Source organism: Croceicoccus marinus (assembly GCF_001661675.2).
GTDB classification, from domain to species: Bacteria; Pseudomonadota; Alphaproteobacteria; order Sphingomonadales; family Sphingomonadaceae; genus Croceicoccus; species Croceicoccus marinus.
The window spans coordinates 763,867-818,657 of sequence record NZ_CP019602.1; the positions used below are offsets into that span (position 1 = coordinate 763,867).

60 protein-coding genes and 1 other RNA gene are annotated in these 54,791 nt (G+C 66.9%); 38 read left to right on the plus strand and 23 right to left on the minus strand.

The window, feature by feature from the left end:
* Positions 1-112: 112 nt before the first annotated feature.
* From A9D14_RS03635 to A9D14_RS03665, 7 genes are all read left to right on the plus strand, one after another.
* Positions 113-1,051, plus strand: a complete 939-nt coding sequence (locus tag A9D14_RS03635) for an NAD(P)H-dependent flavin oxidoreductase (RefSeq protein WP_066848172.1) — start codon at positions 113-115, stop codon at positions 1,049-1,051.
* Positions 1,051-1,977, plus strand: a complete 927-nt coding sequence (locus A9D14_RS03640) for a hypothetical protein (protein ID WP_066843021.1) — start codon at positions 1,051-1,053, stop codon at positions 1,975-1,977. The genes A9D14_RS03635 and A9D14_RS03640 overlap by 1 nt, the downstream gene beginning before the upstream one ends.
* Entirely contained in the window at positions 1,970-2,842 is an 873-nt protein-coding gene (locus tag A9D14_RS03645) for a crotonase/enoyl-CoA hydratase family protein (protein ID WP_066848181.1), read from the plus strand. The genes A9D14_RS03640 and A9D14_RS03645 overlap by 8 nt, the downstream gene beginning before the upstream one ends.
* 11 nt (positions 2,843-2,853) lie before the next feature.
* Positions 2,854-3,600, plus strand: a complete 747-nt coding sequence (locus A9D14_RS03650; protein ID WP_066843023.1) for an electron transfer flavoprotein subunit beta/FixA family protein — start codon at positions 2,854-2,856, stop codon at positions 3,598-3,600.
* Positions 3,601-3,626: 26 nt separating this feature from the next.
* On the plus strand, positions 3,627-4,568 hold the full coding sequence (locus A9D14_RS03655; RefSeq protein WP_066843025.1) for an electron transfer flavoprotein subunit alpha/FixB family protein: 942 nt from the start codon (positions 3,627-3,629) through the stop codon (positions 4,566-4,568).
* A gap of 13 nt (positions 4,569-4,581) precedes the next feature.
* The gene (locus A9D14_RS03660) at positions 4,582-6,003 is read left to right on the plus strand and encodes an aldehyde dehydrogenase family protein (RefSeq protein WP_066843026.1); all 1,422 of its coding nucleotides are present in this window, start codon (positions 4,582-4,584) and stop codon (positions 6,001-6,003) included.
* A 72-nt stretch (positions 6,004-6,075) separates the two neighbouring features.
* Complete coding sequence (locus A9D14_RS03665; protein WP_083987605.1) at positions 6,076-6,801, plus strand: Crp/Fnr family transcriptional regulator; 726 nt, start codon at positions 6,076-6,078, stop codon at positions 6,799-6,801.
* 72 nt (positions 6,802-6,873) lie between these two features.
* Here the strand turns inward: A9D14_RS03665 and A9D14_RS03670 are convergent, their stop codons facing one another.
* Positions 6,874-7,563, minus strand: coding sequence for an OmpW/AlkL family protein (locus A9D14_RS03670; protein WP_066848186.1), 690 nt, complete (start codon positions 7,561-7,563; stop codon positions 6,874-6,876).
* A 140-nt stretch (positions 7,564-7,703) separates the two neighbouring features.
* Between A9D14_RS03670 and A9D14_RS03675 the strand changes: the two genes are divergently transcribed.
* The 12 genes from A9D14_RS03675 (at position 7,704) to A9D14_RS03730 (ending at position 18,251) form a co-directional block, all read left to right on the plus strand.
* The gene (locus tag A9D14_RS03675) at positions 7,704-8,477 is read left to right on the plus strand and encodes a helix-turn-helix domain-containing protein (RefSeq protein ID WP_066848188.1); all 774 of its coding nucleotides are present in this window, start codon (positions 7,704-7,706) and stop codon (positions 8,475-8,477) included.
* A gap of 62 nt (positions 8,478-8,539) precedes the next feature.
* Positions 8,540-10,216: a cytochrome-c oxidase, cbb3-type subunit I gene (gene ccoN / locus A9D14_RS03680; RefSeq protein ID WP_066843027.1), complete on the plus strand. Its 1,677-nt coding sequence runs from the start codon at positions 8,540-8,542 to the stop codon at positions 10,214-10,216.
* A 12-nt stretch (positions 10,217-10,228) separates the two neighbouring features.
* Complete coding sequence (gene ccoO / locus A9D14_RS03685) at positions 10,229-10,981, plus strand: cytochrome-c oxidase, cbb3-type subunit II (protein WP_066843028.1); 753 nt, start codon at positions 10,229-10,231, stop codon at positions 10,979-10,981.
* The gene (locus tag A9D14_RS03690) at positions 10,978-11,142 is read left to right on the plus strand and encodes a CcoQ/FixQ family Cbb3-type cytochrome c oxidase assembly chaperone (protein WP_066843029.1); all 165 of its coding nucleotides are present in this window, start codon (positions 10,978-10,980) and stop codon (positions 11,140-11,142) included. The genes ccoO and A9D14_RS03690 overlap by 4 nt, the downstream gene beginning before the upstream one ends.
* Positions 11,132-12,058, plus strand: coding sequence for a cytochrome-c oxidase, cbb3-type subunit III (ccoP, locus tag A9D14_RS03695; RefSeq protein WP_066843031.1), 927 nt, complete (start codon positions 11,132-11,134; stop codon positions 12,056-12,058). Before A9D14_RS03690 ends, ccoP begins: the two co-directional genes overlap by 11 nt.
* Positions 12,045-13,646 carry a cytochrome c oxidase accessory protein CcoG gene (gene ccoG, locus A9D14_RS03700; RefSeq protein ID WP_083987609.1) on the plus strand — a complete coding sequence of 534 codons (1,602 nt, stop codon included), beginning with the start codon at positions 12,045-12,047 and terminating at the stop codon, positions 13,644-13,646. The genes ccoP and ccoG overlap by 14 nt, the downstream gene beginning before the upstream one ends.
* Positions 13,643-14,089, plus strand: a complete 447-nt coding sequence (locus A9D14_RS03705; protein ID WP_066843034.1) for a FixH family protein — start codon at positions 13,643-13,645, stop codon at positions 14,087-14,089. Before ccoG ends, A9D14_RS03705 begins: the two co-directional genes overlap by 4 nt.
* Positions 14,086-16,236 (plus strand): heavy metal translocating P-type ATPase, encoded by a 2,151-nt coding sequence (locus A9D14_RS03710; RefSeq protein ID WP_066843036.1) that lies wholly within the window; start codon positions 14,086-14,088, stop codon positions 16,234-16,236. The genes A9D14_RS03705 and A9D14_RS03710 overlap by 4 nt, the downstream gene beginning before the upstream one ends.
* The gene (gene ccoS, locus A9D14_RS03715; RefSeq protein WP_066843037.1) at positions 16,233-16,388 is read left to right on the plus strand and encodes a cbb3-type cytochrome oxidase assembly protein CcoS; all 156 of its coding nucleotides are present in this window, start codon (positions 16,233-16,235) and stop codon (positions 16,386-16,388) included. Before A9D14_RS03710 ends, ccoS begins: the two co-directional genes overlap by 4 nt.
* The gene (locus tag A9D14_RS03720; RefSeq protein WP_066843038.1) at positions 16,385-16,603 is read left to right on the plus strand and encodes a hypothetical protein; all 219 of its coding nucleotides are present in this window, start codon (positions 16,385-16,387) and stop codon (positions 16,601-16,603) included. The genes ccoS and A9D14_RS03720 overlap by 4 nt, the downstream gene beginning before the upstream one ends.
* 32 nt (positions 16,604-16,635) lie before the next feature.
* Positions 16,636-17,949 (plus strand): radical SAM protein, encoded by a 1,314-nt coding sequence (locus A9D14_RS03725; RefSeq protein WP_066848201.1) that lies wholly within the window; start codon positions 16,636-16,638, stop codon positions 17,947-17,949.
* A 26-nt stretch (positions 17,950-17,975) separates the two neighbouring features.
* Positions 17,976-18,251, plus strand: a complete 276-nt coding sequence (locus A9D14_RS03730) for a hypothetical protein (protein ID WP_066843039.1) — start codon at positions 17,976-17,978, stop codon at positions 18,249-18,251.
* 4 nt (positions 18,252-18,255) lie between these two features.
* On the opposite strand, the gene A9D14_RS03735 is transcribed toward A9D14_RS03730, so the two are convergent.
* Genes A9D14_RS03735 through A9D14_RS03745 form a run of 3 tightly spaced genes read right to left on the minus strand, consistent with a single transcriptional unit; the run spans position 18,256 to position 19,879 of the window.
* Positions 18,256-19,035 (minus strand): sulfite exporter TauE/SafE family protein, encoded by a 780-nt coding sequence (locus tag A9D14_RS03735; protein WP_066843040.1) that lies wholly within the window; start codon positions 19,033-19,035, stop codon positions 18,256-18,258.
* Between the two features lie 6 nt (positions 19,036-19,041).
* Complete coding sequence (locus A9D14_RS03740; RefSeq protein WP_066843041.1) at positions 19,042-19,557, minus strand: rhodanese family protein; 516 nt, start codon at positions 19,555-19,557, stop codon at positions 19,042-19,044.
* 4 nt (positions 19,558-19,561) lie between these two features.
* Positions 19,562-19,879: an ArsR/SmtB family transcription factor gene (locus tag A9D14_RS03745; RefSeq protein WP_066843042.1), complete on the minus strand. Its 318-nt coding sequence runs from the start codon at positions 19,877-19,879 to the stop codon at positions 19,562-19,564.
* A gap of 81 nt (positions 19,880-19,960) precedes the next feature.
* On the opposite strand from A9D14_RS03745, the gene A9D14_RS03750 reads away from it, so the two are divergent.
* Positions 19,961-20,875: an MBL fold metallo-hydrolase gene (locus A9D14_RS03750; protein ID WP_066843044.1), complete on the plus strand. Its 915-nt coding sequence runs from the start codon at positions 19,961-19,963 to the stop codon at positions 20,873-20,875.
* A 133-nt stretch (positions 20,876-21,008) separates the two neighbouring features.
* Positions 21,009-21,800 carry a DUF481 domain-containing protein gene (locus tag A9D14_RS03755; protein WP_157668126.1) on the plus strand — a complete coding sequence of 264 codons (792 nt, stop codon included), beginning with the start codon at positions 21,009-21,011 and terminating at the stop codon, positions 21,798-21,800.
* On the opposite strand, the gene A9D14_RS03760 is transcribed toward A9D14_RS03755, so the two are convergent.
* Genes A9D14_RS03760 through A9D14_RS03785 form a run of 6 tightly spaced genes read right to left on the minus strand, consistent with a single transcriptional unit; the run spans position 21,778 to position 27,784 of the window.
* Positions 21,778-22,209, minus strand: coding sequence for a Na+/H+ antiporter subunit G (locus A9D14_RS03760; protein ID WP_066843047.1), 432 nt, complete (start codon positions 22,207-22,209; stop codon positions 21,778-21,780). The genes A9D14_RS03755 and A9D14_RS03760 overlap by 23 nt on opposite strands.
* A gap of 5 nt (positions 22,210-22,214) precedes the next feature.
* Positions 22,215-22,496, minus strand: a complete 282-nt coding sequence (locus A9D14_RS03765) for a K+/H+ antiporter subunit F (RefSeq protein ID WP_198302043.1) — start codon at positions 22,494-22,496, stop codon at positions 22,215-22,217.
* Positions 22,493-22,984, minus strand: a complete 492-nt coding sequence (locus tag A9D14_RS03770; protein ID WP_066843048.1) for a Na+/H+ antiporter subunit E — start codon at positions 22,982-22,984, stop codon at positions 22,493-22,495. Before A9D14_RS03770 ends, A9D14_RS03765 begins: the two co-directional genes overlap by 4 nt.
* Positions 22,984-24,507, minus strand: a complete 1,524-nt coding sequence (locus tag A9D14_RS03775) for a monovalent cation/H+ antiporter subunit D (RefSeq protein ID WP_066843051.1) — start codon at positions 24,505-24,507, stop codon at positions 22,984-22,986. Before A9D14_RS03775 ends, A9D14_RS03770 begins: the two co-directional genes overlap by 1 nt.
* Complete coding sequence (locus A9D14_RS03780; protein ID WP_066843053.1) at positions 24,507-24,869, minus strand: Na+/H+ antiporter subunit C; 363 nt, start codon at positions 24,867-24,869, stop codon at positions 24,507-24,509. Before A9D14_RS03780 ends, A9D14_RS03775 begins: the two co-directional genes overlap by 1 nt.
* On the minus strand, positions 24,866-27,784 hold the full coding sequence (locus A9D14_RS03785; protein WP_066843055.1) for a monovalent cation/H+ antiporter subunit A: 2,919 nt from the start codon (positions 27,782-27,784) through the stop codon (positions 24,866-24,868). Before A9D14_RS03785 ends, A9D14_RS03780 begins: the two co-directional genes overlap by 4 nt.
* 107 nt (positions 27,785-27,891) lie before the next feature.
* On the opposite strand from A9D14_RS03785, the gene A9D14_RS19315 reads away from it, so the two are divergent.
* Together A9D14_RS19315 and A9D14_RS19770 are read left to right on the plus strand one after the other, a co-directional pair.
* Complete coding sequence (locus A9D14_RS19315) at positions 27,892-28,050, plus strand: hypothetical protein (protein ID WP_157668127.1); 159 nt, start codon at positions 27,892-27,894, stop codon at positions 28,048-28,050.
* 169 nt (positions 28,051-28,219) lie between these two features.
* Positions 28,220-28,369 carry a hypothetical protein gene (locus A9D14_RS19770; protein WP_185883882.1) on the plus strand — a complete coding sequence of 50 codons (150 nt, stop codon included), beginning with the start codon at positions 28,220-28,222 and terminating at the stop codon, positions 28,367-28,369.
* Positions 28,370-28,511: 142 nt separating this feature from the next.
* On the opposite strand, the gene A9D14_RS03790 is transcribed toward A9D14_RS19770, so the two are convergent.
* The 10 genes from A9D14_RS03790 to leuC all read right to left on the minus strand — a co-directional run bounded on the left by A9D14_RS03790 (position 28,512) and on the right by leuC (position 37,343).
* The gene (locus A9D14_RS03790; protein ID WP_232468755.1) at positions 28,512-29,588 is read right to left on the minus strand and encodes a phytase; all 1,077 of its coding nucleotides are present in this window, start codon (positions 29,586-29,588) and stop codon (positions 28,512-28,514) included.
* A gap of 29 nt (positions 29,589-29,617) precedes the next feature.
* Complete coding sequence (locus tag A9D14_RS03795) at positions 29,618-32,446, minus strand: TonB-dependent receptor (RefSeq protein WP_066843057.1); 2,829 nt, start codon at positions 32,444-32,446, stop codon at positions 29,618-29,620.
* 192 nt (positions 32,447-32,638) lie between these two features.
* A complete protein-coding gene (locus tag A9D14_RS03800) occupies positions 32,639-33,421 on the minus strand; it encodes an NUDIX hydrolase (protein WP_066843059.1) in 783 nt (260 codons plus the stop codon).
* Between the two features lie 18 nt (positions 33,422-33,439).
* Complete coding sequence (gene grxD / locus A9D14_RS03805) at positions 33,440-33,769, minus strand: Grx4 family monothiol glutaredoxin (RefSeq protein ID WP_066843061.1); 330 nt, start codon at positions 33,767-33,769, stop codon at positions 33,440-33,442.
* A gap of 40 nt (positions 33,770-33,809) precedes the next feature.
* Entirely contained in the window at positions 33,810-34,043 is a 234-nt protein-coding gene (locus A9D14_RS03810) for a BolA family protein (protein WP_066843063.1), read from the minus strand.
* A 2-nt stretch (positions 34,044-34,045) separates the two neighbouring features.
* A complete protein-coding gene (locus tag A9D14_RS03815) occupies positions 34,046-34,369 on the minus strand; it encodes a DUF1476 domain-containing protein (RefSeq protein WP_066843065.1) in 324 nt (107 codons plus the stop codon).
* Between the two features lie 31 nt (positions 34,370-34,400).
* A complete protein-coding gene (gene leuD / locus A9D14_RS03820; RefSeq protein WP_066843066.1) occupies positions 34,401-35,003 on the minus strand; it encodes a 3-isopropylmalate dehydratase small subunit in 603 nt (200 codons plus the stop codon).
* Between the two features lie 80 nt (positions 35,004-35,083).
* Positions 35,084-35,254: an isopropylmalate isomerase gene (locus tag A9D14_RS03825; RefSeq protein ID WP_087910452.1), complete on the minus strand. Its 171-nt coding sequence runs from the start codon at positions 35,252-35,254 to the stop codon at positions 35,084-35,086.
* A 99-nt stretch (positions 35,255-35,353) separates the two neighbouring features.
* Positions 35,354-35,887, minus strand: coding sequence for a DNA-deoxyinosine glycosylase (locus tag A9D14_RS03830; protein WP_066843067.1), 534 nt, complete (start codon positions 35,885-35,887; stop codon positions 35,354-35,356).
* Positions 35,888-35,891: 4 nt separating this feature from the next.
* Complete coding sequence (gene leuC / locus A9D14_RS03835) at positions 35,892-37,343, minus strand: 3-isopropylmalate dehydratase large subunit (protein ID WP_066843068.1); 1,452 nt, start codon at positions 37,341-37,343, stop codon at positions 35,892-35,894.
* 95 nt (positions 37,344-37,438) lie between these two features.
* Between leuC and A9D14_RS03840 the strand changes: the two genes are divergently transcribed.
* Complete coding sequence (locus A9D14_RS03840; RefSeq protein WP_066843069.1) at positions 37,439-37,957, plus strand: sterol desaturase family protein; 519 nt, start codon at positions 37,439-37,441, stop codon at positions 37,955-37,957.
* A 76-nt stretch (positions 37,958-38,033) separates the two neighbouring features.
* On the opposite strand, the gene A9D14_RS03845 is transcribed toward A9D14_RS03840, so the two are convergent.
* Together A9D14_RS03845 and A9D14_RS03850 are read right to left on the minus strand one after the other, a co-directional pair.
* Entirely contained in the window at positions 38,034-38,459 is a 426-nt protein-coding gene (locus A9D14_RS03845; protein ID WP_083987613.1) for a DUF7674 family protein, read from the minus strand.
* Positions 38,460-38,555: 96 nt separating this feature from the next.
* Entirely contained in the window at positions 38,556-38,873 is a 318-nt protein-coding gene (locus A9D14_RS03850) for a chorismate mutase (protein WP_066843074.1), read from the minus strand.
* A 147-nt stretch (positions 38,874-39,020) separates the two neighbouring features.
* On the opposite strand from A9D14_RS03850, the gene A9D14_RS03855 reads away from it, so the two are divergent.
* The 9 genes from A9D14_RS03855 (at position 39,021) to A9D14_RS03895 (ending at position 49,210) form a co-directional block, all read left to right on the plus strand.
* Positions 39,021-40,031, plus strand: coding sequence for a polyprenyl synthetase family protein (locus A9D14_RS03855; RefSeq protein ID WP_066843077.1), 1,011 nt, complete (start codon positions 39,021-39,023; stop codon positions 40,029-40,031).
* 19 nt (positions 40,032-40,050) lie between these two features.
* A complete protein-coding gene (gene hrpB / locus A9D14_RS03860) occupies positions 40,051-42,501 on the plus strand; it encodes an ATP-dependent helicase HrpB (RefSeq protein WP_066843079.1) in 2,451 nt (816 codons plus the stop codon).
* Positions 42,502-42,551: 50 nt separating this feature from the next.
* Complete coding sequence (locus A9D14_RS03865) at positions 42,552-42,830, plus strand: ETC complex I subunit (RefSeq protein ID WP_066843081.1); 279 nt, start codon at positions 42,552-42,554, stop codon at positions 42,828-42,830.
* Positions 42,831-42,901: 71 nt separating this feature from the next.
* Positions 42,902-42,996, plus strand: an RNA gene (gene ffs / locus A9D14_RS03870) — signal recognition particle sRNA small type.
* Between the two features lie 47 nt (positions 42,997-43,043).
* On the plus strand, positions 43,044-44,219 hold the full coding sequence (locus A9D14_RS03875) for a BaiN/RdsA family NAD(P)/FAD-dependent oxidoreductase (RefSeq protein ID WP_066843084.1): 1,176 nt from the start codon (positions 43,044-43,046) through the stop codon (positions 44,217-44,219).
* A 157-nt stretch (positions 44,220-44,376) separates the two neighbouring features.
* Entirely contained in the window at positions 44,377-45,591 is a 1,215-nt protein-coding gene (locus tag A9D14_RS03880; RefSeq protein WP_066843086.1) for an acyl-CoA dehydrogenase, read from the plus strand.
* A gap of 14 nt (positions 45,592-45,605) precedes the next feature.
* Positions 45,606-47,822, plus strand: a complete 2,217-nt coding sequence (locus tag A9D14_RS03885) for a thiamine pyrophosphate-dependent enzyme (RefSeq protein WP_066843088.1) — start codon at positions 45,606-45,608, stop codon at positions 47,820-47,822.
* A gap of 24 nt (positions 47,823-47,846) precedes the next feature.
* Entirely contained in the window at positions 47,847-48,893 is a 1,047-nt protein-coding gene (locus A9D14_RS03890) for an ACP S-malonyltransferase (RefSeq protein WP_066843089.1), read from the plus strand.
* An 89-nt stretch (positions 48,894-48,982) separates the two neighbouring features.
* On the plus strand, positions 48,983-49,210 hold the full coding sequence (locus tag A9D14_RS03895; protein WP_087910453.1) for a hypothetical protein: 228 nt from the start codon (positions 48,983-48,985) through the stop codon (positions 49,208-49,210).
* A gap of 7 nt (positions 49,211-49,217) precedes the next feature.
* Here A9D14_RS03895 and A9D14_RS03900 read toward each other — a convergent pair whose 3' ends face one another.
* On the minus strand, positions 49,218-49,481 hold the full coding sequence (locus A9D14_RS03900) for a hypothetical protein (RefSeq protein ID WP_066843092.1): 264 nt from the start codon (positions 49,479-49,481) through the stop codon (positions 49,218-49,220).
* A gap of 194 nt (positions 49,482-49,675) precedes the next feature.
* Between A9D14_RS03900 and A9D14_RS03905 the strand changes: the two genes are divergently transcribed.
* The 5 genes from A9D14_RS03905 (at position 49,676) to A9D14_RS03925 (ending at position 54,670) form a co-directional block, all read left to right on the plus strand.
* Positions 49,676-51,184 (plus strand): PAS domain-containing protein, encoded by a 1,509-nt coding sequence (locus A9D14_RS03905; protein ID WP_066843094.1) that lies wholly within the window; start codon positions 49,676-49,678, stop codon positions 51,182-51,184.
* Between the two features lie 31 nt (positions 51,185-51,215).
* Positions 51,216-52,211, plus strand: coding sequence for an oxygen-dependent tRNA uridine(34) hydroxylase TrhO (trhO, locus tag A9D14_RS03910; protein WP_066843097.1), 996 nt, complete (start codon positions 51,216-51,218; stop codon positions 52,209-52,211).
* Complete coding sequence (locus A9D14_RS03915) at positions 52,204-52,839, plus strand: glutathione S-transferase (protein WP_066843099.1); 636 nt, start codon at positions 52,204-52,206, stop codon at positions 52,837-52,839. Before trhO ends, A9D14_RS03915 begins: the two co-directional genes overlap by 8 nt.
* A 59-nt stretch (positions 52,840-52,898) precedes the next feature.
* Entirely contained in the window at positions 52,899-54,236 is a 1,338-nt protein-coding gene (locus A9D14_RS03920; RefSeq protein WP_066843101.1) for a M20 metallopeptidase family protein, read from the plus strand.
* 107 nt (positions 54,237-54,343) lie between these two features.
* Positions 54,344-54,670, plus strand: coding sequence for a hypothetical protein (locus A9D14_RS03925; RefSeq protein WP_083987615.1), 327 nt, complete (start codon positions 54,344-54,346; stop codon positions 54,668-54,670).
* The last annotated feature ends 121 nt before the right edge of the window (positions 54,671-54,791 follow it).

A 54,791-nucleotide genomic window follows, 5' to 3' on the forward strand; every position in this document is an offset into this window, starting at 1 on the left:
GCGTTTCGTTTTCATTAGAAGATCGGGAATTGCCGTCGCGCCCATAAACGGGAGAGGTCATTTGCTGGAAAACCGTTTTACGCGACTGTTCGGTGTGCAGCATCCGCTGGTGATGGGCGGCATGCAATGGGTGGGCCGCGCGCCGCTGGTCGCCGCCGTGGCCGAGGCGGGGGCCCTGGGCTTCCTGACCGCGCTGACCCAGCCCAGTCCCGAGGAACTGGCGCGAGAGATCTCCCGGGTGCGCGAGCGGACCGACAAGCCGTTCGGCGTCAACCTCACCATCCTGCCAACGATGAAGCCGCCGCCCTATGCCGAATATCGCCGCGCGATCATCGAGAGCGGCGTCACCATCGTCGAGACCGCCGGCCACCGCCCGCAGGAGCATGTCGAGGACCTGAAGGCGAACGGCGTCAGGATCATCCACAAGTGCACCGCCGTGCGCCACGCCATCTCGGCCGAGAAGATGGGCGTCGACTGCATCTCGATCGACGGGTTCGAATGCGCGGGGCATCCGGGCGAGGACGATATCGGCGGGCTGGTGCTGATCCCCGCGGCGGCCGACCGGCTGTCGATCCCCGTCATTGCCAGCGGCGGGATCGCCGACGGGCGCGGGCTCGTCGCCGCCATGGCTCTGGGCGCAGAGGGGGCGAACATGGGCACGCGCTTCCTGGCCACGCAGGAATGCGCGATCCACGACAACGTCAAGCAGCGCATCGTCGAGGCGAGCGAGCGCGACACCAGGCTGATATTCCGCAGCCTGAAGAACACCGCGCGCGTGGGCCGCAACAAGGTGTCCGACGAGGTGGTCGAGATCCTGAAGCGGCCCGAGGCGGAATTCGCCGATGTCGCCCATCTGGTCGCGGGCGCGAAAGGGCGCGAGGTGATGGAGCAAGGCGATCTCGACAATGGCCTCTACTGGGCCAGTATGGCGCAGGGGCTGATCCACGATGTACCGACCGTCGCCGAACTGGTGAACCGCATCATGACCGACGCGCGCGCCATCGTGGGCGAGCGCCTGCCTGCGCTGCTCCGTGAAACGGTCAGCGCCTGATGGCCATCTTCGACGCACCCATCGAGCGCGAAGGCGACACGCTGACCGGCCCGTGGCGCATGCCGCGCCAGATGCTGATGGCGCAGGCCTATGACGGCCATGCCTCGATCCACGACGACAGCACGGCGCAGGGGCTTGGCTTCAAGGGCGGCACGATCGAGGGGCCGACCCATTTCAGCCAGTTCGACCCGCTCTGCCACGCGATCTGGGGCGACGAATGGTTCGCCCATGGCTGCATCTCGGCCCATTACCGCAGCCCGGTGTTCGAGGGCGAGGAGGTGCGCGCGATCCTGACGCGCCAATCCGACCGGCGCGCCGCGATCAACATGGAAAAGCGCGACGGGACCGAGGTGCTGAAGGGCACGGTCTCCATCGGCCCAGACCACCCGCCGACCGCGCTCGACGAACGCATCACGACCCTTGCCCCCTTGGACCAGCCGGTGCTGATGGCGGACGCGGCGGTTGGCGCGAAGACGGGCCGCATCCCCGTCCGCATGGATCTGGACCAGCACATGGGCGACCTCTATCCGTTCTCGCTCGCCGACAAGCTGGAGCGGATGACCGAACCGTCGGAGATCTACCGCGAGATCATCCCGTTCGAGATGGTCAGCGTGCTGGTCAATTCCATCGCGCGCGAACAGCCGTTCCCGGTGCGCGGGCCCAGCGTAGGCCTGTTCGCCGACCAGGAAATCCGCATGCGGCGCGGCCCGCTGAAGGTCGGCCAGCCATACGAGATCGAGCGCGAGATCGTCGCCCTGTCGGGCAGCCGCAAGACCGAATCCATGTGGGTGCTCAGCCGCGTCTTTGTGACAGGTGACAACAGCCCCTTGGCGGTCATGCTGCTCAACACCGCGACTTTGAAACCGTCCTATGCGGATTACGAGGCCGATCGATCGGCCCTTTACGGAGATGCTGCCGATGGCTGATTTCAACACGCTGGATTACCGGGTCGAGGACGGGATCGCGATCGCGACCTTCAATCGCCCCGACAAGATGAACCCCTTCAACGTGGCGATGACGCAGGATCTGATCGCACTGTTCGACCGCACCGATGGTGACGACGATGTGCGCGCGGTCGTCCTGACCGGATCCGGCCGCGCATTCTGCGCAGGCGCGGACCTTGGCGGCGGGGAAAAGACCTTCGACTACAAGCCCGGCGGGCGCGGGGGCGATGTCGACGTGAACGGCGTGCGCCGCGATGGCGGCGGGCGGGTCACCTTGCGCATCTTCCGCAGCCTGAAACCGGTGATCGCCGCGGTGAACGGTGCGGCGGTGGGCGTCGGCGCGACCATGCAGTTGCCGATGGATGCGCGGCTGGCCTCGGTCGATGCGCGCTTCGGTTTTGTCTTCGCGCGGCGCGGCATCACGCCCGAGGCATGTTCCAGCTGGTTCCTGCCGCGCCTTGTCGGTATGCCGCGCGCGCTGGAATGGGTCTATAGCGGACGCGTCTTCGGGGCCGAGGAAGCTTTGGAGGCGGGGCTGGTCCAGTCGCTGCACCAGCCGGAAGAACTGCTGGATGCCGCGGTCGCGCTGGCGCACCGGATGACGGACGATTCGGCGCCGGTATCGGTGGCGCTGTCCCGCCGCATGATGTGGCAATCGCTGGGCGCGCCGCACCCGATGCATGTCCACCGCATCGACAGCCGCGCCATCCAGTCGCGCGGCAAGAGCAATGACGCGCGCGAGGGCATCGCATCCTTCATGGAAAAGCGCCCCGCGCAATATCCGGACCGTGTGTCGAGCGACATGCCCGATTTCTATCCCGACAGCGACGAACCCGAATTCATCTGAGGAATTGCCCCATGAAAGCCCTGGTCCCGGTAAAGCGGGTGATCGATTACAATGTGAAGCCTCGCGTGAAGGCGGATGGTTCTGGTGTCGATCTTGCGAATGTGAAGATGAGCATGAACCCGTTCGACGAGATCGCGGTGGAAGAAGCGATCCGATTGAAGGAAGCGGGCGCGGTCAGCGAGATCGTGGCGGTGAGCATCGGGCCAGCCAAGGCGCAGGAGACATTGCGCACGGCGCTGGCGATGGGCGCGGACAGCGCGGTGCTGGTCGAGACCGATGAGGAGGTCGAGCCCTTGGCGGTCGCCAAGATCCTGAAGGCCGTCGCGGCCGAGGTCGAGCCGGGTCTGATCATCCTGGGCAAGCAGGCGATCGACGACGACAGCAACCAGACGGGCCAGATGCTGGCCGCGCTGATGGAGCTGCCGCAGGGCACGTTCGCATCGAAGATCGAGATGGACGGCGACCACGTGAAGGTGACGCGCGAAGTCGACGGCGGGCTCGAGACCGTGCGGCTGTCGACGCCCGCGATCATCACCACGGATCTGCGCCTGAACGAGCCGCGCTATGCGTCGCTGCCCAACATCATGAAGGCGAAGAAGAAGCCCTTGGAGACGAAGACGCCCGCCGATTACGGCGTCGACATCGCGCCTCGCCTGAAGACGCTGAAGGTGTCCGAACCGCCGGTGCGGCAGGCGGGCGTGAAGGTCGCCGATGTCGATGAACTCGTCGCCAAACTCAAGAGCATGGGAGTCGCCTAAAGGCGGAGCCGGTAAGGAAAGAGATCATGAAGACGCTTGTTTATGTCGATCACGACAATGCGCATCTGGGCGATGCGACGCTGGCCACGATCACCGCGGCATCGAAGCTGGGCGAGGTTCACCTGCTGGTCGCGGGCGCGGGCTGTAGCGCAGTCGCAGACGCCGCAAGCAAGATCGCGGGCGTGGGCAAGGTCCATGTCGCGGATGACGCGGCCTACGAACACCAGCTGGCCGAGAATGTCGCGCCGCTGATCGTGTCGATCATGGGTGCAGGTGAGCATGGGCACGACGCGGTGCTGTTCCCCGCCACCACCACCGGCAAGAACATCGCGCCGCGCGTGGCGGCGCTGATGGACGTGATGCAGATCAGCGACATCCTGTCGGTCGAGGGCGAGAAGACATTCACCCGCCCGATCTATGCGGGCAACGCCATTGCCACGGTCGAGAGCACGGACGCGAAGCTCGTCATCACCGTGCGCGGCACCGCCTTCGACAAGGCCGAGGCCGAGGGCGGGAGCGCCGAAATCGAAGCCGTTGCCAGCACGGGCGACACCGGAAAGTCCAGCTTCGTGTCCGCCGAACTGGCCGAGAGCGAGCGGCCCGAGCTGACATCTGCCAAGATCATCGTCTCGGGCGGCCGCGCGCTGAAGGACGGCGAGACGTTCGAGCAGATCATCATGCCGCTCGCCGACAGACTGGGTGCGGGCGTGGGCGCATCGCGCGCCGCGGTCGACGCAGGCTATGTCCCCAACGACTACCAGGTCGGCCAGACCGGCAAGATCGTCGCGCCCGAAGTCTACATCGCCATCGGCATATCTGGCGCGATCCAGCACCTGGCGGGCATGAAGGATTCGAAGACCATCATCGCCATCAACAAGGACGAGGACGCACCCATCTTCCAGGTCGCCGACATCGGTCTCGTCGCCGACCTCTACAAGGCGGTGCCGGAACTGACCGACAAAGTTTGAAGAGGATACGAACATGGACAAGCAAATGAAGCTTCTTGTCGGCGGATCGCTGGTGGACGGCGGCGCGGGCAGTTTCGACGTGGTGAACCCCGCCACGGGCAAGGCCTTCGCGCAGTGCCCCAAGGCCAGCGAGGCGCAGCTGGACGAAGCGGTTGCCGCGGCGAAGGCGGCGTTTCCCGCATGGGCTGCGACCGATGCGGACGAACGCGGCGCGCTGCTGGGCAGGCTGGCCGACGCGCTCGAGGCGCGGACGGCGGAATTCGCCTCGCTGCTGACGATGGAGCAGGGCAAGCCGACAAGGCAGGCGATGGGCGAGATGATCGGCTGCCTGTTCGTGCTTCGCGCCTTCATGGACAAACGGGCCGATCCGGTCACGCTGCGCGACAAGAACGGCAACACCGTCACCGAACACCGCACCCCGCTTGGCGTGGTCGCGGCGATCACGCCGTGGAACTTCCCGATGATCCTGCTGATGCAGAAGCTGGCCCCGGCGCTGGTCACCGGCAACACCATGGTGCTGAAACCCGCGCCGACCACCCCGCTGACCAGCCTGCTGTTCGCCGAGCTTGCCAGTGAGATCCTGCCTGCAGGCGTGTTCAACGTGATCTGCGACGAGAACGAGCTTGGCGCGAAGCTGACCGGGCATCCCGATGTCGCCAAGATCGCCTTCACCGGTTCCACCGCCACGGGCAAGAAGGTGATGGCCTCGGCCGCCGCCATGGTGAAGCGCGTCACGCTGGAACTGGGCGGCAACGATGCCGCGATCGTGCTCGACGATCTCGACCCCAAGGCCGTCGCCAGAAAGGTCTATGAAGGCGCGATGGCCAATGCGGGCCAGATCTGCGTCGCGGTCAAGCGCGCCTATGTGCCCGCCAACATGTACGACGCCTTTTGCGAGGAAGTCGCCCGGCTTGCGGAAGAGGCGATCGTCGACGACGGATCCAAGCAGGGCACCACGATCGGCCCGATCCAGAACCGCCAGCAGTTCGACCGGGTCAAGGAACTGGTCGAGGATGCCAAGCTGCACGGCAAGGTGATCGCGGGCGGCGAACCGCTGGACCGCGACGGCTATTTCATGCCGCCGACCATCGTGCGCGACCTGCCCGACGATGCGCGACTGGTGCGCGAGGAGCAGTTCGGACCCGTCCTGCCGATCCTGAAATATGACGACATCGACGAGGTGATCGCGCGCGCCAATGCGTCGGAATACGGCCTTGGCGGCACGGTCTGGGGCAAGGATCTGGACCGCGCGACCGAGGTGGCGAAGAAGATCGACACCGGCACGGTCTGGGTGAACCAATATCTTGCCATCGATCCGCGCATCCCGTTCCGCGGATCCAAGCAATCGGGCCTTGGGACCGAACTGGGCGACGACGGGCTGAAGGAATATACGCAGGCGCATATCGTCAACGCGGTGCCCTTCGCAGAGGCCTGACGCGGGCGGCCACCACAGGCAGTGACGGCCATTGCGAGTTGAACGCAGCCGTCATTGCTCTATGGCACATCCATGGACAGCCAGGACAGCAATCGCCCGGTGAATTTCTGCCAGGCCTGCGCGGTGCGCAATCGCGCGATCTGCGCCGACCTCGACGACACGGAAATCGGCCTGCTCAACAGCATCGGCCGCCGCCGCAGGATCGACGCGGGCGAGCAATTGCTGTGGGAAGGCGACGACGCCGTCCTCGTCGCCAATGTGATCGAGGGTGTGCTGAAGCTCTCTTCGGAGACTGCGGCCGGCAAGGAGCAGATCCTGGGTCTTGCCTATCCCTCCGACTTTCTGGGGCGGCCGTTCGGCGAGACCAACAGCTACGGCGTCGAGGCGCTGGTCCCGACCGAGATCTGCGTGTTCTACCGCGCCGATTTCGACCGCTTCGCGCGGGAACACCCGAAGCTTGAGCACCGCCTGCTGGAACGCACCCTGTCCGAACTCGACCGCACGCGGCGCTGGATGCTGCTGCTGGGCCGCATGAATGCCGAGCAGAAACTGGCCAGCTTCCTGCTGGAAACGGCGGAGAGGCTTGCGCCCGCGTCCTGCGGCTTCGTGCCGGGCGGGGCGCCGCGCCGGATCGAACTGCCCCTCTCGCGCCAGCAGATCGCCGATGTGCTGGGGCTGACCATCGAGACCGTCAGCCGCCAGTTCACGCGCATGAAGAAGGACGGGCTGATCGGCATATCGGGCCGCCGCGACATCACCATCCTCGACTGGCAGGCGCTGGCGGACCGCGCCGAATAGGAATGCACCGGGACGCCGCCGGTCGTGAAGCGGCGCCCCGGTGCTGCCTCTCGCTTCCGGGCATCCCCCGATTCAGAAGCGATAGGCAAGCCCTGCGCCGATCACCCAGGGGTCGAGCTTGTGCTCGGTCTGGATCGCCAGCGTATCGCCCGCATACCAGCGCGCCGTGGTGTCGATGAAATAGCGCTTGGCATCGATGCTGACCGCAAGGCCGCTGTCGTTCAGCGGAATGTCGACGCCCGCCTGCAGCGCGACGCCCAATTCGTCCGACATCCGGAAATCGGTCACGCCCAGCGGCAGCGTCGCCGCGCCCGGCTGTTCGTCGATCCAGATGAAATAGGCCGGACCCGCGCCGACATAGGGCTTCACCGCGCCCAGATCGGCGTGATATTTCAGCGTGACCGTCGCGGGCACCAGCTTGGCATCGGACACTAGTTCCGCCCCCGGCAGGCCTGTCGTGCCGTCGACGTCGTGCTGGGTGAGGCAGCAGATCGTCTCCACCGAGATCGCATCGGTAAAGAAATATTCGATGGCAATCGTCGGCACGACATTGTCGTTGGCCTTGGTCTGCGTATCGGCGGGCAGGCCGACGATATCCGTTTCGACATCGCTGATCTTGCCGTCGGGCAATACGCCGGTGACGAACGCCTTCACCTGCACATGGCCCCCACTTCCTTGACCGGCGCGGTCCTGCGCTTGGGCAGATAGCGGCGCGGCCAGCGCGGCGAGAGTAAGGGCACCAATCGTAACGGGCAGTTTCATCGAATATTCCCGGCGGCGCAGTGACCGCCCCGTGCGGCCCAGGATTGTTGCGTCGCTGGAGGCCAGATGCCCGCGCAGCTCCGCGCATTCATTGACCCACATCAATGATGCGACGCGCCTTTGCGAACAGCGTGAAAAGGATGCAGACCCTTCGAAGCGCTCCGCCAGCGATTTGCGAGCAACCCATCGACCGCTTCGTGGCGGATGTCCTGCCGTCCGAAGTCTCTGAGGTGGCGCGGCTTCGGCTGCGTGAACTCGCCCAGCCCGTCAGCGCCATCGGCGGCGAGGCGGTCTTTTCCCCATGCACCCGAAGCCGCATCGTCCATATCGCGCACGGATCGGTCAGGCTGGTCGCGCATGCTTCGGAACAGCGCGACCAGGTGCTCTCGTTCCATTTCGCGGGCGATCTGGTGCTCGTCCCTGCGCGCGCGGCGCATGGCTACACGCTCTACGCGCTGGGTGCGTGCGAGATGGTGGCCTTCGCCGCCGACCCGCTGTTCGAACTGGCGCGAAGCGATGCGGCGCTCGGCCACGAATTGCTGACCCGCACGCTGCGCGCGCTGGCCCGCTCGCGCGAAAAGACCATCGCACTGGGCCGCAAGACCGCGCAGGAACGGGTGGCGAGCTTCCTTGTCGGCATGGCGGAGCGCATCGGCGTGCCGGACGATGAGGGCTGCCTGCTCGACCTGCCCATGACGCGCCGTGACATCGCCGACAGCCTGGGCCTGACGATCGAGACGATCAGCCGCCAGCTGGGCGAATTGCGCGACGCAGGGCTGCTCGCGACGTCGGGACGCTCGCGGATCCGCCTGCTCGACCTGCCGGGGCTTGCGGCGCGCGCGGGCCATCTGCCGGCGGGCCATCTGTCGGCGGGCCATCTGTCGGCGGGCGCGCTGACAAAATCGTCAATTTGACCTGCATCAACGAAACGCCCGCCCGCGCTCCCTAGGCCGCATCCAAACGGACGGAGATTTCCATGCACGCGGAAGCTGCAATCGGCCGCACCGGACTTTGGTTCGCGGTCCTGATCATATCGATACTGGTCTTCATGACGGCGGCGGACAGCGGCTTTGCCGCCCATGCGGTGATCGTCGGCATCACCGCCTTTGCGCTGATGGCGATGAGCGCGGCGCGCTTCGACCCGCTCGGCAAGGCGCAGGGGTTCTTCAAGATGCCCGAGGGCCCGTCGCGCTATGACGACGATGTCATTCGCTGGGGCGTCATCGCGACGATGTTCTGGGGCATGGCGGGCCTGCTGGCCGGCGTGTTCATCGCCTCGCAGCTGGCCTTTCCGCAGCTGAATTTCGAGCCTTACCTGAACTTCGGCCGCGTGCGCCCGCTCCACACCAGCGCGGTGATCTTCGCGTTCGGCGGCAACGCGCTGATCGCGACCAGCTTTTACGTCGTGCAGCGCACCTGCCGCACGCAGCTGGCGTTCCCCGGCCTCGCGCGCTTCGTGTTTTGGGGCTACCAGATGTTCATCGTGCTGGCGGCGACCGGCTATCTCCTTGGCGTCACCCAGTCCAAGGAATATGCCGAGCCCGAATGGTACGTCGACCTGTGGCTGACCATCGTGTGGATCGCCTATGGCGCGGTGTTCATCGGCACCATCATCCGCCGCCACGAACCGCATATCTATGTCGCGAACTGGTTCTATCTGGCCTTCATCGTGACCATCGCGATGCTGCATGTGGTCAACAATCTGGCGATTCCGGTCAGTCTCGTCGGATCGCGCAGCTACAGCGCCTTTTCCGGGGTGCAGGATGCACTGACCCAGTGGTGGTACGGCCATAACGCGGTCGGCTTCTTCCTGACTGCCGGCTTCCTCGCGATGATGTATTATTTCGTGCCCAAGCAGGCAGAGCGTCCGGTCTATAGCTACCGCCTGTCGATCATCCACTTCTGGTCGCTGATCTTCCTCTACATCTGGGCGGGTCCGCACCACCTCCACTATACCGCGCTGCCCGACTGGGCGCAGACGCTGGGGATGGTGTTCTCGGTCATGCTGTGGATGCCCAGCTGGGGCGGCATGATCAACGGTCTGATGACGCTGAACGGCGCATGGGACAAGGTGCGCACCGACCCGATCATCCGCATGATGGTCATGGCGCTCGCATTCTACGGCATGAGCACCTTCGAGGGGCCGATGCTGTCGATCAAGAGCGTCAACAGCCTGTCGCACTATACCGACTGGACCATCGGCCACGTCCATTCCGGCGCGCTGGGCTGGAACGGCATGATCACCTTCGCCTGCATGTACTACCTCGTCCCTCGGCTGTGGAAGCGCGAGCGGATGTACTCGCTGCGCATGATCAACTGGCACTTCTGGCTCGCGACCATCGGCATCGTCTTCTACGCCGCCAGCATGTGGGTGGCGGGCGTGACCCAGGGGCTGATGTGGCGCGAATACGGGCCCGATGGTTATCTGGTGAACAGCTTTGCCGATACGGTTGCCGCGCTGCACCCGATGTATCTGATGCGCGCGTTCGGCGGGCTGCTCTATCTCTCCGGCGCCGCGATCATGAGCTTCAATGTCTGGATGACGCTGGCCGGCAGGCTGCGCGAGGAGGCGCCGATGACCGACGCGTCCTACGATCCGCGGGCCGACCGCCCGATCGTCCATTCCGACCCAATTGCCGTTCCGGCCGAATAAGGAACGCCGACCATGAGCATGACCGAACGCCACAAGAAGCTCGAGCGCAACATCACGCTGCTGTCCGTGGCCACCTTCGTGGCCGTCGCCATCGGCGGGCTGGTGGAAATCGCCCCGCTGTTCTGGATCGACAACACGATCGAGGAGGTCGAGGGGATGCGCCCCTATACCCCGCTGGAGCAGGCCGGGCGCGACATCTATATCCGCGAGGGCTGCTATTCCTGCCACAGCCAGATGGTCCGCCCCTTCCGCGACGAGGTGGAGCGCTATGGCCATTACAGCCTGGCCGCGGAAAGCATGTACGACCACCCGTTCCAGTGGGGATCGAAGCGCACCGGGCCGGACCTGGCGCGCGTGGGCGGCCGCTATTCCGACGAATGGCACGTCCAGCACCTTGAAAACCCGCAGAGCGTGGTGCCCGAAAGCGTGATGCCCCAATACGGCTTCCTGCTGGAAAGCGAGCTTGAGGTGCACGATCCGGCGGCGAACCTGGTCGCGCTGCGCCGCGTCGGCGTGCCCTATTCGGACCGCGACATCGCGCAGGCGCGCCAGGACATGATCCTGCAGGCCAATCCCGAAGCGGGCGGCGATGTCGATGAATTCCTGGCCCGCTACCCCAGGGCTCAGGTGCGTGATTTCGACGGGCAGCCGCAGCAGCTGACCGAGATGGATGCGCTGGTCGCCTATCTTCAGATGCTGGGTACGCTGGTCGATTTCGGCAGCGCCGCCGCGCAGGAAGAGCTTGCGGAGGAGACGGGCCGATGAGCGTCTATGAAACCCTGCGCCATTTCGCCGACAGCTATGGGCTGGTGGTAATGCTGGCGATCTTCGTAACGCTGTGCGCCTGGCCTTTCCGCCCGGGCGCGAAGCAGCACAACCGCGCCGCCGCGAACCTAATCTTCAAGGACGAGAACGATGGCGAATAAGCGCCCCACCGGTAAGCGTATCGACGAGCCGACGGGCACCGAGACCGTCGGCCACGAATGGGACGGTATCGAGGAGCTCGACACCCCCATGCCGCGCTGGTGGCTGTGGACCTTCTATCTCACGATCGTCTTCGCCATCTTCTATGTCATCGCCTTTCCCGCCTGGCCGATGGTGGACAAGGCCACCGAAGGCGTGCTCGGCTGGTCCAGCCGCGGACAGCTGGCGAAAGAGATCAGCGCCGCCGATCTCGCCAGGCAGGGCGTGCGCGACCGGCTCGCCCGCATTCCGATCGAGCGCCTGCCCGAGGACAGCGCGCTGATGGCGCAGGCGGTCGCGGGCGGCAATGCCGCGTTCAAGGTCAATTGCGTGCAGTGCCACGGATCGGGCGCGGCGGGCAGCCAGAACCTGGGCTATCCCAACCTCAACGACGACGACTGGCTGTGGGGCGGCGATCTGCGCGCCATCGAATACACGCTGACCCATGGCATCCGGCAGGCCGGCCATGACGAGACCCGGATGAGCATCATGCCCGCCTTCGAGGGCATGCTGGAACCCGCGCAGGTGGAAGCGGTGGTAAGCCATGTCCTGTCGCTGAGCGGCAAGGCCGAGGGCAGCGCGCTGGGCGCTCAGACTTTCGCCGACAATTGCGCGGTCTGCCATGGCGCGCGCGGCGAGGGCAGCCGCGAATTCGGCGCGCCCAGCCTGAACGATGCGATCTGGCTGCGCGGCAGCACGCGCGAGGACATTCGCAGGCAGGTGCTCAATCCGCGGCTGGGCATGATGCCAAAATGGGAGGGGCGGCTCGACCCGGTGACGATCAAGATGCTGGCCGCCTATGTCCACTCGCTTGGCGGCGGCGAGGATTTCGTGGAGGTCGCCGCGGATCCGGCGGTCGAGGTCGATGAACAGCCCTGACGGCCCAGCCGGAAAGAACGACCGCGACACCGATGTCGCGGTCGAGGACGGCGTCGCCAGGACGAACCGCCCGGTCAGCAGCGCCGTCGCCGATCCCGGCGCGGCCACGCACCGCCACGAACCGCACGAGCCCGAGCGCGCGCACCTGCCCGAAAAGCTCTATGAAAAGCGCCAGGCGGTGCACAACAAGCGCATCGACGGGCCGTTCCGCCGGTTCAAATGGGCGATGATGATCGTCACGCTGGCGATCTATTACGTGACCCCGTGGATCCGCTGGGACCGCGGCCCCTATGCACCCGACCAGGCGGTGCTGGTCGACCTGGCGAACCGCCGCTTCTACATGTTCGGGATAGAGATCTGGCCCCACGAATTCTATTTTGTCGCAGGGCTTTTGATCATGGCGGGGATCGGCCTGTTCCTCGTCACCAGCGCGGTGGGGCGTGCATGGTGCGGCTATGCCTGTCCGCAGACGGTGTGGACCGACCTGTTCCAGCATGTCGACCGCTTCGTCGACGGCGACCGCAACGCGCGAATGCGCCTCGACGCCGCGCCGTGGACATGGGGCAAGGTTCTGCGCCGCGCGTTCAAGTGGACGATCTATGCCGTGATCGGCTTTGCCACCGGCGGCGCGTGGATCCTGTATTTCGCCGATGCGCCGACCCTGTTCCGCGACTTCTTCGCGGGCGATGCGGCCCCCGTCGCCTATATCACCGTGGCGGTGCTGACTCTGACCACGGTGGTGCTGGGCGGCTTCATGCGCGAGCAGGTGTGCATCTACATGTGCCCCTGGCCCCGCATCCAGAGCGCCATGCTGGACGAGAAATCGCTGATCGTCACCTACAAGGACTGGCGCGGCGAACCGCGCGGCAGCGTCAAGAAGGCGCGAAAGCATCCCGGCGAGTTCGGCGACTGCATCGACTGCAACCTGTGCGTCGCGGTCTGCCCGACCGGCATCGACATACGCGAAGGACCGCAGATCGGCTGTATCACCTGCGCGCTGTGCATCGACGCCTGCGACCGCGTGATGGCCGAGGTCGGGCGCCCACGCGGGCTGATCGACTATGCCACGCTGGAGGATTGCGAGCGCGAGGCGAGGGGGGAAACCCCGCGCTCGCCATGGCGCACGCTGCTGCGGCCGCGCACCATCGCCTATTCGCTGATCTGGGGCAGCATCGGCCTTGCGCTGCTGTTCGCGCTGGGCGTGCGCAGCCACACGGGCCTCACCGTCTCGCCCGACCGCAACCCGCCCTTCATGCTGATGAGCGACGGGTCGATCCGCAATTCCTTCACGCTGAAGCTGCGCAACATGGAAAGCCGCCCCCGCGACATGGCGATCGCGCTGGAGGGATTGCCCGGCGGCGTGATGTGGTCCGACACGATCGGCCGCGACGATGCCGCCCCGGCCCAGGTGATGACCGTGCCCGCCGACCAGACGCGCACCATGCGCGCCTATGTCATGGCCCCTGCCGGGACGGGCGAGCGTGACTTCGCCTTTCGTATCACATCGCAGGACGAACAGCGCGAAACCGATTCCGTCGAAACCCGGTTCTCCGCACCCGAAGCCGGCCAACCGCGAGACAGCCAATGAAAAGCGAATTCACCGGACGCCACATGACCGCCGTGCTGGTCGGCGGCTTTGGCATCGTCATCGCAGTCAACCTGTCGATGGCGACGCTGGCGACGCGCGGCTTCGGCGGCGTGGTGGTCGAGAATTCCTATGTCGCCAGCCAGAAATACAACGGCTGGCTGGATCAGGCGCGCAAGCAGCAAGCGCTGGGCTGGAGCGTCGATGTAAAGCGGCAGCGGGACGGCACCATCGCGCTGGCCCCGCACGGCGTGCCCGATGGCGCAGACGTCACTGCACAAATTCGCCGCCCGCTGGGCGAGCCCGAGACGACCGAACTCGCCTTCGACGCCTCAGCGCCGGGCACGCTCGTCTCGACAACCCCCGTCGCGGCAGGCCGCTGGATCGCGCGCATCGCCATCGAGGGGGGCGGCGACCGCTGGGCCAGGGAGGTCCACATCGAATGAACGCGCCCGCCGTTATCGACCGCGCCGCCGCCGCGCCGCTGTTGGACACGCGCCTCACCGTGCCCGGCATGCGCTGCGCGGGCTGCATCGCCAAGATCGAGCGCGGGCTGAACGCGCTGGAGGGCGTCGAGCAGGCGCGCGTCAATTTCTCCGCGAAACGCGTGGCGGTGCGGCACGGCCCCTCGCTGGACGAGGACGATCTGGTAAAGGCGCTGCGCCATCTGGGCTTCGAGGGGCAGGCCGCCGCCGCCGATCCGCTGGTCCGGGACGAGCGCGAAACCCGCGCGCTGCTGCGCGCGCTGGCGGTGGCGGGGTTCGGCATGATGAACATCATGCTGCTGTCGGTCAGCGTCTGGTCGGGCGCGGGCGGGGTGACGCGCGACCTGTTCCACTGGCTGTCAGCGATCATCGCCCTGCCGGTCGTCGCTTTTGCGGGACGGCCCTTCTTTGCCTCCGCCGCCATGGCGCTGCGTTATCGCCGGACCAACATGGACGTGCCGATCTCCATCGGCGTGCTGCTGGCGACAGGCCTCAGCCTCTATGAAACCGTCACGGGCGGAGAGCATGCCTATTTCGACGGCGCGGTGATGCTGCTGTTCTTCCTGCTGGCGGGCCGCGCGCTGGATGCGGCGATGCGCGGACGCACCCGCGCGGGCATCGGCGCGCTGCTGGGGCGGATGGGACGCAGCGCGGGCGTGGTCCAGCCCGACGGATCGGTTCGCCGGGTAACGGCCGACGCGCTGGAGCCAGGCATGCTGATGCTGGTCGCGGCGGGCGAGGCGCTGGCCGCCGACGGCGTGCTGGAAGGTGGCGGACTGGAAGGCGGCGGGGCCACCATCGACAACGCGATGCTGACCGGCGAAAGCACGCCCGAACAGGTCGCGGAGGGATCAGCGGTCCATGCAGGCGCGATCAACCTGATGCACCCGATCCGCGTGCGCGTCACCCGCACCGGCAGCGATACCGCGCTTGCCGAGATCGCGCGGCTGATGGACGAGGCGGGGCAGTCGCGCAATTTTTATGTCCGCATCGCCGACCGCGCCTCGCGCCTCTATGCGCCGGCGGTGCATTCGCTGGCGGCGCTGGCGTTCATCGGCTGGATGATCGCGGGGGCGGGCTGGCACCAGTCGCTGGTGATCGCGATCGCGGTGCTGATCATCACCTGTCCCTGCGCGATGGGGCTGGCGGTGCCCGCCGCGCAAGTGGTCGCTTCGGGCGCGCTGATCCGGCAGGGCCTGCTGGTCAAGGACGGCAGCGCATTGGAACGGCTGGCCGAGGTCGACATCGCCCTGTTCGACAAAACCGGCACGCTGACCCTGGGCGAGATGCGCGCCGACACCGGCGGTCTGTCAGCCGAGCAGAAGGCCGCCGCCCTGGCGCTGGCACAGGCAAGCCGCCATCCGCTCAGCATCGGCCTCGCGAAATCGCTGATGGCGGAAGGGATCGTGCCTACCGAAGTGACCGACATTCGCGAGGTGGAAGGCGTCGGTATTTCGGGCAGGATCGGCATGCGTGACGTGGCGCTCGAACGCCCGCAGGCGGGGGGCGAGGGCCCTCGGGTGCAATTGCGGATCGGCGATGATGCGGCCCTCGTCCGCTTCGCGGACCGGCTGCGCCCCGATGCGCCCGCTGTGCTGGCCCGGCTCCGGAGCCTCGGCGTCGATGCCAGCATCGTGTCCGGCGACAGCGCCGCCGCCGTGGCGCGCATGTCGGCGGATCTCGGCATTCCCGGCGAAGGCGGCATCTCGCCCACGGGCAAGCTGGAAGCGCTCGCAACCCTCAAGGCCGCCGGTCATCGCCCGCTGATGGTCGGCGACGGGCTGAACGACGGTCCGGCGCTTGCCGCCGCGCATGCCTCGATCGCGCCGGGCACCGCCAGCGACGCCAGCCAGCAGGCGGCCGACGCGGTCTTCATCGGCGAAAGGCTGATGCCCGCCGCGCTGGCGGTGCAGGTCGCCCGGCGCACCATGGCCATCGTGCGGCAGAACTTCGGCTTCGCGATCGGCTACAACATCCTTGCGGTTCCGCTGGCGCTGGCGGGCATGGTCACGCCGCTTATCGCAGCGGTCGCGATGTCGCTCAGCTCGCTGGTCGTCGTGGGCAACTCGCTGCGACTGGCGCGCGCGGCACGGGACCACCGGCCATGAGCGTGCTCGTCTATCTCATCCCGGTCGCGCTGGGCATGGGCGGGGCGGGGCTGGCGCTGTTCTTCTGGGCGATGCGCGACGGCCAGTTCGAGGATCTGGACGGCGCGGCCAATCGCATCCTGATCGACGACGAGGAAGGTGAGGACGCATGATCGCGCCCGCCTTTGCCTTGGTCGCCCTGCTGCCGCTGGCCATCGGCAGCCCGCCTCCATCGGCCGCGACCATGCACGTCACCATCTGTTCCGGCGCGCAGAGCCGCACGGTCGAGATCCCGATCCCCGGCAAGGATCCCGCCATGCCGCCGCCGTGCCCCGCCAAGGCGTGCCATGCCGGATGCAACCGCAAGCAATTTGATCCATCGCAATGACGACAGGGGCGGGCCGCGCGAAACAGGCTGGCATGTGGCCTTATCATCCCGACCTGCTCGCGGCACCTGTCCCGCGCTACACCAGCTTCCCGACCGCCGCCGAGTTCGCGGAGATCGAGCCGGGCGCCTATCGCCATGCGCTGCAGACGGTGGAGGGCGACGTCTCTCTCTATGTCCATATCCCGTTCTGCGAGAAGATCTGCTTCTATTGCGGGTGCAACACCGGCGCGGCGGGGCGGCGGCACCGGCTGGAAAGCTATCTCGACGCCTTGCACCGCGAGATCGAGACGGTTTCGGCGCTGCTGCCCCCCGGCACGCGGGTGCGGCGCGTGTCCTTCGGCGGCGGCAGTCCCAATGCCATCGCGCCGACCGATTTCGTCCGGCTGGTCGATGCGCTGACGATCCGCTTCGGCCTGTCGGACCCCATCTGGTCAATCGAACTCGACCCGCGCACCATGTCGCGGGAATGGGGGACGGTGATCGAACGCGTCGGCATCCAGCGCGCCAGCCTGGGCGTGCAGACATTCGCCGCGCATTGCCAGCAGCGGATCGGCCGTGTCCAGTCAGAGGACATGATCCTGCGCACCACCGACATGCTGCGCGATGCGGGGGTCTCCTCGCTGAACTTCGACCTGATGTACGGGCTGCCGGGGCAGGACCGCGACGATCTGCTCGACAGCCTTCAGCGCACCCGGGTGCTGGGCGCGGACCGGATCGCGCTGTTCGGCTATGCCCATGTGCCGCACGTGATCCCGCGCCAGCGCGCCATCGACGACAGCGACATGCCCGATCAGGCCGAGCGTTTCGCCATGGCCAGCCTGGGCTTTGCCTATCTGGTGACGCATGGCTACATGCCGGTCGGCTTCGACCATTTCGCGCGCGCGGGCGGCGATCCGCTGGCGCGCGCGGCGATCGAGGGGACGCTGCACCGCAATTTCCAGGGCTTCACCGACGACGACGCGCCCAATCTGATCGGGCTGGGCGCATCGGCGATCAGCTCCTTCCCGCATCTGCTGGCGCAGAATCAGAAGAACAGCGGCCGCTATCGCATGCGCGCCGGGGCGGGCCATCTGGCTACCGAACGCGGCATCCACCGCAGCGCCGGAGACCGCCTGCGCGGCGATGTGATCGAGAGGCTGCTGTGTTCGGGCCGTGCGCGGATCCGCCCGCTGATGTCGCCCGCGATCTGCCACGCGCTCGAACCGTTCCTGGAACGCGGGCTGGTGTTGCTGTCGGGCGAGCAGCTCGAGATCATGGCGGACGGACTGCCCTATGCGCGGACCATCGCCGCGCTGCTCGATCCCTATCGCCAGCACTCGCCGCGGCGGTTCAGTTCGGCGGTCTGACCCGGCCCGCAAGCAAAGGAGTTTCCATGCCACTCTGGTTCTTTCCCGCTCTGGTCGGCATCCTCGCCGCCGCCAGCCTGCTCGCGGGGATCTGGCTGCTGCTGCATCCGCGCGACGTGGCGGCGGTGTTCGCCAGGCATTCTTCGAGCGAGCTTACGCGCGGGCCGGGCAAGAGGCGGGCAAGCGATGGCGCGGTATGGACAGCGATCATCGTGTTCAACGCCGGATGGATAGGCGCACTGGTCGTCTGGCTGTTCGTGATGGGCGGCGATGCCAATCTCGTCACCGACGCCTCGCTCTGACGGTTCAGATCGCGCCCGCGGCGATATAGAGGCCGACCGCGATCACCAGCACCGCAAAAGCCCTTTCCATCAGCGTCTTGTGTCCCGAAAGCCTTTGGCCGGCAACGATCCCCACAACGGCCCCGCCGATCCCGCCCGCCACCAGCAGCGCGGTCGTCGGCCAGTCGACATAACCCGACAGCGCATAGGATGTCGCCGTGGTCAGTCCCAGCGCCGTCACCACCACCAGCGAAGTGCCGACGGCGTAGGCGAACGGCATGGCGGTCGCCGCGATCAGCGCGGGCACGATCAGGAAGCCGCCGCCGATCCCGAAGAACCCCGCCGCCAGACCGACTCCCAGCCCCAGCGGCACGAGGCGCGGCAACAATACGCGTGCGGTGCCGCGCGACAGCCGCACATCGGGATCGTCGGCGCGCCTGCGCCCGCGCAGCATCGAGAGGCCGACCCCGATCATCAGCAGGCCGAACAGCATCAGCAGGCGCGTGCCGTCGACCGACTTGCCGATCTCGGCCCCGATGGCTGCGCCGATGATCCCGGCCGCCGCGAACACGATGGCGCAGGGCCATTTGACCATCCCGCCTTTCGCATGACCGGCAAGGCTGGCCAGCGCATTGGCCGTGACCGCTACCGCCGCCGTGCCGATCGCCGCATGGGTGGAGCCGATGCCGACCACATAGACCAGCAGCGGCACCGCCAGGATCGATCCGCCGCCGCCAACCAGCCCCAGCACGGTGCCGATCACCCCGCCCGACAGCAGCGCCAACGCGATCTGGATGGCGGTCATCCTGCATCAGCCCGCCATGCGCCGGTTCCACGGCATGTGCCGCAGCATGGTCGCCATGCCGCACCATCCGGTGATCCCCGCGACCATCAGCCCCGCGCCGACGAAAGCCGACAGGCCGAAGAAGCCGGGGCCGACCAGAAAGCCCAGCACCACGCCCAGCAGCGCCAGCGAACCCGCCGCGATCTGCACCTGCCGCATCAGCTCGAGCGGCTGGCCGGTGTCCTTCGCCACGTCGAAACCGGCCTGCCGCCACGCGTCGAGCCCGCCTTCGATCATGTAACAATCCGCACCGGCGGCAGCCGACAGGCGCGCCGCATTGGCCTGCGTCCTCGCGCCCGAGCGGCAGTGATACACCACCGGCGCGCCGGTCCTTTCCATGCGGTCGATGTCAGTCACCGGCACGTTGCGCGCACCGGGGATGCTTTCGCGGGCGAATTCGTCGGGTCCGCGAATGTCGACAAGCGCCGCGCCGCTTTCGATCAGCCTTTTGGCTTCGCGCGGCGAGATGGGGGTCATGGTCATGGGATCAGTCCTCCTGACAATAGAGTTGGTAGAGCACCGCCAGCAGCGTCTCGGTCCGCGGATCGGCGATCCGGTACCACAGCGTCTGGCTCTCCCGCCGGAACGCGACGAGGCCTTCGTCGCGCATCTTCGCAAGGTGCTGCGACAGGGCGGACTGCGACAGGCCGACATCGGCCGAAAGGTCGTTCACCGTCCGCTCGCCATGTTCGACCAGCTTGCACAGCACCATCAGGCGGCGGCCATTGCCGATCGCCTTCAGCAGCTGCGCCACGCCACCTGCCTTTCGTTCGAAGGCGGCGAGATCCATCGGGAGTTTGAGCATTGTGCGTTCTTTCATATTATGTACTGCTAATATAGAACATGCTAATATATATAGTCAAGGACAGAAACGAGAGGTTTTTCCATGACTGAACCCACATCCGCCGAACCCGTCATCGAGGCTTTCTTCGATCGGCCCACCAACACGATCAGCTATCTGGTCGTCGATCCGGCGACGAAGACCGCCGCCGTGATCGACCCCGTGCTCGATTTCGACCTTGCCAGCGGAGAGGTCGATGTCGCCTCGGCCCGCCGCATCCTTTCGCGGGCACAGGCGCAGGGCTGGACCGTCGCCATGGTGCTCGAAACCCATGCCCACGCCGATCACCTGTCCGCCGCGCCCTTCATCAAGGCGAAGACCGGCGCGTTGATCGGCATTGGCGAGCATATCCGCGACGTGCAGAAGATCTTCCGACCGATGTTCGCCTTTGACGAGATGAAGACCGACGGATCGGACTTCGACCGCCTGTTCGCCGATGGCGAGCGGTTTCCCATCGGCGATCTGGAGGTGGAGGTCATCCACACCCCCGGCCATACTCCCGCCGATGTCGCCTATCGGATCGGCGATGCGGTGTTCGTCGGCGATACACTGTTCATGCCCGATTACGGCACGGCCCGCGCCGATTTCCCCGGCGGCGACGCGCGGCAGCTCTATCGCTCGATGCGCCGGCTGCTCGCCCTGCCGGACGATACGCGCCTGTTCATGTGCCACGACTACAAGGCGCCAGGCCGCGACGACTATCGCTGGGAAACGACCGTAGGGGAGCAGCGCCAGCACAGCGTCCACGTCCACGACGGCGTGACCGAGGACGAGTTCGTCACGATGCGCGAGGCGCGCGACGCCACGCTGTCCGCGCCGCGCCTGCTGCTGCCATCGATCCAGGTCAATATCAGGGCAGGGCGCTTCCCGCAGGCGGAGGAGAACGGCGTCCAGTTCCTGCGCATTCCGGTGAAGATCAGGGGCGACGCGCATCGGGACGAGGCTGCCACCGGGTCCTGAAGCGCGAAGACAGCCCCACGATACCCCTGAAGATACACCCAGATGCCCCGGCCCATACTGAGGACAATGCCCGATGGCCGCGGCCCGCCGCCCGCGTCCGGATGGGGCGGACGGCTACAGGGGCGAACATGCGATGCGATCAAGGGCGAGGGACAGGATCGGAACCGCCCTGTCGGCAAGCCCCGCGCCTCCAGCCCTCGTCCTTGTCCTCGTGCTTGTCCTTTCCGCCCGGCAGGCGCAAGCCCAGACGCCGGCACAGGGCCTTCCCGACCAGCTTGCCATCATCTACCGCGAGGCCAATGCGTCGGAGCGCGACACCATCGAGGATATCGCCAAGCGCCTCTATCCCGCCGACGTCGCGGGCTTCCTGAAGAGCTGGGAGGACGAAGGCTCGTTCGGCGCCAGCCTCGAGACCGGCAATACCTGGGAGTGGGGCGCCTATGCGGGGGCCGAGCTGACCCGCAGGAACAATCTGTGGGAACATCGCTTCTCGGCCGATTTCAACCTGCGCGAGGTCGATGGCGAACGGACCGAGGTACCGCTGAACGGCGCCTATCGCGCGCGGCGCGACTTTCGCGATTCGCCGGTCTTCGCCTTCGGCTCGCTGGCCTATGCGCGCAATCCGTTCCAGGGCATCGGGCGCCGCTTCACCGAAGTGGTCGAGGCGGGCTATCAGATCGTGGACACCGACGCCATAGACCGGGAAGCATCGGGCGGGCCGGCCACGCGCCAGACGCGCTTTACCGACGGAACCGCAGAAAACCGCCTGGCCGTGTTCCTCGACACCGATTTCAGCAGGGACATCACCGACACGCTGGCCTTTTGCGAGCATGTGACGCTGGTGCTGGACGAGGCGAAGACCACGCTTACCGACTCGACCGGATGGGACACCATCACCCGGCTCAGCGTCGTTCCAGGTCTTTGACCAGGTCGGAACCGGCATCCTCGGTCCCGTTCGCCGTCTCGACATGGAAGGTGGCCCAGATCTCGCTTTCCGGCAGGCCTTCCTGGATATTGTCGGCGGGGTTGGGATCGATCCGCGTGCCCTGGCGGTGCAGATGCGCCTTGGCGATCATGTTGGCGGTGATCGGGGCCGAGATGAACAGGAACAGCGTGATCAGCAGCTCGTGCGCGGTATAGAGCCCGTGATGGACCGGGAAATAGATCATCGAGGCGACCAGCACGCCGCCCACCCCCAGCGTGGTCGCCTTGGTCGGCCCGTGCAGCCGCGTCATCAGCGACGGCAGCCGCACCAGCCCCCACGACCCGATCAGCGCGAACGCGCCGCCCAGCAGGATCAGCGCTGCGACCAGGATGTCGGCGATGACCGTCATATCCGTCACTCCACGATATCGCCGCGCAGCAGGAACTTGGCATAGGCGACCGTTCCGACGAAGCCGACCATGGCGAACAGCAGGGCGGATTCGAAATACATCGTCGTGCCCTCGTTGATGCCGAACAACACGATCAGCGCGATCGAATTGATGACCATCGTGTCCAGTGCCAGGATCCGGTCCCCGCGCGTCGGCCCCGCGAACAGGCGCCAGACGTTGAGCAAGATGGCCAGGCCGATCATGACGAAGCCCAGCGTTATGGCCAGTGCCAGGATGGGGCTGATCATCGGAATATCCTTTTCAGGCGGGCTTCGTATCGGGACTTGATCCGGGCCACTTCGGCCTGCGGATCGCTGGCGTCCAGCGCGTGGACCAGCAGCGCGTGGCCATCGGCGGACACGTCCGCCGACACGGTGCCGGGCGTCAGGCTGATCGTGCCGGCCAGCGTGGTGATCGCCTCGGGCCGTCTGATGTCCAGCGGGATCACCAGCCAGCAGCTGTTGAGATCGCGGTTGCGGCGGAACAGGATCAGCCAGGCCACCTGGAAATTGGCGATCAGTATGTCCCACATGACCAGCCCGATATAGCCCACAAGCGGCATGCCCAGGTTGATCAGCGGCTTGTCCCGCCAATAGGGCGCGGTGAACAGCGGCACCAGGAAACCGACCAGCAGCGCCATCAGGATGGTCCCGACGCCCAGGCTGTTGGCCAGCAGGAGCCAGACCAGCACCAGCAATCCGGCCAGGGCGGGGTGGGGGAACAGGCGCCGCATCATCACTTGGCCTCCATCTCGAACGCGGGCTGGTCGACCAGTACCGCATTGACATAGCCGCCGACAGCGAAGATCTGCGCCGACGTCGCCTCGGCATTGCGGGTGACGGGGCCCGCGAACAGGGTCAGCGCCGCCAGCAGCGCGCACAGCACCCAGGCTGGCGCGCTGGCCCACGCGGAAATGCGCGAAGCGGTCAGCTCTCCCCCGTCGCGCGATTTCCAGAACAATATGCTGCCCGCCCGAGCCAGCCCCAGGATCGCCAGGAAGGTCCCGCCCAGGATCGCGGCCCAGATCCACGCGGCGAACGGCGCGTCCGCACTGGCCGCCAGGATCAGCAGCTTGCCGATGAAGCCCGACAGCGGCGGCAGGCCGGCCAGCGCGATCGCCGCCAGCATGAACAGCGCGCCATATTGCCCCATGCGCGCGAACGGCCCGTCGGGGGTCAGCGCGTCGTCGGTGTCGCCCCGCGCACGCGCCACCAGATCGGCGACCAGGAACATCAGCGCGCCCGCCAGCACCGAATGCGGCAGGTAATACAGCCCCGCCGCGACCGTGTCGGGCTGGAACAGCGCGATGGCCGACAGCAGCGTGCCGGTCGATCCGATGATGCCGAACGCCGCCATCAGCCGCATGTCCTTGGCCGCCAGCACCCCGACGAAGCCCGCCACGATGGTCAGCAGCGACGCGGGCAGCATCCAGGCCGCTGGTGCCCACGCCGCCGCGCCCGCGTCTGCCCCGAAGATCAGCACGGTGGTGCGCAGGATCGAATAGACGCCCACCTTGGTCAGGATCGCGAACAGCGCCGCCACCGGGGCGGAGGTGCTGGAATAGGCGCGCGGCAGCCACAGCTGCAGCGGCAGCAGCGCGGCCTTGAGCGCGAAGACCACGATCAGCACCTGCGCGCCGATGCGGATCAGCGGCTGGTCGCCTGCAGGCGCGGCGGCGACCCGCAGCGCCATGTCGGCCATGTTGAGCGTGCCCGTGGTGCCGTACAGGATACCCAGCGCGATCAGGAACAGCGTCGATCCGACCAGGTTGACCACCACATATTGCACGCCCGCCTGCAGCCGCGCCGCGCCCTGTCCATGCAAGATCAGCCCATAGCTGGCGATCAGCAGCACTTCGAAGAACACGAACAGGTTGAACAGGTCGCCCGTCAGGAACGCGCCGTTCAGCCCCAGCAGCTGGAACTGGAACATCGGGTGGAAATGCCAGCCCCGCCGGTCAAGCTGCGTGACGACCGAGTGGACCAGCACGCACAGCGCCAGCACATTGGTCAGCAGCACCATCATCGTCGACAGCCGGTCCAGCACCAGCACGATGCCGAAGGGCGCGGGCCAGTCGCCCAGGCGGTAGACACGGATCACCCCGTCCGACGCCTCGGCGAACAGGGCGATGGCGACCGCGACCAGCGCGGCGCTGGACGCCAGCGAGAAGATCGCGCCCAGCCGCGTGGTGCGGACCATGCGGATCAGCGTGATGGCTGCGACCACCGCCGGCAGCAGGATCGGGACGATGGTCAGCATCAGTGATTGGCCTCGCCATCGGTCAGGTCGACATCCTCGACCGTTCCGTCGACATGGTCGGTCCCGCTTTCAAGAAAGCTGCGCAGCGCCAGCACCACCACCAGCGCGGTCATGCCGAACGAGATCACGATGGCCGTCAGCACCAGCGCCTGCGGCAGCGGATCGGTGTATTCCGCGCCCTTGGCGTAGATCGGCGGCTTGTCCACCACCAGCCTGCCCATCGAGAACAGGAACGCGTTGATCGCATAGGACAGCATGGCGATGCCCAGCACCACCGGAAAGGTGCGCCCCCGCAAGGTCAGATAGATGCCCCCCGCGGTCAGCACGCCGATGGCGCTGGCAACCAGGAATTCGACGCTCATTGCGGTGCCTCCGCCCCTGCACCCTGTCCGGGCGCATCCTTTGCGCGTGCGGCTTTCTCGCGCGCATCCTCGCGGCTGGGATCGATGTCCATCGGGTGCTGCGACCCGCCCGCCTGCTCGGCGCGCTGGGTGGCGTTGGCCAGCTGCGCCAGCGCCAGCATCACCGCGCCCACCACGGTCAGCGCGACGCCGATGTCGAACAGCAGCGCGGTCGCCAGCTCGATCTCGCCCACCAGCGGGATGTGGAAATAGCCATAGGAACTGGTCAGGAACGGCTTGCCGAAGGCCAGCGATCCCGCGCCGGTCGCCGCCGCGGTCAGCACGCCCGCCGCGATCAGTGCGTGCCGCTCGATCCGGCGGCGTTCTTCGGCCCATTCGAAGCCCGATGCCATGTACTGGATCAGCATCGCGATAGAGAATACCAGACCCGCGATGAACCCGCCGCCCGGCATGTTGTGGCCGCGCAGGAATATATACAGGCCCACCACCATCGCCATCGGCAGGATCAGGCGTCCGGCGACGACCAGCATCATCGGATGCCGTTCGGGCGATCGGATGATGCCGTCCATCAGCGCCAGCAGGCGGCGGCCGGAAATGCCGCGCCCCGCCGGTTGCAGCAGTGCGAATATGGCCAGCGCCGCGATGCCCAGCACGATTATCTCGCCAAAAGTGTCGAAGCCGCGGAAATCGACCAGGATGACGTTCACCACATTGGTCCCGCCGCCGCCCGGCTTCGCCTGCAGCCAGTGGAAGGCCGAGATCGTGTCCCCCTGCGGCCGCGTCATCACCGCCCACGCGGCCCAGCCCACGCCCGCGCCACCGATCACGCCCAGCACCGCGTCGCGCACATGGCGCAGGGTCGAACTGCTGCTCGGCGGACTGCGCGGCAGCAGGTGCAGCGCCAGCAGCAGCAGCAGGATCGTCACCGTCTCGACCGAGATCTGCGTCAGCGCCAGGTCGGGCGCGGACAGGAATACGAAGCCAAGCGACACCACCAGCCCGATCACGCTGATATAGACCAGCGAGAGGAAGCGCTGCCGGTGCGACAGCACCACCGCGACCGTACCCGCCACCAGTCCCAGCCATGCCAGTATGGCGACCGGCGGGGCAGGGATCGTCTCGCGCCCGCCCGCGGCGAAGCCGCCCGACAGCCGCGATCCCAGGACCATCCCCTCGACCCCCAGCACGATGACGAAGGCGAACAGCACGAACAGCATGCGCTGCAGCGATCCGTTGTGGAAGCCATAGGACAGAACACGGCTGGCATAGACCAGGCCGAAGATGCCGCGGTCGAATATGCGCTTTGCGACGGGGACCGGCAGGGCCTGCCACAGCCGGTCGAACGCGCCATGGCGCCACAGCATCACAAGGCCGCCCGCCACCGCGATCGCGCTCATCAGCAGGGCCGGGGTCAGCCCGTGCCACAGCGACAGGTAGAAATAGGGCGGCTCGCCGCCGATCACCGCTGCCGAAACGGATTTCACGAACGGTTCGGCCACCAGCCCGGGCAGCAGGCCGATCAGCACCACCAGCACCACCAGCACCGCGGGCGGGCCCCACAAGCCGATACCGGGATCATGCGGGGGTTTCGGATAATCGTCGCGCCTGGATCCGAAGAAGACATGCGCGATGAAGCGGAACGAATAGGCCGCCGACAGCAGCGCGGCGATGGTCGCCGCCGCCGGCACCAGCCAGCCGATCCCCGCCCAGCCGGTATGCGCCGCTTCCTCCAGCATCATCTCCTTGGACAGGAAGCCGTTGAAGGGCGGGACCCCCGCCATCGACAGCGCCGCGATGGTGCCCAGCGTCGCGGTGACCGGCATCAGCGCGGCCAGCCCGCCCAGCCGCCGCGCGTCGCGTGTGCCGACCTCGTGGTCGACGATGCCCGCGTTCATGAACAGCGCTGCCTTGAACGTGGCATGGTTGATGATGTGGAACACGCCCGCCACCGCCGCCATGCGCGTGCCGAAACCGAACAGCATGGTAAGCAGCCCCAGATGGCTGACGGTGGAATAGGCGAGCAGGCCCTTCAGGTCGTTCTTGAACAGTGCGATGAACGCGCCGATCAGCATGGTCACCAGCCCGGTCGTCGCGACCAGATAGAACCACAGATCCGTCCCCGCCAGCACCGGCCACAGCCGCGCCATCAGGAACACGCCCGCCTTCACCATGGTGGCGCTGTGCAGATAGGCGCTGACCGGCGTGGGCGCGGCCATCGCGTGGGGCAGCCAAAAATGGAACGGGAACTGCGCCGACTTGGTGAAGCAGCCCAGCAGGATCAGCACCAGCGCGACCGGGTACAGCGGCGATGCCTGGATCGCGTCCTTCGCCAGCAGGATCTGCGTCAGATCGTACGATCCCGCGATCCGCCCCAGCAGCACCAGCCCCGCGATCAGCGCCAGCCCCCCGCCGCCGGTGACGGCAAGCGCCATGCGCGCGCCCTGCCGCCCGTCGGGCAGATGGCCCCAGAACCCGATCAGCAGGAACGACGACAGGCTGGTCATCTCCCAGAAGACCAGCAGCAGCAGGATATTGTCCGACAGCACGATGCCCAGCATCGCGCCCTGGAACAGCATCAGGAAGGTCAGGAAACGCGCCGAACTGTCGGCGGCGGAAAGATAGCTGTTGGCATAGACAACGATCAGGAAACCGATCCCCAGGATCAGCCCCGCGAACATCAGCCCCAGCGGGTCCATGAAGTAATGCGCGTTCAGCCCGATCGCGGGCACCCAGGCGATGCGCGTGACCGCAATTTCGCCGGCCAGCACCGCGGGCGCCTTCAGCATGACCAGCACGAAGGCGGCCAGCGTGAACAGGCCCGCGATGACGGCATGGATATTGCGCGGTGCCCGGGCCGCCAGACCGATGGCGATCGCGCCAAGGAAAGGCAGGGCGGAAATGAGCAGCAAGTCCAACGGGAACTCCGGCTATCGAACTTCAGGCCTCTGGGACAGGTCGGCAGGCGACCCGGCGATGCGCCGACGCGGGCGCGACGGTGCTGTCGATACAGGATCGGCAGCGCATGTCCATGGCTGGCCCCCGCGAAACCGGCACCGCAGGGGCAAATTCCATGCGGACCGGCACCGAATGGCCGAAATGGGGCGATTCGCGGCCAAGCAGTCCATTAACCATCATTTTCGGCCTGTCCCGCGCCGAATCGCAAATTTTTCTCGCGAAATGATTAACGCGCGGATTAACCGTGATGCACGGCCAGCCAGGCCGCTTTGCCAGATGGCAGCCGCCTGCGTTCCGTCTTTAAAGGGATGGTTAACCGGTTCGACATGGGAACCGACTTGTGACCTTAAGGGTTTCTAGCGACAAGACACAATCTGCATGAGGTAACCCGAGCCATGTATACGCCAAGCTACCGCACCAGTTCGCCCGACCGCTGGACTCTCCCGCGTCCCTATTCCGATGCTTCTCAGCGCTTTATGAAGTTCGGCGCCGTGCAGCCGATGCACGAACCGACCCTGTGGCAGAAGCTGTTCCGCGCCAGCTGAACGCCGTCTGATGGCAGGATCTTTGCATCCATCGTCGCCGCAGCGTAGAGTACCGAATGCTTAACGGCCAGCCTCCCAAAGGAGCGCTGGCCGTTTTCACGTTAACATTTGGTCCCGGAACCGGGGCGGGGCAGGGCGCCCCCTATTCGCCCCGCAAGGCCGCCAGCAACGCATCGCCGCGCACCAGCTTGAAGTTCTGCGTGGCATTGCCATCCGCATCGGGCCCGTTGTCCCCGTCCTGCGCAACGAAGATGCCATCGGGAAAGCCGGGCCCGAAACTGCCGGCCGCGAATTCGATGCCGTCGGTTTCCACCGTCCCGTCGATCCCGCCGCCATCCACGATCCGCACCCGCCCGGCATAGGCCATCGTGGGCAGCGCGAAAGCCGCATAGGCATTGTCGCCCTGGCTCGATGCGATCAGATAGCCGCCGTCGCTGCCGACCGGCGCAATCGCCAGCCCCTCGACATCGGGCACCAGCGCGGTGCCGTCGGCGCGCGAGACCAGCTCGCCCGCCGGAGAGGCTTGCGACAGGTCGAAGCGGTGGATCCCCACCGTCTCCTCGCCCACGTAAAGCATGTCGGTGCGCCCATCGACGACGCAGCCCTCGCTCTGGCTGGGAATGGCGAAGCGGCGGGTCGACAGGATCGTCGGAGCCTGCGCCGTGCCGCCGATGACCGCCTCGATCACCGGACCCTGCTTGGTCACGACATAGGCCCGCGCCAGCTGGCCCGCCGCATCGGCCTCGGCCATGCAGAAGCCATAGGCCTCGCCGCTGCCGCCGCTACCCACCTCCAGACGCGGGCCCTGCGTCAGCTGCCCGTCGCTCGCCAGTGTGAAGAACGCGATGGCGGGCGTGGCCGCGTCGGTCCGGTCGCTGGCCGCCACCAGCACGGTGCCACCCGCCAGCGAGACCAGGTCGACATTGTTGAGCAGCCCCGCGGGCACGAAATCGATGACCGTCCCGTCCAGCCGATAGCTGTACAGTCCCGCCTTCTTGTCGGTGCCCAGCAGCACGCTCTTCGCCGGGTCCGCCGGGTTGCGCCAGATCGCCGGATCGTCGGCGGCATCGGCATTGGCCGTGCCCACCGGCACCGTTTCCGCCGCCGCCGTGACGCTGCCCGTCGGCCAGGGCGAGGGCGGCCACACCGTTTCCCCCGCGCAGGCGGCCAGCAGGATCGCCGGGGCGATGGCGGCCCCGGCCCTGATCGTATTGCTCATGGACATGCTCCCGTTCCGTCCCCGCCGCATCAGAAATTCAGCCGTGCGCCGAACTTCATGGTCCAGCTATATTCCTCGTACTGCAGCAGGTTCCGCTGGCCGCCATAGTTGTTGTACGCGAAATATTTGGCGTCGTTGATGTTGACCCATTCGTAATAGAGCTGGACCTGTTCGTTCAGCCGCAGCCGCGCGCTGAGGTCGAGCTGGAAGTGATCGTCGACATAGCGGTCCTCTTCCGGATCGCCGCCCAGCTCGTCGAGATAGCGGTCGCGATAGGTGCCCGACAGGCGGATGCTGACCGGACCCTTTTCATACCCCAGCACGCCGTTCAGCGTGTGCTTCGACGTCGCGGGCAGGGTGATCTCGCGGTAGTCGGTGACCGACGACAAGTCGGTGACGTCGCCATCGGGCACGCGGCCGGTCGCATCGGTATAGGTATAGTTCGCCTGCACCAGGAAGCCCGACAGCAGGCCCGGCAGGAAGTCCAGCGCCTGGCTGACACCCAGTTCCACGCCGAAGATCTCGGCGCTCTCGCCGTTGATCGGGATGGTCGCTTCCTCGAACGCGGTGCCCAGGAACACGCCCGGCTCGTCCACGTCGACCTCGGCGATGTAATTGCTGACGTCCTTGTAGAACACCGCCGCGGTGATCGCGCCATTGCTCGACATGTAATATTCGGCGGTCAGATCGCCGTTCCATGCCTCGTAGGGCTCAAGATCGGGATTGCCGAAGGCGGCCTCGTCATCCTCGTTCAGCTCGACATGCGGGGCGAGCTGGAACAGGCCCGGCCGCACCAGCGATCGATAGCCCGCCGCGCGCAGGATCAGATCGGGCGCGGCTTCATAGCGGACATTCACGCTTGGCAGCCAGAACCCGTAATCCTTCTCGGCGGTCTGCGGCGTGACGGTGAAGAACTCGTCGTCCTCGGTCTCGGTAATGGTGACCAGATTGCCTGCCAGATCGTTCGACGTATGCTCGTATCGCACGCCCCCGATGACGGTCAGCGCGCTGTTTTCGAACCGGGCAAGGCCATAGCCTGCCAGTATGTCCTCCGACGCGGTATAATCCTCCAGCGCGCTGTCGACGCCGCTGTCGAATTCGTTCAGCTCGAACGCGTCGCGGTTGGCATCGAAGAAACGGCGGACACCGTCGTAATTGGGGACCGGATCGATGGCGGCCAGGCGATAGGTGCTGACCCCCAGTACGTCGGCAAGGGTAAACCCGTCGGTTTCCCAGAACTCGACGTCGAAATCATACCTCTTCTCGCGCCAGCGCCCCTTGAAGCCGCCCTGCAGCGTCAGCGTGCCGGCATCCAGGAAGAAGTCCTTGCCACCGTCGAACGTCACCGCATATTCGTCATCCACGGAATCGGAGAGCGCGGTATATTCGATCTCGTCCAGCTCGTAGCCCGACGGATCGCGGAATGTCCGGCCGTTGCCCGCGATGTCCAGCGTGGGCACGCGCCCGGCGAAATCGATGTCGATGCGCTGGCTGTCGCCCGAAAAGTCGCGCGCGAACACGGCGGGGTCGATCGACCCGTCCTCCTTCTCGCTCGATCGGGCATAGCTGGCCGAATATTCGGCGAACCATCCGCTGTCGAGCTGGGTCTTGCCGCCCACGACCACGTTCCAGATGCGCTGGCGTTCAAAGCGGTCCTTGCCGTCGCGCTCGACGCCCAGCTCGTATTCGCCGTCGTCGCCCTGGGCCTGCGGACCGTCGTATAAGCTGACAGTCGATCCATTGCCCACGGCCAGCGCATCCTCGACCTTCAGGATCAGGCGCCGGCGATATTCCTGGTCGTCGAACTGGCTCCACACGCCGCGCGCATACAGCTCGGTGGTCTCGCCGACGCGGAAATCCGCGCCCAGCGTGCCCGAGATGCGGGTACGCTCGACGTCATAGTCGCGGTACTGGATCTCTTCGGGATAGATCGCGCTGTCATTGTCGGTCCAGTCGTCCGCCTCGACATTGTCGGTCTCGAAGAAGCGGCGGTAATAGCTGATGCCGCCCGACACGCCGAAATCCTCGGTCACGCGCGTCGCGAAATCGAAGCTGCCCTTGGGGGTCAGCTCGTTCGACAGCTCGTTATAGCTGCCCTCGACCCGCGCGGTATAGAGCGCTTCCTCGCGGTCGAAGGCGCTGGTGGTCTCGATCTCGATCGAGGCGCCGATGGTGTCGGCATCCATGTCGGGGGTCAGCGACTTCTTGACCGTGATCGATTCGATGATGTCGCTGCTGATCACGTCGAGCGCGACCTGGCGCACGTCGCTTTCGGGCGCAGGCAGCCGCACGCCGTTGAGCGAGGTGGCGTTCAGATTGGGATCGAGCCCGCGCACCGCCACGAAGCGGCCTTCGCCCTGGTCGTTCAGCACGTTGATGCCGGGCAGGCGGCGCAGCGATTCGGCCACGTTCTGGTCGGGAAACTGGCCAATCGCGTCGCGGGTCAGTACGTCGGACACGGTATCGGCCGCCTTCTTGCGGGAAAGCGCGCTGGCCTGGTTCGCCAGCTGGCCGACGACCAGGATGGAATCGTCCGCGCTGCCCAGCGCAACGGTCTGCTGCACGGTGCCGGTTTCGGGAACGGTGACGGTGATCGTCTCGGTCGGCGCGCCGACATAGCGGACTTCCAGCGTATAGGTACCGGCGGGTACTTCGGGAAAGCGGAACGACCCGTCACGCTCGGTCGAGGTGGTGCGGCCCAGTTCCAGTATGGTGACCTGCGCGGCCTGCAGCGCGCGGGTGCCGGTCGCGTCGACGACCGACCCGTCCAGCGTGCCCGCGGCCATGGCCTGCGGCGCGGCGATGATGGCGGAAAGCGCGCTGCCGATGACAAGCGCGGTGCGGAATGTGCGGTTCATGTGACCCCCTGAAGCCTTGTGTCTGACAGGGGATGCCAAGCCCCCCTTGGCGCAGCGGCTAGGGGGTGTTTGCGACGGACACGCGACAGTTGCGTTTCAATGGCGTTACAGGCAGCAATATTTCCGCATTGCCGCATGGGCATGATATTCGCGGCCCGAGCGGCGGATCATCGCGCGGGTCGTCCCGGGGCCTCAACGCAGGCGGAAGTCCACGTCGGGATAGCCATGGCCGGGGGGCACGCCCGCCCAGCGCTCGTCGCCTTCGCTGCGAACGACGGGCAGGATCTCGCGCACCGGAAATTCAAGCGCGCTCGCCCTGGCGTCGGCAAACCCCCGGCCCATGGCAAGCCGCATCAGCGTCGCGCGCGTAGGGCCCAGGATCTTCAGCCTGCCTCCTTCCGCATCCTCGATCAGCGCGCCTGCGCTGGCCCAGAAGCTGGCCGCATTCTCGGTCCGGTCGGGAGAGACGGGCGCACCCGCGGGTGCCTGCACGAGATAGAAGCGCGCATCGAAACGGCGCGCCAGCACGATTTCGGCAGGCGGGCACCAGCGCGCGAAGGGCATCAGCGCGGCCGGGTCCAGCGCCCAGCCGCGATCCGCCAGCAGCGCTGCGAACTCCGCACCCGCCAGCAATTCGGCGCGCGCCCGCGCAAGTTCGGAAAAGTCGGCATCGCCGCGCAGCCCGCACAGCAGGCCGGTTTCCTCGAAGGTTTCGCGCAGCGCCGCCACGCGGGCGGAGGCTTCGGCCGGCGGCAGTCCGGGCGCCAGCCTTTGCGCCAGCACGCCGTCCGCCGCTTCGACGCGCCCGCCCGGAAATGCAATCATCCCGCCGGCAAAGGCCAGGCGGGACGATCGTTCGACCACAAGGATCTCGTCCGGCCCGCCAGAGGCGGAAGGACGCATCGCGATCAGCGTCGCTGCTGGGATCGCATCCTTCAGCCGCTGCGCCAGATCGGGCCTGTCATCAAGCTCCATCGGACGCGCGGCCTTCCTCTATTCGGCCTTGGCGCAGCCCTGCTCGTTCATCAGCGTCTGCAGTTCGCCGGCCTCGAACATCTCCATCATGATGTCGCTGCCGCCGACGAATTCGCCTTTGACATAAAGCTGCGGAATGGTCGGCCATTCGGAATAGGCCTTGATGCCCTGCCGGATTTCCATGTCCTGCAGCACGTCGACCGATCCATAGGCCACGCCGCAATGCTCGAGGATGGCGACCGCGCGGCTGGAAAACCCGCACTGGGGGAACAGCGGCGTGCCTTTCATGAACAGGACGACATCGTCTTTGCTGACGATATCCTTGATGCGGTCATTGGTGTCGGACATTTGGGTTCCCGGTATTTTCAAAAATAGATTGTCGTGATCGTCAATTGGGAACCGCGGTGGTCAGTTGCAAGGCGTGGAGTTCCCCGCCCATGCGCCCGCCCAGTGCATCATAGACCGCCTTGTGCTGCTTCACGCGCGTCATCCCGGCGAAAGAGGGCGACACCACATGCGCCGCATAATGATCGCCGTCGCCCGCCAGATCGCGGATGGTGACGTCCGCATCGGGAATGGCATCGCGGATAAGGCGCTCGATCTCGTCTGCCTGCATCGCCATGATCAGCTCTCGCTCATCAGCTGGCGGCGCGCCTCGATCATCTTCTCGTCCAGCGCGGCGCGCACCATCGCGTCGTCGGTATCGACGCCCGCGCTGGTCAGGTCGCCCAGCACCTTGCGGATCACGTCCTCGTCGCCCGCTTCCTCGAAATCGGCCTGGACCACTGCCTTGCGATAGGCCTCGGTCTCGACATCAGACAGGCCCATCAGCCCGGCGGCCCATTCGCCCACCAGCCGGTTGCGGCGCGCGGTCACGCGGAACAGCATTTCCTCGTCCATCGCGGCCTTGGCTTCCTCGGCGCGGCGGCGGTCGTTGAAATCGGTCATTGTGGTCAGTCCTCTTCGAAAAACGGTGTCGTCAGGCCGCCTTGTCGCGCGGACCGGAAAGAAACGAAAGATCGCCCGCGGCCTTCGCCTCATAGGCGGAAATCGCGTCCTGGCGCGCCATGGTCAGCCCGACCTCGTCCAGTCCTTCCAGCAGGCAGTGGCGGCGGAACGGATCGATCTCGAACGTGAAGCGGTCCTGGAACGGCGTGGTGACGGTGCAATGTTCAAGGTCGATGGCGATCTCGTCGCTCGCCGCCACGTCCAGAAGGCGGTCGACCTGCTCCTGCGGCAGCGCGACGGTCAGGATCCCGTTCTTGAACGCATTGCCCGCGAATATGTCGGAAAAGCTGGGCGCGATCACCGCCGTGATCCCCATGTCGAGCAGCGCCCAGGCGGCATGCTCGCGGCTGGAACCGCAGCCGAAATTGTCGCCCGCGATCAGGATCGGCGCGCCTTCGAAGCGCGGATCGTCGAAGACATTGCCGTCCTTCGCGCGCACCGTCTCGAACGCGCCTTCGCCCAGCCCCTCGCGGGTGATGGTCTTCAGCCAGCGCGCGGGGATGATGACGTCGGTATCGACGTTCTTCGCTCCGAACGGGATGGCCCGCCCTTCGATCCGGTCAATCTTGTCCATGGATTCAGCCTATATGGCGAAGCCGCACGCGGCTCAACGTCCGAATGCGCGCGCCTGCGTGCCGGTGCGATCGGCTGCGATCAATCGGTCTCGGGATTCTCGCCCGAGGGGACCGAAGCGGCGGGCCTGTCCTTCTTCTTCGCGCGCTCCATCCGGCGCGAGGCGTACATGACCGCCGCCGCCAATGCGGCCGATCCGATCGCGGCACCTGCCATGGCGGCCTTGGAAGTCCAGCTGTTGTCTTCGCTCATGACGTTATCCGTCTTTCTGTGTCCGTTTCGGGCCTCTCGCCCGCCAGCGCCCTATCTCCCCTGCACGGGGTGAAACGCAAGGGCGCAGGGCGATTTTATTCACCGCTCCCGCCCCTGGTCCAGATGGCGCGCCAGCACCATCCAGCGCTGCTGCTTTTCCGCCGGCGTGATCGCGCAATAGGCCGGGCTGGAGGAAGGCAAATCGACCAGCGCGATGCCGCCTGCTCCCGCCATTGCCCGCCGCCCGATCCGCGCGGCGGCGCTGCCGTTGAAGGCGACCGCGCGCAGGTCGGGCAGGATGCCCGCCAGCCCGCGCAGATCGGTCCGCTCCACGTCGCGCAGCGCGGTGTCGAGGCTCCCCTCGCGCCGCCCGCTCGCCGCCACGTCCCAAAGCCCGATGCCGCGCGAAAGCAGCGCGGCCAGCCGTTCGTCATAGGGCAGGGCAGGCAGGTCGGGGATGTCTGCCGCGCCGCCAAGCAGATGCCAGAACCGGTTCTGCGGATGCGCGTAATAGCGCGCCTCGGCCAGCGAGCGGTCTCCCGGCAGGCTGCCGCAGATCAGCAGCCGCGTATCGGCATTCACGACCGGCGCGAAACCGGTCTTGCGAAGGGCGGCTGCGTCTTGGCTCACCATGCGATCACGCCGGTTCCGTCTCCGCCGCGCCCAGCATGCGCACATCGGTCAGCCGGCCCGTCACCGCCGCCGCCGCCGCCATCGCGGGGCTGACCAGATGGGTGCGAGACCCCGGACCCTGACGACCCACGAAATTGCGGTTCGAGGTCGAGGCGCAGCGCTCGCCCGCGGGCACCTTGTCGGGGTTCATGCCAAGACAGGCCGAACAGCCCGGCTCGCGCCATTCGAGGCCTGCGTCGGTGAAGATCTTGTCCAGCCCCTCGGCCTCGGCCTGCAGCTTGACCAGTCCCGATCCGGGCACCACGATGGCCCATGTCACATTGGCGGCCTTCTTGCGCCCCTTCAGCACGGCGGCGGCGGCGCGCAGATCCTCGATCCGGCTGTTGGTGCAGCTGCCGATGAAGACGTTCTGCACCTCGATATCGGTCATCTTCATGCCCGGCTCCAGCCCCATGTAGTCGAGGCCGGCCTGCGCCGCGGCCTGCTTCGACGGATCGGCAAAGCTGGCGGGATCGGGCACGCTGCCGGTGATCGCGACGGTATCCTCGGGGCTGGTGCCCCAGGTGACGGTTGGCTGGATGTCGGCGGCGTCGATCACCACGGTCTTGTCGAACACCGCACCCTGGTCAGTGGGCAGCGTCTTCCACCATGCCAGCGCCTTGTCCCAGTCGGCACCCTTGGGCGCCATCGGGCGGCCCTTCAGATAGGCAAAGGTCGTCTCGTCCGGGGCGATAAGCCCCGCGCGCGCGCCGCCCTCGATCGCCATGTTGCACACGGTCAGGCGGCTCTCGATGCTCATGCCCTCGAACACCTTGCCGCGATATTCGACGACATGGCCGGTGCCGCCCGCCGTGCCTGTCACGCCGATGATATGCATGACGACATCCTTGGCGGTCACGCCGGGGGCCAGCTCGCCCTCCACGCGCACTTCCATGGTCTTCGACCGCTTCAGCAGCAGCGTCTGCGTCGCCAGCACATGCTCGACCTCGCTGGTGCCGATCCCGAACGCCAGCGCGCCCAGCCCGCCGTGGCTGGCCGTATGCGAATCGCCGCACACGATGGTCGCGCCCGGTAGAGAGAATCCCTGCTCCGGCCCCACGACATGCACGATGCCCTGTTCCTTGTCCGCGTCGCCAATATAGCGAATCCCGAACGAAGGCGCATTGCCCTCCAGCGCGGCCAGCTGCTGCGCGCTGGCGGGATCGGCGATGGGGATGCGCTGGCCCGCATCGTTGCGCCGCGCGGTGGTCGGCAGGTTGTGGTCGGGCACCGCCAGCGTCAGATCGGGGCGGCGCACCGTGCGGCCCGCCATGCGCAGCGCCTCGAACGCCTGCGGGCTCGTCACCTCGTGGACGAGGTGGCGGTCGATATAGACAAGGCAGGTGCCGTCGTCGCGGCGCTCCACCACATGGGCGTCGAAGATCTTTTCGTACAGGGTGCGGGGCGTGTCGGTCATGATGCACGCGCATTTGCTCTGCCATCGGTAACATTGCAAGCCCGCAGCCGTGTGCAATTGCCTCCGCGGCCCGGTGAGAGTAGAGCGGGGCCGACATGTCGATCCTTGCCAAGATAGCAATCACGCTTGCCGCCTGCGCCGCGATGGAAGGCGTCGCCTGGGCCAGCCACAAGTACATCATGCACGGCTGGGGCTGGGGCTGGCACCGCGACCACCACGAACGGCACGACAATTTTCTCGAAAAGAACGATCTCTACGCCCTGGTCGGCGCAGCCATGAGCATCGCGATGTTCGCGCTGGGCAGCCCGCTGGTCATGGGCGCGTCGGCGTGGGAGCCCGCGACATGGATCGGCATGGGCATATTGCTGTACGGCGTGATCTACACGCTGGTGCACGACGGCCTCGTCCATCAGCGCTGGTTCCGCTACGTCCCGCGCGGCGGTTATCTGAAACGGCTGGTCCAGGCCCACCACCTCCACCACGCCACGCAGTCGAAGGAAGGCGGCGTCAGCTTCGGCTTCGTCATCGCGCGCAGCCCGGCAGCCCTGAAACGCGACCTGAAGGCCCAGCGCGAAGCTGGCAGGGCGGTATTGCGCGAAGGCGCGGGGGTTTAGCGCCGCGCTGCTGCGGCAGGTTTCAGGTGCTTGGGTAAAGTTGATCGGATGACCGGAACGGGGTGGATAGCTGCCGCTAAATATCGAACCTCAACGCCGAAGAGTCGCCTTCCCAAAATCGATAAAGCTTGTCCCACCATTTGCGGGTTTCCGGGCCAAGGTAGGGATCGAAGTCCGATGCATGAACGCCGCCATCACCTCTAAATCGGTCGTTGCCGCCTAGATGATTTTGTATGCTCTCCAAGAACCCGATTGTCGCAGCCTCCTGCACATATTCGTCCCCCTCGATGTGCCAAAGCTCGACGACTTCAAAGACTTTGTCGAAGTTCGAAATGTCCCCTCGACGCATTCGGTCGATCAGGTGCCTCGCAAGGTCGCCCAACGCGATGTATCGCGGCAACTGTGGCTCGTCTGAGTAGTCAGCTAGGAACGCTTGCCACTGGCCACTGAACGACGGGTCAGCCTCAAGCATCGGTGCAAACATTTCATCGCGTTCGATCATTGGCTTAGTTTGACGGCTCACCTGCGAGTCAGCAATCGGTCGTTACCGGAAAGTCCGCTCTCGGCCAGAAACCCGCAAAAGCCGCCGCCTCAGCAATCAACCCTTCGCCGCCGCGGCCCGCTCATGATGCCGGATCACCTCGTCGATCACGAAGCGCAGGAACTTCTCCGAAAATTCCGGATCCAGGTCCGCTTCCGCCGCCAAAGCGCGCAGGCGTTCGATCTGGCGCTGCTCGCGGGTCGGGTCGGCGGGGGGCAGGGCGGCCTTCGCCTTGTATTCGCCCACCGCCTGCGTGATCCGAAAGCGTTCGGCCAGGATGTGGATCAGCGCCGCATCGATATTGTCGATGCTCTTGCGAAAGGCGGCCAGCACCGCATCGGGCGCGGCTTCGTCCATGGTGCGTTCGTCGGTCATGATGCGCGCCCTATAATGCAGGGGGCCTTTCACGCAAATTCTTTGCGCGATCGGCCGCCTGCGCGCAGCTTTCGGCCGGCTTTCCCATCGCCGCAAGTGCGAACTTGGTGCTTGCCATCGGGCACCCCGGGCCACTAGGGAGACCGCGTGACTGCGACTGTCCATACCCTCCCGCGAAGCGACGCTTCCCTCGCGCCCATCCTTGCCCTGACGGCCGATGGCATGAACCATGTCAATGCGATCATCCTCGATCGGATGCAGTCGAAAATCCCGCTTATTCCGGCGCTTGCAGGCCATCTGATCGCGGGCGGGGGCAAGCGGATGCGTCCGATGCTCACCCTCGCCAGCGCCGCGCTGCTGGAATACGAAGGCGCGCGCCATTACAAGCTGGCCGCCGTGGTCGAGTTCATCCACACCGCCACGCTGCTGCATGACGACGTCGTCGACGGATCCGACATGCGCCGCGGCAAGCAGGCCGCCAATGTCGTGTTCGGCAATCCCGCCGCCGTGCTGGTCGGCGACTTCCTGTTCTCGCGCAGTTTCGAGCTGATGACCGAGGATGGCAGCCTGCGCGTGCTCAAGATCCTGTCGGGCGCCAGCGCGATCATCGCCGAGGGCGAGGTCGACCAGCTGACGGCCCAAAGACAATTGGAGACGAGCGAGGAGCGCTATCTCCAGATCGTGGGCGCGAAGACCGCCGCGCTGTTCGCCGCCGCCTGCCGCATTGCCGCGGTGGTCGCCGAACGCGATGCCAAGATCGAGCAGGCGCTCGACGATTACGGCCGCAACCTCGGCATCGCGTTCCAGCTGGTCGACGACGCGATCGACTACGATTCCGAAGTCGCCGAAAGCGGCAAGGACAAGGGCGACGATTTCCGCGACGGCAAGATGACGCTGCCCGTGATCCTGGCCTATGCCCGCGGGTCCGAGGACGAGCGCGCGTTCTGGCGCGAGGCGATGAGCGGCAAGCGCACGTCGGACGAAGACCTTGCCCATGCGATCTCGCTGATCGCCAGGCACGACGCGGTGAACGACACGCGCGAACGGGCCAAGCATTTCGCCAATCGCGCGATCGACGCGATCTCGGGCTTTCCCGCCAATCCGGCCCGCGCCGCGATGATAGAGGCGGTGCAATTCGCGGTGGCGCGCCGCTTCTGATGCTTTTAGGCGGGCGCTGATGAGCCTGCCTGTTCAAGAAATCCTGCCCGACCTGCTGGCCGCGCTGCGTGCCGGCCCGAACGCGGTGCTGGTCGCGCCGCCCGGCGCGGGCAAGACCACCGCGGTTCCACCCGCGCTGATCGACCAGCCGTGGTGTTCGGGACAGGTCTGGGTCCTGTCCCCCCGGCGCGTCGCCGCCCGTGCCGCCGCCGAACGCATGGCGCAGATGCTGAACGAAAAGCCGGGCGAGACCATCGGCTATCGCACCCGCATGGACAGCAAGACCGGCGCGAAAACCCGCGTGGTCGTCATGACCGAGGCGATCTTCGTCAACGCTATCGCGCAGGACCCCGAACTGGCGGGCGTCTCCGCCGTGCTGTTCGACGAGGCGCATGAACGCCATCTCGATTCCGACCTCGGCCTCGCGCTGGCGCTGCAGACGCAGGAGGTGCTGCGCGAGGATCTGCGCCTGCTGGTGATGAGCGCCACCATCGACGGCGCGCGCTTCGCGGCGCTGATGGGCCCCGATACCCCGGTGCTGGAAAGCGCAGGAAAAGCCTGGCCGCTGGAACTGCGCTGGCTGGGCAGCGACCCCGCCCGCCGGATCGAGGACCGCATGGCAAGCGCGCTGCTGACCGCATGGCGCGAAACAGCCAATGAACCCGGCGGCGACATCCTCGCCTTCCTCCCCGGCGTGGGCGAGATCGAGCGTGTGCGCGAACGGCTCGAGGAACGGCTGGCCGGCACGCCGATCCTGCCGCTCCACGGCCAGTGCGAACCCGCCGCCCAGCGCGAGGCGATCCGCAAGGACGCGCAGGGCCGCCGCCGCATCGTGCTGGCCACTGCCATCGCGGAAACCTCGCTGACATTGGACGGCGTATCGGTGGTGGTCGATTCGGGCCTGTCCCGCCACGCGACTTTCGACGTGGCGGCGGGCACCAGCCATCTCGTCACCCGCCAGTCCAGCCGCGCCGCGTCCGACCAGTGCGCAGGCCGCGCCGCGCGCCAGCAGGCAGGCACCGCCTATCGCCTGTGGGAAGAGGCCGCCCACGCGGGCCGCCCCGCCTACGACCCGCCCGAGATCACCACTGCCGATCTCGCCCCGCTGGTGCTGACCCTGGCGCGTATCGGAGAGCGTGATCCCGCCGCGCTGCGCTGGCTCGACGGACCGCCCGCCGCTTTGGTGTCGGGCGCGCGCGAACGATTGCGGGCCCTGGGCGCGCTGGATGCCGATAACCGCGTCACCCCGTTCGGCGAGGCTTTGGCCAGCCTGCCGATGGACCCTGTGCATGGCGCGCTGGTCCTCCATGGCGCACGCGCGGGCGAAGCCGAAGCGGCGGCACGGCTGGCCCTTCTGCTGCAGGAACGCGCGCTTGGCGGACGGGGCGAGGATCTTCACCAGCGCCTGATGCGCTGGGACGGGCAGGGCGGGGGCAAGCCGGAGCAGGCACGCAAGCTGGCCGCAGGCTGGGCCAGGCGCGCCGCCACTATCGTGGAACGCTGCCGACACGCCCCGGGCGGTCACCCCGGCCTCCATCTCGCGCTCGCCATGCCCGGCCATGTGGCCCGGCGCCGCGACGCCAGCGGCGAGAACTGGATCAGCGCGGGCGGGCGCGGCTTCATCCTCGATCCCACGTCGCCCCTGGCGCGCGGCGAGTGGCTGGCGATCGGCGACGCACAGGGCCAGGCGAAAGGCGCGCGCATCACGGCAGCATGGCCGCTGGAGGAAGCCGAGGTCGAGCAGGCATTGGGCCGCCAGATCGAACGCCGCCATCTTCTCCGCTGGAACGCGGGCGAACAGCGGGTCGAGGCGCGGCAGGAACGCAGGCTGGGCGCGATCACGCTGGCGACCGGGCCCGACCCCGACCCCGATGCCGAGGCGATTGTGGACCTCCTTGTGGAAAAGCTGTTGGAGGATCCGGCAAAACATCTTCCGCAGGCGCTGCTCGCCCGCGCGCGCCATGCGGGGATCGATGCGTTCGCGCCCGAAGCGCTGGCCGGATCCGCCGAACTCTGGGCGCGCCCGCTGCTGGGCAAAAGGCGCGACCTGAAACTGCCGAAAGGCGCGCTGACCGATGCGCTGCTGAACCTGCTCGACTGGGACCAGCGGCAGGCGCTCGACCGGCTGGCCCCGCGCGAATTCGTGACGCCTGCGGGCACGCATCATGCCATCGATTACGAAAGCGACGGAGCGCCGCAGGTCGAGGTGCGCGTGCAGGCGCTGTTCGGCCTCGACCGCCATCCGATGATCGGGCCGAAGGGGCAGGACACGCCGCTGCTGCTCCACCTGACCAGCCCCGCGGGCCGCCCGCTTCAGGCGACGCGCGACCTGCCCGGTTTCTGGCGCGGCAGCTGGGCCGACGTCGCCAAGGACATGAAGGGCCGCTATCCCAGGCACCGCTGGCCCGACCGCCCGTGGGAGGAAGCCCCCAGCCTCAAGACGAAGAACGCGTTCGAGCGGGGACGCTGATCGATGCGATCCCGCTTGATTTTCGCGCCCGCTTGAGCCAACGAAACGCCATGCCAGCACGTATCTATCAGCGCCCCAAGAACGCCATGCAATCGGGCAAGGCCCGCACCTCCGACTGGGTGCTCGATTTCGTACCGGCAGAGGCGAAGCGCCCGGACCCGCTGATGGGCTGGGCCGGGTCGGGCGACACGCAGCAGCAGGTGCAGCTGTCGTTCCCCGACAAGGACGCGGCGGTCGCCTATGCCGAGAAATACGGCATCGACGCGCATGTCATCGCCACCCCGCCCAAGCGGCTGAAGATCCAGGCCTACGCCGACAATTTCCGCTAGGTTCCACAGGCGTAGAGGGGGCCGCACAAGCAGCCCCTTGCTTTCCGCGCCGACCCCCGCCATATGGCCCACCGGGAGTCGGGCGGACGTTCGCGTTCGCCAACCTGGTCAGGTCCGGAAGGAAGCAGCCACAACGGATTGCTGCGGGTCGCTCGGCTCCTTTTTCCCACCCAGCATGTCGGCTATCGAGCCTGTCGGCAGGACGATCACGCCATGACCGACCGGTATGACGCCATGATAATGGGCGCAGGCGCGGCGGGCATGATGTGCGCCATGCGCGCGGGCCAGCGCGGAAAGCGCGTGCTGGTGATCGAAAAGACCGCGAAACCCGGCGCCAAGATCCTGATCTCGGGCGGCGGTCGGTGCAATTTCACCAATATCCACACCGCGCCCGACCGCTTCCTCTCGGCCAATCCGCATTTCGTGAAATCGGCGCTCAGCCGCTACACGGCGCGCGACTTCCTCAGCCTTGTCGAGGCGCATGGCATCGAATGGCACGAAAAGACGCTGGGCCAGCTGTTCTGCGACGGCTCGGCGCGCCAGATCGTCGACATGCTGGTGGACGAGGTCGAGCGCGCAGGCGGCACATTCGCGCTGGGGCAGGACATCGCGTCCATCAGCCACGACGGCGAAAACTACGCGGCCCAAACGCAGGACGGCATTTTCACCGCGCCAAAGCTGGTGATCGCCACCGGCGGGCCGTCGATCCCCAAGATGGGCGCGACCGGCTTCGCCTATGACCTTGCTCGCCAGTTCGGCCTGAAAGTCGTCGAACCGCGCCCCGCGCTGGTCCCGCTGACGCTGAAGGGCGAGGACCTGCTGTTCCGCGAACTGTCGGGCGTATCCAGCGACGTCACCGCCATCGCGGGCAAGACGCGGTTCCGCGAGGCGGCGCTATTCACCCACCGCGGCCTGTCCGGCCCCGCGATCCTGCAGATCTCCAGCTACTGGCGGCCGGGTGAGAGCATCGCCATCGACTTCTTCCCCGATCGCCCCGCCGACTGGCTCCTCACCGCCAAGCGCGAACAGCCGCGCCGCATGTTCCGCAACCTGCTGGCCGAGGCGCTGCCCGAACGGCTCGCCGCCGTCCTTGCGGAGAAGCTCGAACTCGACGGCCCGCTGCAGGAACTGGCCGACAAGCGTCTGCGCGCCGCGCAGGAACGCCTTGCGCGCTGGCCCTTCACCCCCAGCGGCAGCGAAGGCTTTGCCAAGGCCGAGGTCACAATCGGCGGCATCGCCACCGCCGAATTGTCCTCGCAGACCATGGAATCCAAAAAGCGCCCCGGCCTCTATGCCATCGGCGAGGCGGTGGACGTCACCGGCTGGCTCGGCGGCTATAACTTCCAGTGGGCGTGGGCCAGCGGCTACGCTTGCGGCGAGGCGATCTAGCGCCCATCTCGGTTGGCGAAACGCCGCCGCGCCGGTTACACTTGCAACCCCGGTTACACTTGCAACCAAAGCCCGTTTGCGCTTTGGCATGCAGGAGGCGAGCCGGCAGACGCGCGCAGCTGGGCAATTGGCCCGGACAATTGGAGAGAACACGCACATGTCCGACGGACACGCCACGGGCCACGGCCCCTCGCTCGCCGCTTTCGACTGGGCGGATCCGTTCCTGCTGGAAGACCAGCTTACCGAGGACGAGCGCATGCTGCGCGATGCCGCGCATGAGTTCGCGCAGAGCAAGCTGCAGCCCCGCGTGATCGAGGCGTTCCAGAACGAACATACCGATCCCGCGATCTTCCCTGAAATGGGCGCGGCGGGCCTGCTGGGCGCAACCATCCCCGAGGAATTCGGGGGCCTGGGCGCAGGCTATGTCACCTATGGCCTGATCGCGCGCGAGGTCGAGCGGGTCGATTCGGGCTACCGCTCGATGATGAGCGTGCAGTCCAGCCTGGTGATGTATCCGATACACGCCTACGGATCGCCCGAGCAGCACCGCAAATATCTCCCCGGCCTTGCCAGCGGCGAACTGATCGGCTGCTTTGGCCTCACCGAACCCGATGCGGGCTCCGATCCTGCGGGCATGCGCACCACCGCGCGCAAGACGGGCGGCGGCTATGTGCTGAACGGCACCAAGACCTGGATCTCCAACTCCCCCATCGCCGACGTCTTCGTCGTCTGGGCCAAGTCCGAGGCGCATGGCGGCAAGATCCGCGGCTTCGTGCTGGAAAAGGGGATGAAGGGTCTGTCGGCCCCCAGGATCGAGGGCAAGCTGTCGCTGCGCGCCTCGATCACCGGCCAGATCGCGATGGACGATGTCGAAGTGGGCGAAGACGCGCTGCTGCCGAATGTCGAGGGGCTGAAGGGCCCGTTCGGCTGCCTCAACCGCGCGCGCTATGGCATTTCGTGGGGCGTGATGGGCGCGGCGGAATTCTGCTGGCACGCGGCGCGCGAATACGGCCTCGAACGCAAGCAGTTCGACAAACCGCTGGCGGGCACGCAATTGTTCCAGTTGAAACTCGCCAACATGCAGACCGAGATCGCGCTGGGCCTGCAGGCCTCGCTGCGCATCGGGCGGCTGATGGACGAAGGCAAGGCCGCGCCCGAGATGATCTCGCTCGCCAAGCGCAACAATTGCGGCAAGGCGCTCGACATCGCGCGCACGGCCCGCGACATGCACGGCGGCAACGGCATTTCGGGCGAGTACCAGGTGATCCGCCACATGGTGAACCTGGAAACGGTCAACACATACGAGGGCACGCATGACGTCCATGCGCTGATCCTGGGCCGCGCGCAGACGGGCATCCAAGCGTTCTTCTAAAAGGTCGCCGCCCCATGGCCAATCCCAACGACCGCGTCGCCGTCGTCCATGAAAATTTCCTGCGGCGCGTCGCGGCGGGCGATTTCCCGCAAGGTTCGCCGCCCTCGGGTCCGCTGGACGACATCACCGCCGTCCAGGTCTACCGCAGCGCCTGCCTGACCCGCGCGCTCGACCGCGAGAGCCGCAGGATGCAGGCGGCAGGGCAGGGTTACTACACCATCGGCCCGTCGGGCCACGAAGGCATGGGCGCGCTGGCCGCCGCGCTGGATCCGGCCGACACCGCTTTCCTCCATTACCGCGACGCCGCATTCCAGATCCAGCGCGCCGAGCAGCTTGGCGGCCAGACCACGGCATGGGACATGCTGCTGTCCTATGCCTGCAGCGGCGAGGATCCGATCTCGGGCGGGCGGCACAAGGTGCTGGGATCGAAGGCGCTGAATATCCCGCCGCAGACCTCGACCATCGCCAGCCATCTGCCCAAGGCGGTCGGCGCGGCCTATTCGCTGGGCCTCGCCCGCCGCCGCCCGCCCGAATTCCGCGCGATGGCGGACGGGTCGATCGCGGTGTGCTCGTTCGGCGATGCCTCGGTCAACCATTCCACCGCGCAAGGGGCGTTCAACACGGCGGCGTGGACCAGCTACCAGTCGATCCCGCTGCCGCTGCTGTTCGTGTGCGAGGATAACGGCATCGGCATCTCGACCAAGACGCCCGGCGGCTGGATCCGCGCCAATTTCGAAAACCGCCCCGGTATCCGTTTTTTCGCCTGCGACGGGCTGGACATGTTCCAGACCTATGCCGCCGCGCGTGAGGCCGCGGCCTACGTCCGCAACCGCCGCAAGCCCGCTTTCCTCCACATGCGCACGATCCGCCTCTATGGTCACGCCGGCGCGGACATGGCGATGGCCTATCTGTCGCGCGAAGAGGTCGAGGCCGAGGAAGCGAACGACCCGCTGCTCCACATGGTCCGCCAGCTGGCCGAGGCCGAGATCATGGAGCCCGCCGAAGCGCTGGCGATCTACACCGACACCGCCGCGCGCGTCGCCCGCATCGCCACACAGGTGGTGCAACGCCCGCGCCTGCAGACCGCCACCCAGGTGATGCAAAGCCTGATCCCGCCCGGACGCGACTGCCGCCCGCTGCCCGCGCCCGATCCGGCCTTGCGCGAAGGCGTCTTCGGCAGCGACATGGCCGCGCTGCAAAAGCCGCAGCCGATGGGCAAGATGATCAATCTGGCGCTGACCGACCTGATGCTCTCGCACTCCGACATCGTGATGATGGGCGAGGATATCGCGAGGAAGGGCGGCAATTACGGCATCACGCAAAGGCTGTCGGCGCGCTTCGGCAAGGACCGCGTGATCGACACGCTGCTCGACGAACAGGCGATCCTCGGCCTCGCCATCGGCGTGGCGCAGAACGGTTTCCTGCCGATCCCCGAAATCCAGTTCCTCGCCTATCTCCACAATGCCGAGGACCAGCTGCGGGGCGAGGCGGCGACCCTGCCGTTCTTCTCGGACGGGCAGTTCACCAATCCGATGGTCGTGCGCATCTCGGGCTTCGGATACCAGCGCGGCTTCGGCGGGCATTTCCACAACGACAATTCGGTGGCGGTGCTGCGCGACATTCCAGGGTTGATCCTCTGCGCGCCGTCGAACGGGCGCGACGCCGCGCTGATGCTGCGCGAATGCGTAAGGCTGGCGCGCGAGGAACAGCGGCTGGTCGTGTTCCTCGAACCCATCGCGCTCTATGCGACGCGCGACTTGCACGAGGCTGGCGACGGCGGCTGGCTGACGCACTATCCCGACGCCGACGAAGCCATCGCGCTGGGCGAGGTCGGCGTCCACGGCGCAGAAAATGGGGGGGAGGGCCGCGATCTGGCCATCGTGACCTTCGCCAATGGCGCCTTTCTCGCCCGTCAGGCGCTGCCCCTGCTGGCGGAAAAGGGCATAGACGCGCGCATCATCGACATACGCTGGCTCTCCCCCCTCCCGGCCGAGGCCATCGCGCAGGCCGCCCGCGACTGCCGCGCCGCGTTGATCGTCGACGAAACGCGCCGCACCGGCGGCGTGGCCGAGGCGTTGATGGCGCTGCTGGACGAGCACACCGACCTGCCGAAATCGCGCCTCACCGCGCAGGACAGCTTCATCCCGACCGGACCCGCCTATGCCGCGACCATGCCCTCGCGCCACTCCATCGTCGAAGCCGCCACGGCGCTGATGGAGCGCGCGCGATGAAAACCGTCCCATGAGAACCGCCCCATGAAAACCGCCGTCGTCATCTGCCCGGGCCGCGGCACCTATAACGCGGGCGAACTCGGCTATCTTGCGCGCCATTTCCCGGATCCGCGCCTGCTGACCGAATTCGACGCGCAGCGCACCGCGGCAGGGCAGGACACGCTGACCGCGCTCGACACGGCGGACCGGTTCTCGCCCGCAAGGCACACGCGCGGCGACAATGCCTCGGGCCTGATCTTCGCGGCGTCCTATGGTGACTATCTTTCCATCGACCGCGAAAGGGTCGAGATCGTCGCCGTCACCGGCAATTCGATGGGCTGGTACAGCGCGCTGGCCTGCGGCGGCGCGCTGTCGCCGCAGGACGGTTTCCGCGTCGCCAACACCATGGGCACGCTGATGCAGCAGGCGCTGATCGGCGGCCAACTGATCCATCCATGGATGGGCGAGGACTGGGTGCCCGATCTCGCCCGCAAGCGCGACCTCCTAGACCTGACCGCCCGTATCGGGGCAAAGCCGGACTGCCAGCTTCACCTCTCCATCGACCTTGGCGGCATGCTGGTGCTGGCAGGCGACAGCGCCGGGCTGCAGGCGTTCGAACAGTCGGTCGAACCCGCGCAGCAGCGCTTTCCGATGCGGCTTCCCAATCACGCAGCGTTCCACACGCCGATGCAGGAACCGGTCGCCGCGCGCGGACGCGAAGCTCTGGGCTCCGACCTGTTCGGACAGCCCGAAACCCCTCTGGTCGACGGCAATGGCCGCATCTGGTGGCCCGGCGCCAGCGACCCTCAGGCGCTCTACGACTACACGCTGGGCGCGCAGGTCACGCAGCCATATGATTTCACCCGCGCCGTCACCGTCGCCGCGCGCGAATTCGCGCCCGAACTGTTCATCATCCTCGGCCCCGGCACCACTCTGGGCGGGGCGGTGGCGCAATCGCTGATCGTGGCGGATTGGCGGCAGATGCGCGGGCGCGGCGATTTCCGGCGGGAGCAGGACGCCACCGGCCTGCTCGCCGCGATGGGCATGGCCGACCAGCGCGGCGCCGTCGCCAAGGCTGAACGCGGGCAATAGCATTTGTTAAGCAGAAACTCAGACGCCGAGGCGTAACATCTCTTGGTCCGGTCGCGCGAAGCCTGCCGGGACAAGGAGAACGGCGCTCGATGTTCATGGACCTGACCTATCCCGGCCCCGGCGGGGAACCGTCGAAGCCGCATTGCCACAGCTGCCAGCAGACGATCTCGCCGGGCGAGCGCACCGCCGAGGTGCGCTTCGACGAGGGAGACGAGCGGCTGCGGATGCTGAACGGCCTGTATCATGACGGCTGCGCCCGCCCGATCCTGTCGGTCAAGCGCGCGCTCGACATGCTGCGCGGCGGGCCTGGCTCCTAGTCCTGCATCACTCCTCCCGATCGGCCGCGCCCAGCAGGTCCATCAGGTTGCGTGCCGCCTCGCGCTCGCTCTCGTCCTTGAACGCGACATCCAGGTCGGGCGCCGACCCCAGCGTATGAAGCAGCGCCCACAGCACGAAGCGCTGCGCCGGCTGGGCCGCAAGGCCCAGGTCCACCCGCATGTGCTCGATCCCCGCCTCGCGCGCGGCGGGCGGCACGGCGGCCATGTCGGACGTTCCGAAATAACGGCGCAATTGTTCGTCGAAATCCATCGCAGCGTCCTACGCCCTCGCCGCGCCAGCACCAAGCCTTTCAAGACAGAACCATATGAGGCGTGGGGCAATGGGCTTGTTTTTCGGCCGCATCCGTCCCACCAAGGGCATCCTGTCGCCGATGCGGCGCCAAAGGGGGACGACCACGCGGCGAGGCGCAGCGTTCCACGCCATTTCCCGGGAATGCCGACCGCATGAATTTCGAAGCACTATTCTCGCTCTCGCCCAATCCCTATGTCGTGCTCGACACCGATCTGCGGATCGTCTGGATGAACGACGCCTATCTGCGCGTCACCATGTCGTCGCGCGATGCGATTACGGGCCGGAAGATGTTCGATGCCTTTCCAAGCGAGCCGGGCACCGAAAGCCACGACCTGCTGCTCGATTCCCTGACCCATGTGGCCAGCACGGGCGAGGCGGACGAGATCGCGCTGATCCGCTACGACATCGCGGGTCCCGACGGCACCATGGCCGAGCGGTACTGGAGCGCGACCCATACCCCGGTCTGCAAGGACGGGAAGACGGCGTTCATACTGCAGCACACGGTCGACGTCACCGAACTGCACGGGCTGCGCCGGATGCGCGACCAGATGGGGCTGGTCCAGCGCGCCAGCGCGGTGCAGGCGCGCAATTCCGACCTCGAGGCGCAGACCGAACGGCTGCGCCGCATGTTCGAGCAGGCGCCCGGCTTCATTGCCGTGCTGGAGGGGCCGGACCACAGGTTCCGGATGGCCAATATCGCCTATCGCCAGCTGGTGGGGCGCGACCACCTCAACGGCAAGCCGGTGGCCGAAGCGCTGCCCGAAGTGGTCGAACAGGGCTTCGTGCGCCTGCTCGACGAGGTGATCGCCAGCGGTAAACCCCATGCCGGCCGCGGAGTGGAAATCTTCCTCGAGATCGAGGGCCGCCGAGAGCAATCGTTCCTCGACTTCATCTTCCAGCCGATCCTGGAACAGGATGGGGCGGCGTCGGGCATATTCGTGCAGGGAAATGACGTTACCGAGATGGTGCGCGCCCAGCACCGGCAGGAACTGCTGATCAGCGAGCTGAACCACCGCGTCAAGAACACGCTGGCGGTGGTGCAGGGGCTGGCCAGCCAGTCTTTCCGCAAGATCGACACCGATGGCGAGGCGCGGCGCATCTTCGCGCAGCGGCTGCACGCGCTGGCATCCGCGCACGATCTGCTGACCCGCGAAAACTGGGAATCGGCGCTGCTGCGCGACACGCTGACCTCGGCGATTTCGGCGGCCACGGGGGACGATATCGCGCGCTTCGATCTCACCGGCCCCGCCGTCACGCTGAAGCCGCAGATCGGCGTAGCGCTGGCGATGACGATCCACGAATTATGCACCAATGCGATCAAATATGGCGCGCTGGCGTCCGATGACGGGCGCGTGCTGGTCGACTGGTCGGTCGAACCGCGCGGCGATGACCAGCGGCTCACGATCTGCTGGCGCGAGACCGGCGGTCCCCCGGTCGAAAAGCCCGAACGCACCGGCTTTGGCACCAGGCTGATCGAACACGGCTTCGTCACCCAGCACGACGGCCATGCTTCGCTCGATTACCGGCGCGAGGGGCTGCTGTGCGAGATCGAGTTGACCATCCCCGACGCGCCCCGCCGGATCGTCCTCGAACGCGAAGGCGAGGCGGCGGCATCCGGACAAGCCTCAGCCAATCCGCCCCGGCAGGCATCGGCAGGCTGACGCGCGGCCTTCGGTCCGCTATGGGGCCGCCATGACCGACACTGGCACGACGACGCCGTCCCGCGCTTCCCCCCGGCCGCTCACCGTGGCGGCGCTTTATCGATTCACGCGCTTCGCCGATCCCGCCGCGCTGCGCGCTCCGCTTGAGGGCGTGTGCCGCCGCCACGGCGTGCGCGGCACGCTGCTGCTGGCGGGCGAGGGGATCAATGGCACCATCGCCGGAACCGAACCCGCCATTGCCGCGGTGCTCGACCATGTCCGCGCGCTCCCCGGCTGCGCCGCGCTCGACGTCAAGTTCTCCGCCGCCGCGTCCATGCCGTTCCACCGCATGAAGGTGCGGCTGAAGCGCGAGATCGTGACCATGGGCCAGCCCGGCATCGACCCCAACCGAAGCGTGGGCACCTATGTCGAGCCGCAGGACTGGAACGCGCTGATCGCCGATCCGGACACCATCGTGATCGACACGCGCAACGATTACGAGGTCGCGGTCGGCACCTTCGACCGCGCCATCGACCCCAAAACCGCCAGCTTCCGTGATTTCCCCGCCTGGTTCCGCGCCGAACGCGAACGCCTGCTGGGGGAAGGAAAGGCACGCAGGGTCGCCATGTTCTGCACCGGCGGCATCCGCTGCGAGAAATCGACCGCCTTCCTCAAGCAGGAGGGCGTGGACGAGGTGTTCCACCTGAAGGGCGGCATCCTCAGATATCTCGAAACCGTGCCCGAAGAGGAAAGCCTGTGGCGCGGCGAATGTTTCGTCTTCGACCAGCGCGTCACCGTGCGCCATGGGCTGGAACGGGGCAGCTACGGCCTGTGCCACGCCTGCCGCCGCCCGGTCGGCGACGAAGACATGGCCTCGCCGCTGTACGAGGAAGGCGTCAGCTGCCCCGCCTGCCACGCGACACGTAGCGACGACCAGCGCGCCGCCTATCGCGAACGCCACCGGCAGGAGACGCTGGCTGCGGCACGCGGCATGGCGCATGTCGGCGCGGTTCTGGAAAAAGACGCCCTGGAGAAGGAGGATGGCTGACCCCGTCCTCTACAGCTTCCGCCGCTGCCCCTATGCGATGCGCGCGCGGTCGGCGCTGGCGATCAGCGGCACGGCCTGCGAAATGCGCGAGGTGAAGCTGTCGAACAAGCCCAACGCCTTGCTGGCAGCCTCGCCCAAGGGCACGGTGCCGGTGCTGGTCCCGCCGGGCGCAGGGCCGATCGACGAAAGCATCGACATCATGCGCTGGTCGCTGTCGCGCCGCGATCCCGAAGGCTGGCTGGACCGCGACGATCGCTATCTGATCGCGGCCAACGACGGCACCTTCAAGCACGACCTCGACCGCTACAAATACCCCGACCGCCACGGTTCGGATTCGCTGGCGCACCGCGAAAGCGCGCTGGGCTTCCTGGGCGAACTGGACGCGCGGATCGCCGCCCGGGGCCAGCTGTGCGGACCCGTTCGCGGCATGGCGGACGCCGCGATATTTCCCTTCGTGCGCCAGTTCGCCGCGGTCGACCGCGACTGGTTCGCCGGGCTGCCCATGCCGCACCTGCGCAAATGGCTGTCGGGCCATCTCGAATCGCCGCTGTTCAAGGCGATCATGGTCCGCCACCAGCCATGGACCGAAGGCGACGAACCGATCCGCTTCGCGCCAGTGCCCGCGTAACGCACATCGCCGTGCTCCGCGGGCTTGCAACCGGCCGCCGCCGCGCTATCGTCCTCGCCATGCACATCAAAACCATCGCAGCCACGCTGGCCGCCGCCGCTTCCACGCTGGCCTTCGCCAATCCCGCCGCCGCGCAAAGCCTGACCGACAGCATCGAGCGTGACATGCCCGAGCTGATGGAACTCTACCGCGAGCTGCACGCCAATCCCGAGCTTTCGATGCAGGAGACGCAGACCGCCGCGCGGCTCGCGGGGCTGCTGCGCGGCATGGGCTATGAAGTGACCGAAGGCGTGGGCCAGACCGGCGTCGTCGCGGTGATGGAAAACGGTGCAGGCCCCACCGTGTTGCTGCGCGCCGACATGGACGCGCTGCCGGTGACCGAGCAGACGGGGCTGCCCTATGCCTCCGAAGTCACTGCCACCGCGCGTTCGGGCGTCGTCAGCGGCGTGATGCACGCCTGCGGCCACGACACCCACATGGCCGGCCTGATCGGCGCGGCGAAACAGCTGGCCCAGCGCAAGGACGAATGGAGCGGCACGCTGGTCGTGATCGGCCAGCCGGGCGAGGAAGTGGGCGAGGGCGCCGCCGCCATGCTCGAGGACGGCCTGTACGACCGGTTTCCCAAGCCCGATTACGCCATCGCCTTCCACGACGCCGCGCAGATCCCGGCGGGCGTGGTCGGCTATGCCTCGGGCTATGCGCTGGCCAATGTCGATTCGGTCGATGTCACCATTCCCGGCGTCGGCGGCCACGGCGCCTATCCCCACACCACCAAGGACCCGGTCGTGCTGGCCAGCGCGATCGTGACGCGGCTCCAGACGCTGGTCAGCCGCGAGCAGAACCCGCAGGAGCCCGCGGTCGTCACCGTCGGCGCCATCCACGGCGGGGCCAAGCACAACATCATCCCCGACGAGGTGAAGCTGCAGCTGACCGTGCGCAGCTATTCCGACGAATCGCGCGACGGCCTGCTGAAGGGCATCGAACGCATCGCGCGCGGAGAGGCGATCGCGGCCGGCATGCCCGACGACAAGATGCCGGTCGTCACCGTGGACCCGGCCTTCACGCCCGCCACCTACAACAACCCCGAACTGGTCGAGCGGCTGGTCCCCGTCATGCAATCCGCCATCGGCGAGGCGCGGGTGATCGAGACCCCCGCCGTGATGGGGGGCGAGGATTTCAGCCGCTATCGCCGCGCGGATCCCGACCATGTCCAGTCGGTGATCTTCTGGGTCGGCGGGGTCAGCGCCGAGAACTGGGCGAAATCCGAAGCGGGCGAGATGACGCTGCCCTCGCTCCACAGCCCGTTCTGGGCGCCGGACGCCGATGCCGTTGTCGAAACCGGCGCGACTGTGCTGGCGCAGTCGGCCCTTACGCTGATGAAGCCCGGCGCGAACTAGGCAGGGCATCTTTTCGCAAGTTTTACGCAGCGGACAGAACTATCGCCGCCCCGGCGAGTTGCCTCTGTATCGATCGCCTCTGCATCGACAACCGAAAAGGACATGACATGCGCCCATTCGCTCACGCCGCCATGCTGGGATGCGCCGTGCTGACACCGCTGGCGTCGGGGTGCTCCGCCGTAGTCGAGCAGAGGGTGGAGGCCGGGCTCGCGGAAGCGGGCCTGCCCGCCGCCATGGCGTCCTGCATGGCGGAAATCTGGGCGGACGATCTGTCCGTGGACCAGATCCGCGAAATCTCGCGCTTTGCCGATGCGGTGCGCGAGGATGACCGCACGCTGACCGTCGGCAGCCTGATCGGCCATGTGCGCGAATGGAACGACCCCGAGGCGCTGGCCGTCGTGACCAGCTCTGCCGCGCGCTGCGCCATCGCATAGCATTGTCGCACCTGCGTGGTGGGTCCGGCCACTTCACTTTCGCTACCCACAGCCTCGGATAAGGCGTATATCTTCGCCATCAACGACTCCAGTTGTTGGAGCCGCGCTGCAAAGCGTAGCA

Coding starts and splice junctions, on each gene's coding strand:
- A9D14_RS03730 (WP_066843039.1), top strand. CDS start 17,976: ATGCCACTCTGGTTCTTTCCCGCTCTGGTCGGCATCCTCGCCGCCGCC.
- A9D14_RS03840 (WP_066843069.1), top strand. CDS start 37,439: ATGTCGATCCTTGCCAAGATAGCAATCACGCTTGCCGCCTGCGCCGCG.
- A9D14_RS03720 (WP_066843038.1), top strand. CDS start 16,385: ATGATCGCGCCCGCCTTTGCCTTGGTCGCCCTGCTGCCGCTGGCCATC.
- A9D14_RS03810 (WP_066843063.1), bottom strand. CDS start 34,043: ATGGCGATGCAGGCAGACGAGATCGAGCGCCTTATCCGCGATGCCATT.
- A9D14_RS03725 (WP_066848201.1), top strand. CDS start 16,636: ATGTGGCCTTATCATCCCGACCTGCTCGCGGCACCTGTCCCGCGCTAC.
- leuD (WP_066843066.1), bottom strand. CDS start 35,003: ATGGACAAGATTGACCGGATCGAAGGGCGGGCCATCCCGTTCGGAGCG.
- A9D14_RS03800 (WP_066843059.1), bottom strand. CDS start 33,421: ATGGAGCTTGATGACAGGCCCGATCTGGCGCAGCGGCTGAAGGATGCG.
- ccoG (WP_083987609.1), top strand. CDS start 12,045: ATGAACAGCCCTGACGGCCCAGCCGGAAAGAACGACCGCGACACCGAT.
- A9D14_RS19315 (WP_157668127.1), top strand. CDS start 27,892: ATGTCCATGGCTGGCCCCCGCGAAACCGGCACCGCAGGGGCAAATTCC.
- A9D14_RS03790 (WP_232468755.1), bottom strand. CDS start 29,588: ATGAGCAATACGATCAGGGCCGGGGCCGCCATCGCCCCGGCGATCCTG.
- A9D14_RS03745 (WP_066843042.1), bottom strand. CDS start 19,879: ATGCTCAAACTCCCGATGGATCTCGCCGCCTTCGAACGAAAGGCAGGT.
- A9D14_RS03705 (WP_066843034.1), top strand. CDS start 13,643: ATGAAAAGCGAATTCACCGGACGCCACATGACCGCCGTGCTGGTCGGC.
- A9D14_RS03890 (WP_066843089.1), top strand. CDS start 47,847: ATGAAAACCGCCGTCGTCATCTGCCCGGGCCGCGGCACCTATAACGCG.
- A9D14_RS03845 (WP_083987613.1), bottom strand. CDS start 38,459: ATGATCGAACGCGATGAAATGTTTGCACCGATGCTTGAGGCTGACCCG.
- A9D14_RS03675 (WP_066848188.1), top strand. CDS start 7,704: ATGCAGACCCTTCGAAGCGCTCCGCCAGCGATTTGCGAGCAACCCATC.
- ccoS (WP_066843037.1), top strand. CDS start 16,233: ATGAGCGTGCTCGTCTATCTCATCCCGGTCGCGCTGGGCATGGGCGGG.
- A9D14_RS03865 (WP_066843081.1), top strand. CDS start 42,552: ATGCCAGCACGTATCTATCAGCGCCCCAAGAACGCCATGCAATCGGGC.
- A9D14_RS03765 (WP_198302043.1), bottom strand. CDS start 22,496: ATGATCAGCCCCATCCTGGCACTGGCCATAACGCTGGGCTTCGTCATG.
- A9D14_RS03710 (WP_066843036.1), top strand. CDS start 14,086: ATGAACGCGCCCGCCGTTATCGACCGCGCCGCCGCCGCGCCGCTGTTG.
- trhO (WP_066843097.1), top strand. CDS start 51,216: ATGACCGACACTGGCACGACGACGCCGTCCCGCGCTTCCCCCCGGCCG.
- A9D14_RS03825 (WP_087910452.1), bottom strand. CDS start 35,254: ATGAGCGAAGACAACAGCTGGACTTCCAAGGCCGCCATGGCAGGTGCC.
- A9D14_RS03815 (WP_066843065.1), bottom strand. CDS start 34,369: ATGACCGATTTCAACGACCGCCGCCGCGCCGAGGAAGCCAAGGCCGCG.
- A9D14_RS03690 (WP_066843029.1), top strand. CDS start 10,978: ATGAGCGTCTATGAAACCCTGCGCCATTTCGCCGACAGCTATGGGCTG.
- A9D14_RS03640 (WP_066843021.1), top strand. CDS start 1,051: ATGGCCATCTTCGACGCACCCATCGAGCGCGAAGGCGACACGCTGACC.
- A9D14_RS03670 (WP_066848186.1), bottom strand. CDS start 7,563: ATGAAACTGCCCGTTACGATTGGTGCCCTTACTCTCGCCGCGCTGGCC.
- A9D14_RS03905 (WP_066843094.1), top strand. CDS start 49,676: ATGAATTTCGAAGCACTATTCTCGCTCTCGCCCAATCCCTATGTCGTG.
- A9D14_RS03885 (WP_066843088.1), top strand. CDS start 45,606: ATGGCCAATCCCAACGACCGCGTCGCCGTCGTCCATGAAAATTTCCTG.
- A9D14_RS03735 (WP_066843040.1), bottom strand. CDS start 19,035: ATGACCGCCATCCAGATCGCGTTGGCGCTGCTGTCGGGCGGGGTGATC.
- A9D14_RS03880 (WP_066843086.1), top strand. CDS start 44,377: ATGTCCGACGGACACGCCACGGGCCACGGCCCCTCGCTCGCCGCTTTC.
- A9D14_RS03925 (WP_083987615.1), top strand. CDS start 54,344: ATGCGCCCATTCGCTCACGCCGCCATGCTGGGATGCGCCGTGCTGACA.
- ccoP (WP_066843031.1), top strand. CDS start 11,132: ATGGCGAATAAGCGCCCCACCGGTAAGCGTATCGACGAGCCGACGGGC.
- hrpB (WP_066843079.1), top strand. CDS start 40,051: ATGAGCCTGCCTGTTCAAGAAATCCTGCCCGACCTGCTGGCCGCGCTG.
- A9D14_RS03665 (WP_083987605.1), top strand. CDS start 6,076: ATGGACAGCCAGGACAGCAATCGCCCGGTGAATTTCTGCCAGGCCTGC.
- A9D14_RS03895 (WP_087910453.1), top strand. CDS start 48,983: ATGTTCATGGACCTGACCTATCCCGGCCCCGGCGGGGAACCGTCGAAG.
- A9D14_RS03740 (WP_066843041.1), bottom strand. CDS start 19,557: ATGACCATGACCCCCATCTCGCCGCGCGAAGCCAAAAGGCTGATCGAA.
- A9D14_RS03830 (WP_066843067.1), bottom strand. CDS start 35,887: ATGGTGAGCCAAGACGCAGCCGCCCTTCGCAAGACCGGTTTCGCGCCG.
- A9D14_RS03760 (WP_066843047.1), bottom strand. CDS start 22,209: ATGACGGTCATCGCCGACATCCTGGTCGCAGCGCTGATCCTGCTGGGC.
- A9D14_RS03635 (WP_066848172.1), top strand. CDS start 113: ATGGGCGGCATGCAATGGGTGGGCCGCGCGCCGCTGGTCGCCGCCGTG.
- A9D14_RS03650 (WP_066843023.1), top strand. CDS start 2,854: ATGAAAGCCCTGGTCCCGGTAAAGCGGGTGATCGATTACAATGTGAAG.
- A9D14_RS03875 (WP_066843084.1), top strand. CDS start 43,044: ATGACCGACCGGTATGACGCCATGATAATGGGCGCAGGCGCGGCGGGC.
- A9D14_RS03645 (WP_066848181.1), top strand. CDS start 1,970: ATGGCTGATTTCAACACGCTGGATTACCGGGTCGAGGACGGGATCGCG.
- A9D14_RS03915 (WP_066843099.1), top strand. CDS start 52,204: ATGGCTGACCCCGTCCTCTACAGCTTCCGCCGCTGCCCCTATGCGATG.
- A9D14_RS03795 (WP_066843057.1), bottom strand. CDS start 32,446: ATGAACCGCACATTCCGCACCGCGCTTGTCATCGGCAGCGCGCTTTCC.
- A9D14_RS03655 (WP_066843025.1), top strand. CDS start 3,627: ATGAAGACGCTTGTTTATGTCGATCACGACAATGCGCATCTGGGCGAT.
- A9D14_RS03775 (WP_066843051.1), bottom strand. CDS start 24,507: ATGCTGACCATCGTCCCGATCCTGCTGCCGGCGGTGGTCGCAGCCATC.
- A9D14_RS19770 (WP_185883882.1), top strand. CDS start 28,220: ATGTATACGCCAAGCTACCGCACCAGTTCGCCCGACCGCTGGACTCTC.
- A9D14_RS03780 (WP_066843053.1), bottom strand. CDS start 24,869: ATGAGCGTCGAATTCCTGGTTGCCAGCGCCATCGGCGTGCTGACCGCG.
- ccoO (WP_066843028.1), top strand. CDS start 10,229: ATGAGCATGACCGAACGCCACAAGAAGCTCGAGCGCAACATCACGCTG.
- A9D14_RS03770 (WP_066843048.1), bottom strand. CDS start 22,984: ATGATGCGGCGCCTGTTCCCCCACCCCGCCCTGGCCGGATTGCTGGTG.
- leuC (WP_066843068.1), bottom strand. CDS start 37,343: ATGACCGACACGCCCCGCACCCTGTACGAAAAGATCTTCGACGCCCAT.
- A9D14_RS03660 (WP_066843026.1), top strand. CDS start 4,582: ATGGACAAGCAAATGAAGCTTCTTGTCGGCGGATCGCTGGTGGACGGC.
- ccoN (WP_066843027.1), top strand. CDS start 8,540: ATGCACGCGGAAGCTGCAATCGGCCGCACCGGACTTTGGTTCGCGGTC.
- grxD (WP_066843061.1), bottom strand. CDS start 33,769: ATGTCCGACACCAATGACCGCATCAAGGATATCGTCAGCAAAGACGAT.
- A9D14_RS03850 (WP_066843074.1), bottom strand. CDS start 38,873: ATGACCGACGAACGCACCATGGACGAAGCCGCGCCCGATGCGGTGCTG.
- A9D14_RS03920 (WP_066843101.1), top strand. CDS start 52,899: ATGCACATCAAAACCATCGCAGCCACGCTGGCCGCCGCCGCTTCCACG.
- A9D14_RS03900 (WP_066843092.1), bottom strand. CDS start 49,481: ATGGATTTCGACGAACAATTGCGCCGTTATTTCGGAACGTCCGACATG.
- A9D14_RS03755 (WP_157668126.1), top strand. CDS start 21,009: ATGCGATCAAGGGCGAGGGACAGGATCGGAACCGCCCTGTCGGCAAGC.
- A9D14_RS03750 (WP_066843044.1), top strand. CDS start 19,961: ATGACTGAACCCACATCCGCCGAACCCGTCATCGAGGCTTTCTTCGAT.